Raw genomic sequence first — 56,020 nt, forward strand, 5'->3', positions numbered from 1 at the left:
GGGGCCCGCGCCCGCCCCCCCCCCCCCCCCCCCCCCCCCCCCCCCCCCCCCCCCCCCCCCCCACCCCCCCCCCCCCCCCCCCCCCGCCGCCCCCCCCGCCCCCCCCCCCCCCCCCCCCCCCCCCCCCCCCCCCCCCCCCCTCCGCCCGTGACCGCCGGGTTCGCGCGCGGGCGCCGGCTGCGGTCGACGCCCGCGCTGCGGCGGCTCACCGCCCAGACGCGGCTGGCCCCGGCCGACCTCGTGCTGCCGGTGTTCGTCAAGCAGGGCATCGACGAGCCGGTGCCGATCAGCTCGATGCCCGGGGTCGTCCAGCACACGACCGACTCGTTGCGGAAGGCCGCGCACGAGGCGGCCGAGGCCGGCATCGGCGGGCTGGTCCTCTTCGGCATCCCCGCCGAGAAGGACCCGGTCGGTTCGCAGGCCGACGCCGCCGACGGCATCGTCAACGTCGCCCTGCAGCAGCTGCGCGCCGACCTCGGCGACGAGCTGGTGCTCATGGCCGACCTGTGCCTGTGCGAGTATACCGACCACGGGCACTGCGGGCTGGTCACCCCGGCCGGCGTCGTCGACAACGACCCGACGCTGGACCGCTACGCCTCGGTCGCGATCGCCCAGGCCCAGGCCGGCGCCCACGTCATCGCCCCCAGCGGGATGATGGACGGCCAGGTCGCGGCGATCCGCCGCGCGCTGGACGGCGCCGCCTTCCAGGAGACGCCGATCCTGGCCTACGCCGCCAAGTACGCCTCCGGCTTCTACGGCCCGTTCCGGGAGGCGGCCGAGGGTGCGCCGCAGTTCGGCGACCGCTCGACCTACCAGATGGACCCGCCCAACGCCGACGAGGCGCTGCGCGAGGTGGCGCAGGACCTCGCCGAGGGCGCCGACGCGGTCATGGTCAAGCCGGCGCTGCCCTACCTGGACATCGTGGCCCGGGTCGCCGACGCCGTCGACGTCCCCGTCAGCGCCTACCAGGTCAGCGGCGAGTACGCGATGGTCGAGGCGGCCGCCGCGAACGGCTGGGTGGACCGGCAGCGCGCGGTCCTGGAGACGCTGACGGCCATCCGGCGGGCGGGCGCGGGCACCGTGCTCACCTACTGGGCGGTGGAGGCGGCGCGCTGGCTCCGGTGACGACGTACCGAGAGCCCGGGGGCTCCTGGCGGCCGTTCTGGCTGGTCGCCGGGGTCCTCGGGCTCGTCGTCGTCCTGACCGCCGTCCTGCCCGGCGCCGACCTGCCGCCGCTCGTGTGGATCCTGGCCGTGGTCACGGTCCTGGGCGTGGTGGCGGCCGGCGTCGTCTCCGCCCACCGCGCCTGGACCGTCCGGGTCGATGCCGCCGGCGACGACCCGGCGCTGTCGGTCGGTCCCGAGCGGGTGCCGCTCGGTGACGTCGACGCCGCGCACCTGCGCGCGGTCGGCGCCGGGACGGCGGGGGTGGACGCCGGCGCCCCGGTGCTCGGCGGCGGGTGGTCGCTGCCCCGCGGCCGCTCCGGGCTGCCGCTGCGGACGACGGACGGGCGCACCGTGCTGGTGCCCACCCGCGATCCGGCGGCCCTGTCGCGCGCCCTGCTCGCGGCCGTGTCGGACGTCCCCGGCGGCCCGTCGGGGAGGCAGGGGACACTGGGCTGGTGACCTCGCTGGACAGCCCCCCGTACGCCTACGAGGCCCCCGCGTCGGCCGACCTGTTCGGCCGCGCGCAGCGGGTCACCCCCGGCGGGGTGAACTCCCCGGTGCGCGCCTTCGGCGCGGTGGGCGGCACCCCCCGCTTCATGGCGCAGGGCCAGGGCGCCTACCTCACCGACGCCGACGGCCGCCGCTACGTCGACCTCGTCTCCTCCTGGGGGCCGCTGATCCTCGGCCACGCCCACCCGGCGGTCGTCGAGGCGGTCACCGCCGCCGCTCGCCGCGGCCTGACCTTCGGCGCCCCCACCGAGGGCGAGGTCGAGCTGGCGGAGGAGATCGTCCGGCGGATGCCCCCGGTGGAGCAGGTCCGGCTGGTCAACTCCGGCACCGAGGCGGTGCTCTCCGCGGTCCGGCTGGCCCGTGGCGTCACCGGCCGCCGGCTGGTCGTCAAGTTCGCCGGCTGCTACCACGGGCACGTCGACGCGCTGCTGGCCTCGGCCGGCTCGGGCGTGGCCACCCTCGGCCTGCCCGACACCCCCGGCGTCACCAGCGGCGCCGCCGCCGACACCGTCGTCCTGCCCTACAACGACGCGGCCGCGGTCGAGGCCGTCTTCGCCGAGCGGGGCAGCGAGATCGCCGCGGTCATCACCGAGGCCGCCGTCGGCAACATGGGCGTCGTCCCCCCGCTGGACGGCTTCAACCAGGCACTGCGCCGGATCACCGCCGCGCACGGTGCGCTGCTGATCGTCGACGAGGTCATGACGGGGTTCCGCGTCTCCCGCTCCGGCTGGTACGGCCTGGACCCCGTGGACGCCGACCTGATGACCTTCGGCAAGGTCATGGGCGGCGGGCTGCCGGCCGCGGCCTTCGGCGGCCGCGCCGACCTCATGCAGCACCTGGCCCCGGCCGGGCCGGTCTACCAGGCCGGCACGCTGTCGGGGAACCCGGTCGCGGTCGCCGCGGGCCTGACCACGCTGCGGCACTGCACCGCCGCGGTCTACGCGCGCTGCGACCAGGTGGCCGTCACGCTCCGGGGGGCGACCAGCGCCGCGCTGTTCGCCGCCGGCGTCCCGCACCGTGTCCAGCAGGCCGGCTCGATGTTCTCGGTGTTCTTCGTCCCCGACGAGCGCACCGTGCGCGACTACGACGACGCCCGCTCGCAGGACGCCGCCCGCTACACCGCCTTCTTCCACGCGATGCTGGCTCGCGGCGTCTACCTGCCGCCGTCGGCCTTCGAGTCGTGGTTCGTCAGCGCCGCGCTCGACGACGAGGCCGTCGAGCGGGTGCTCGACGCCCTCCCGGCGGCCGCCCGCGCCGCCGCGGCCGTCGACCCGTCGTCCGCCCCGCCGGCCGAGGAGCCGGCCGACGCCAGCACCGGGATGAGCACCTGATGGCCGAGACCACCGTCGTCCACCTGCTGCGCCACGGCGAGGTGTTCAACCCCGAGAAGGTGCTCTACGGCCGGCTGCCGGGCTACCGGCTGTCGGAGACCGGCGAGGCGATGGCGCTCGCCGCCGCGGAGTGGCTCGGCGGGAAGGGCCTCACCCACGTCGTCTCCAGCCCGCTCGAGCGCGCGCGGCAGACCGCCGCGCCGATCGCCGGCAAGCTGGACCTGCCCATCGAGGTCGACGACCGGCTCATCGAGGCCGGCAACGCCTTCGAGGGGCTGCGGGTCGGCGTGGGGGACGGCGCGCTGCGCTCGCCCCAGCACTGGTGGAAGCTGCGCAACCCGATGCGCCCCTCGTGGGGCGAGCCCTACGTCGAGATCGCCGCGCGGATGCTGGCCGCCGTCGAGGCCGCCCGGGACGCCGCCCGCGGCGCCGCGGCGGTCTGCGTCAGCCACCAGCTGCCGATCTGGACCCTGCGACTGCACCTCGAGGGACGCCGCTACGCCCACGACCCGCGCCGCCGGCAGTGCGGGCTGGCCAGCGTCACCTCGATCACCTACGACGGTGACCACGTCGTGGGCCTGTCCTACGCCGAGCCCGCGGGGTCCACGCCGCCGGACGCGGTGCCCGGGGCATGAGGCGGCGACTGGTCGGCGCGCTCGCGGGCGTGCTGCTCCTCGCGGGCTGCTCCACGGGGGCCAACGCGGTCGACGTCAACAACGGGGGCGAGTTCCGCTTCGTCGCGGGCACCCCGGCCGGCGAGGTCATCCCGCCCGACGAGCGCGCCGCGGCGCCGGAGTTCTCCGGCACCCTGCTCGACGGCGGGGAGTTCGACTCCGGCGAGCTCGACGGCGAGATCGCGGTGCTCAACTTCTGGGGTTCCTGGTGCGCGCCCTGCCGGGTGGAGTCGCCGGAGTTCCAGGAGGTCTACGCCGAGGTGCGGGACCGGGGCGTGCAGTTCCTCGGCGTCAACGTCAAGGACACCGACCAGCTGGCCCGCGCCTTCGAGGACAGCTTCGGCATCGAGTTCCCCTCGCTGCACGACCCGCGCGGCGAGGTGGCGCTGGCGTTCCGGGACTACCCGGCCAACGCGATCCCGTCCACCATCGTGCTCGACGCGCAGGGCCGGGTGGCCGCCGTCTACACCGGCGCGGTCGCCCAGGACGACCTGCGCGCGGTGCTGGACATGCTGCTGGCCGAGGAGGGCTGATGGGGGAGACCTTCAGCGGCCTGGTCACCGACGGCCCGCTGCTGGTGGCCGCCGCGGTCGCCGCGCTGGTCGGGCTCGTCAGCTTCGCCTCGCCGTGCGTCCTCCCGCTGGTGCCCGGCTACCTGTCCTACGTCACCGGGCTGGTCGGCTCCGGCGCCCGGACGGCGGCCCCGTCGATGGTCGCGGCCGGCGGCGCCGCGGCCACGGCGGTCCGCACCGACGAGCGCTCGCCCCGCGGGCGGATGGTGCTCGGCGCGGTCCTGTTCGTGCTCGGCTTCACCGCCGTCTTCGTCACCATCAGCACCGCCGTCGGCGGCCTCGGTCGGCTGCTGCTCCAGTACAACGACGAGATCACCCGCGTGCTCGGCGTCGTCACCGTCCTGGTCGGGCTGGGCTTCCTCGGCTGGCTGCCGCTGCTGCAGCGCACCAAGCGGGTGGCCTTCCGCCCGGCGACCGGGCTGGCCGGCGCGCCGCTGCTCGGCGTCGTCTTCGGGCTGGGCTGGACGCCGTGCCTGGGCCCGACGCTCGCCGCGGTGCAGAACCTCGCCTTCCAGCAGGCCACCGCCGGCCGCGGCGCGCTGCTCGGGCTGGCCTACTGCCTGGGCCTGGGCGTGCCGTTCGTGCTGGTCGCGCTCGGCGCCCGCTGGGCCATGGGCGCCACGTCGTTCCTGCGCCGGCACGCGCGGGCGGTCACCCGGTTCGGCGGCGCCGTCCTCGTGGTCGTCGGGCTGCTGCTGGTCACCGGCGCGTGGACCGAGATGATGCGCTGGCTGCAGGGCTGGCTGGCCGCGAACGGCCTCGCGGAGAGCGTCCTGTGACCGAGCTGGCGAGGTCGCCGATGGGCACGGCACCAGTGGGCGCGGCGGCGACGAGCGCCAGCGAGGAGCCGACGTGACCATCGCTGCCCCGCCGCGGCCCGCGCCCGCTCCGCCACCGCCGGCCCGTCCGTCGCTCGGTGCCCGCGCCCGGGGCCTGTGGCTGCGCTGGTGGCGCCGGCTGACCGCCATGCGGACGGCGATCATCCTGCTGTTCCTGCTGGCGCTGGCGGCGATCCCCGGGTCGCTGCTGCCGCAGCGCTCGTTGAACCAGAACGCCGTCCGGCAGTACTTCGCCGACCACCCGACGCTGGCGCCGGTGCTCGACCGGCTGTACGCCTTCGACGTCTTCAGCTCGCCGTGGTTCTCCGCGGTGTACCTGCTGCTGTTCGTCTCGCTCATCGGCTGCGTCGTCCCGCGGCTGGTCGAGCACGTGCGCGCGCTGCGCGCCGCACCGCCGCCGGCGCCGCGCCGGCTGCTGCGGCTGCCCGACTCCGCCGAGCTCGCCACCCCGCTGTCCGGCTCCGCCGCCCTCGACGTGGTCGAGGAGGAGCTGCGGGTGCGCCGCTTCCGCGTCGTCCGCCGCGAGACGGGTGCCGGCCCCGAACTCTCCGCCGAGAAGGGCTCCTGGAAGGAGACCGGCAACCTGCTGTTCCACCTGTCCCTGGTGGCGCTGCTGCTCGGGCTGGCCGGCGGCAGGCTCTGGGGCTACGAGGGCAGCATCCTGGTCACCGAGGGGCAGGGCTTCTGCAACTCGTTCCAGCAGTACGACACGTACCGTTCCGGTGCGCTGGTCGACGGCGCGGACCTCACCCCCCTCTGCGTCGACCTCGAGGACTTCCGCGCCGAGTACGAGGAGGACCTGACCGCGGCCTCCTTCACGGCCGACATCCGCTACGGCGGGCCGGGCGAGGAGGGCCGGCCGACGACGATCGGCGTCAACGACCCGCTCCGGGTCGACGGCGACCGGGTGTACGTCACCGGCCACGGCTACGCGCCCCGGTTCACCGTCACCCTCCCCGACGGGACGGCGTTCACCGACGTCTCGGCGCCGTTCCTGCCCTCGGACCAGGCGACCATGTCCAGTGAAGGGGCGCTCAAGCTGCCCGACCTCGGCGCCAGCGTGGAGGACCAGCTGGCCCTCGAGGGCTTCTTCGCACCGACCGGGCTGATGCAGGGCGGCGTCCTGACCTCGATCGACCCGCGGCCGCTCAACCCGCAGGTGGCGATCCTGGCCTACCAGGGCTACCTCGGCCTGGACTCGGGCCTGCCGCAGTCGGTCTACTCCCTCGACGCCAGCCAGATCGAGCGCGGTCGCCTCACCGAGGTGGGGCGGGCCAACCTGGCGGTCGGCGAGACGCTCACCCTCCCCGACGGGACGGCGATCACCTTCACCGGCGTCGACCAGTTCGCGGCGCTGCAGTTCTCGCACGACCCCGGGCAGGTGTGGGTGCTCGGCGCGTCCGTGGCCCTGCTCGCCGGCCTCCTCGCGCTGCTCCTGCTGCGTCGGGAGCGCTGCTTCGCCCGTGTCGGCCCGTCCCCCGACGGCGGCGGTACCGTGCTCTCGGTCGGTTCGCTGACGCGGGGCGGCGGCGACAGCGCCACGTCCTTCGCCGAGCTGACCGGGCGGCTGCGGGCCGCGCTCGACGAGCGGTCCCCGGCCCCCTCCGCCCCGCCGTCCGGCGGGGCCGCACCGGAACCGGAGGTCCCCCCGCGTGACCGTTGACCCGTCGCTGGCCGAGCTGTCGGACACGCTGTTCTCGATCGCCGTCGCGCTCTACTCGGTCGCCGTCGTGGCGTTCTCCGCGCAGCTCGCGTTCGGCAGGCGCCCGGCCCAGCAGCTGGTCCCGGCCGGCGGTGGCGGCGCCGCCGAGGCGCCTCCGGCGCCGGCGCGCACCCACCGGTGGGGGCTGGCGGGGCTCGCGTTCACCGTCCTCGGCGCGGTCGTGCACGCCGCCGTGCTGGTCACCCGCGGGATGGCGGCCGACCGGCTGCCGTGGGGCAACATGTACGAGTTCGCCACCGCGGTGGTGCTGGTGGGCGTGGTCGTCTACCTCGTGCTGGCCGTCCGCCTGCCCGTCCTCCGCGACATCGGCGCCTTCGTGCTCGCGCCGGTCGTGCTGGCCCTGGTCGCGACCGGCCTGTTCCTCTACACCGAGACCGGGCCGCTGGTCGCGGCGCTGCGCTCGAGCTGGCTGGCGGTGCACGTCTCCACGGCGATCCTCGGTTTCGGCATCTTCTTCGTCAGCGGCATCGCCAGCGTGCTCTACCTGCTGAAGCTGCGGTCCGACGCCCGCGGCGCCGAGGCCGAGGGCTCGTTCCTCTCCCGGCTGCCCGGCGCGGTCACGCTGGACCGGGTCGCCCACCGCACCGCGGTCTTCGGGTTCCCGATCTGGACCTTCGCCGTCATCGCCGGGGCCATCTGGGCGGAGAGCGCCTGGGGCCGGTACTGGGGCTGGGACCCCAAGGAGACCTGGGCCTTCATCGCCTGGGTGGTCTACGCCGGCTACCTGCACGCACGGACGACGGCTGGCTGGCGGGGGCGCCCGGCGGCGTGGGTCAACGTGGTCGGCCTGGCCGTCATGGTGTTCAACCTGCTCTACGTGAACATGGTGTCCACCGGCCTGCACAGCTACGGCGGGCTCGACTAGCGGACCGTCCCGCTCGTCCCACGAGGTGACACCGGTCCCCCCGCCGGGCGGCGTGTCGGTGACACGCCGGGTGGAGCCGTGCTTCCATGCCCCCATGTCGCGCCGGAGGGGAGCTCCCCGTGGGTAGGCACTCGGCTCTCGAGGGGTCCGCCGTGCACCCCGTCGTCGCCGCCGCGCTCGCGCAGCGTCCGGCGGACGCGCCCGCAGGCCGGCACGGCGACCTGCGCGCCGAGGGCACCGAGAGCGGCCTGGGCTGGCCGGGCGACCCGGCGACGCACGAGGGCCTGGGCTGGCCCGGCGGGATGACCGACGAGGTCCCGCAGGCCGCGCCGGCCGCCGACCCGCCGCAGCGGCGTCGCGGGTGGCGGCGCTTCTTCCGCGCCGCCTGACAGAGGACCCCGCCTCCGAGCCCTCCGCCGGCTCAGGGCACTCCAGGAGAGGGCAGGGGCCCCTGCGGAGGGGCCGCCCGACGCCCGAGGCGTACGGGGAGTCCGGTGTCGGCTATGCGGGGGAGCCGTCGTCGCGCCGGGTGCGACGCTCCAGCTCGCGCAGGAACTCCGGGTCGTCGTCCGGCGCCACCGGTCGGACGGCGCGCTGCGGCCGCGGCCGTCTCGGCGCACGGATCCCGCCGGGACCGCCCTTCTCCGCCGCCCGCAGGACCAGCACCACGACGGCGACCGCCACCACCAGCACCACCACGAAGGCCATCGCGGCCACCCCCTCGATCCAGCCCGAGTGTCCTCCACAGTACGTGCGCGGGCGATACTCGACCGCGCACACGGTGAGAGGAGTGCGCCATCGACGCCGTCGACCGGCAGCTGATCGACCTGCTGCGCGCCAACGGGCGGGCCAGCTACGCAGAACTGGCCCGGCGGGTCGGTCTCTCGTCCCCGGCGGTGCACGAGCGGGTCGGCAAGCTGGAGGCCGCCGGGGTCATCACCGGCTACCGGGCGGTCGTCGACCCGGCGGCGGTGGGGCTGGGCGTCACCGCGCTGGTGGGCGTCATCGAGAGCGACTCGGTCGACGAGACGGGCATCGAGGAGGCGCTGGCCGCGATGCCCGAGGTCGAGGACTGCTGGCGGGTCGCCGGCAGCGAGGCCTACGTGCTGAAGGTCCGCGTGACCGACATCCCGGCACTGGAGACCACCATCAGCGCGTTGAACCGGATCAGAGGCGTCGCCCGCACCCGGACGACGGTCGTGTTGAGCACCAAGTGGGAGGGCCGTCATGGCGGAGAGGGCTGAGCCGGCGGTGCCGGGCGCACCGACCGGGGGGCCGGCGGCGCCGCCGAGGATCGCGCCCTGGCTGGTCGTCTACACGGTGGGCCGGCTGGCCATCGCCGCCGCGCTGGTCCTGCTGCTGTGGTGGCTGGGCCTGGACTTCTGGTCCGGTGCGCTGTTCGGGCTGCTGCTGTCGATGCCCGTCTCCTACCTGCTGCTGCGCCCCTCGCGCGAGCGGCTCACCGAGGGCCTCGCGGCACGCAGCGTCGCCCGCCAGCAGGCCAAGGCCGCGCGGGAGGCCCGCCTCACCGGCGACGGCGCCTGACGTCCGACCGAGTGCCTTCCGCGCGCGAAAGGCACTCCGTCAGCCGCTGAGCGTGAGGCCCGCGCCGAGCAGGACGCCGGCCACCAGGGTGAGCAGCCCGGTGCCCTGCAGCGCGGCGATGAGCGCCGGCCCGCGCCCACCGGACAGCACGGTGCGCACCGGCGGCACGGCGAGCGGCACCGCCAGCAGCGCCAGCAGCGCCCACGGCCGGGCCACCCCGATGGCGACGACGACCGCGAACGCCACCGCCGGCAGCGCCGCGAACGCCACCCGGGTGCCGCGGTCACCGAGCAGCACCGCCAGCGTGCGCTTGCCGACGGCGGCGTCCCCGTCGATGTCACGCAGGTTGTTCACCACCAGCAGCGCCACCGACAGCAGGCCGATCGGCACCGAGGCGGCCACGGCCAGCCCGTCGACCGAGCCGGTCTGCACGAACGTCGTCCCCACGACGGCGACCAGGCCGAAGAAGACGAAGACGAACACCTCGCCCAGCGCGCGGTAGCCGTAGGGGAGCGGGCCGCCGGTGTAGGTCCAGGCCGCCGCGATGCAGGCGGCGCCGACGGCGACCAGCCACCAGCTCGACAGCGCCGCCAGCGCCAGCCCGGCGAGCGCGGCGACGGCGAAGGAGGCCAGCGCCGCGCCCAGCACCTGCCGCGGGCTCGCCGCGCCCGAGCCGACCAGCCGCATCGGCCCCACCCGGACCGCGTCGCTGCCGCGCACCCCGTCGGAGTAGTCGTTGGCGTAGTTGACCGCCACCTGCAGCGCGAGCGCGACGAGCAGGGCCAGCAGCGCGGTCAGCGGGCGGAACCCGCCGAGGGCCGCTGCGGCACCGGTACCCACCAGCACGGGGGCGAGGGCGGCGGGCAGCGTGCGCGGGCGGGCGCCGGCCAGCCACTGCGCGGGGGTGGCCACGGTCATGCCTCCAGGAGGGTCGCCGCCACGCCGCGGCGGTCGGGCTTGCCGGTGTGCAGGGTGGGGACGGCGGCGATGCGGTGCAGCTCCCGCGGCGCGGCGGGCCCGCCCAGCCGCTCGGTCACCCACGGGCGCAGCGCGGCGAGGTCGGGCTCCGCGCCGGGCGCCGGGACGACGGCGGCCACCACGCGCTGGCCCCACTCGCCGTCCGGCCGGCCGAAGACGACGGCGTCGGCGACGTCCGGGTGCTGCCGCAGCACGGCCTCCACGGCCTGCGGCGCGACGTTGACCCCGCCGGTGACGACGACGTCGTCCAGCCGGCCGTGCACGGTCAGCCGGCCCACCCCGTCGAGCGAGCCGGCGTCGCGGGTGCGGAACCAGCCGTCGGCGAAGGCCGCGGCGGTGCCCTCGGGGTCGAGCCGGTAGCCGAGTGCGAGCACCGGGCCGGCCAACTCGATCCCGTCGTGCACGCGCACGCGGACCCCGTCCAGCGGCTCGCCGTCGTAGACGCAGCCGCCGGCGGTCTCGGTCATCCCGTAGGTGGTCACGACGGCGACGCCCCGGGACCGGGCCCGGGCCAGCAGGCCCGGGTCCGTGGCCGCGCCGCCGACGAGCACCGCGTCCAACACGCGCAGCGCGGCGGGCTCGGCGTCGAGGTACCGGCGCAGCTGGGTGGGCACCAGGGCGGTGTAGCGCCGTCCGGGCGGCATGCGGGCGACGCCGGCGGCCAGCGGTTCACCCGGCGCCAGCACGGTCGGGTCGGTGCCGCCCAGGATCGAGCGGCAGAGCACCTGCAGGCCGGCGATGGCCGAGACCGGCAGCGCGAGCAGCCAGCCGCCGGGGCCGCCGAGCCGGCGCAGCGTGGCCTCGGCCGAGGCGCGCACCGCGGCCGCCGGCAGCAGCACGCCACGGCCGTCGCCGGTCGACCCGGAGGTGACGACGACGAGGTCCGCGCCGTCCTCCAGCGGCTCGTCGGCCCGCAGCACCGCCCGGGCGGCCGCGACGGCGATCGGTGGCCCGGCGGGCAGCACGGCGAGCGGCGCCGCGCCGTCCAGGGCGGCGCGCAACTGCGGCAGGAGCACGAGGGGGTCGGCCGGCGCGGGCACGGGGGTGAGGTGCCTGGGCACGAGGTCCGAGAGTAAGGACCCTCCTGCCCCCCTTGAAGGACCCCCTTGCCACCCGTCACTCGCAAGCTCGCGGCGGGCCCCTGCAAGGGGGCCGACAGGGCTCGTGGCGGGGCCCTGCAGGAGGGCCTGTCTACGCTTGCTGCCGTGTTCGACACCGACGGGGCGCGGGTCTGGTCGGTGCCGATGCGGACCCGCTTCCGCGGTATCGACGTCCGCGACGGCGTGCTGGTGCAGGGCCCGGCCGGCTGGGGGGAGTTCTCCCCGTTCTGGGACCACGACCTCCCGCACAGCCGCCGCTGGTGGGCCGCGGCGGTCGAGGCCGCCTGCGACGGCTGGCCGGCACCGGTGCGCGACAGCGTGCCGGTGAACGTGACCGTGCCTGCCGTCGACGCCGATCGGGCGCACGCGGTCGTGGCCGCCTCCGGCTGCCGGACGGCGAAGGTCAAGGTCGCCGAGCCCGGCCACACGCCCGCCGACGACCTCGCCCGCGTCGAGGCGGTGCGCGACGCCCTCGGCCCGGACGGCGCGATCCGGGTCGACGCGAACGCCGCCTGGGACGTCGACACCGCCGCCGCCCGGATCCGCGAGCTGGACCGGATGGGCCTGGAGTACGTCGAGCAGCCCTGCGCGTCGCTGGAGGAGCTGGCCGCGCTGCGCCGCCGCATCGACGTCCGGATCGCCGCGGACGAGGCCGTCCGGCGCGCGGCCGACCCGCTGCGGGTGGACCTGCGCGAGGCGGCCGACGTCGTCGTCCTCAAGGTGCAGCCGCTCGGCGGCGTGCGGGCGGCGCTGCGCGTGGCCGAGGCGCACGGCCTGCCGTGCGTGGTGTCGTCGGCCCTGGAGTCGTCGGTGGGCATCGCCGCAGGGGTGGCGCTGGCCGCCGCGCTGCCGGAGCTGCCCTTCGCCTGCGGGCTGGCCACCGTCGCCCTGCTCGGCGGCGACGTCACCAGCGACCCCCTCCTGCCGGTGGACGGCGCGCTGCCGGTGCGGGCCGTGACGCCCGACCGGCTGGCCGACGTCGCTGCCGGGCCAGAGGTCGAGGCGCGCTGGCGGGCCCGGCTCGACGCGGTGCTCGGGTGAACCCCTCCACCGCCCTCGCCCGGGTGCTCGTCGACGAGCTGGTGCGCGGCGGGGTCACCGACGCCGTCGTCGCGCCCGGGTCCCGCTCGGCGCCGGTCGCGCTGGCGCTGACCGACGCCGAGCGCGACGGCCGGCTGACCCTGCACGTGCGCATCGACGAGCGGACGGCGGCCTTCCTCGCCCTCGGCCTGGCCAGGGCGTCGGGGCGGCCGGTCCCGGTGCTCACCACCTCCGGGACGGCGACGGCGCACCTGCACGCCGCCGTGCTGGAGGCCGACGCCGCCGGGGTGCCGCTGCTGGCGCTGACCGCCGACCGGCCCCCGGAGCTGCGTGACACCGGCGCCAACCAGACCATCGCCCAGCCCGGGCTCTACGGCGGCGCGGTGCGGGCGGCGGTCGACGTCGGCGTGCCCGAGGCCGGCCGCGAAGAGGCGCAGAACCGGTACTGGCGGTCCCTGGTGGCCAAGGCGCTGCTCACCGCCCGCGGTGCGCTCTCCGGTGATCCCGGGCCCGTGCACCTCAACCTGCCGTTCCGCGAGCCGCTGCTGCCCGAGGACGCCGACGTGCGGACCGCCGGCCCGTGGTCCGGCCGGCCGGACGGCGCCCCGTGGACCGACGGCCCGGTCGCGGCTGTCAGGGGTCCTGCCGACGCCGGCCCGGCCCGCACGCTCGTCGTCGTCGGGGACGCCCCGCCCGCGCTGGGCCGGGCGGCCGCGGAGCTGGCCGCGGCGCAGGGCTGGCCGGTCGTCGCCGAGCCGTCGAGCGGTGCGTGGCAGAGGTCCGTGCGCGGCGGCGCGCTGCTGCTCGGGGTGCCCGGCTGGCTGGCCGCGCACCGGCCCGACCGGGTGCTGGTCGTGGGCCGGCCGACGCTGTCCCGGCCGGTGGCGGCGCTCCTGGCCGACCTCGCCGTCCGGGTGGAGACGGTGTCCGCCGCCCCGCGCTGGCCCGACGCCGGCCGCTCGACGACCTGGGTGGGCGGGCTGCCGACCCCGGGCACCCCCGCGGACCCGGCCTGGCGCGAGGCCTGGTGCGAGGCCGCGGACAAGGTGGGGACGGCGGTCGACGGCGTGCTCGACGCGCTCCCCACGTTGACCGCCGGGCTGCTCGCCCGCGACCTGGTGGCCTGCCTGCCCGACGGCGCGCTGCTGGTCCTCGGCTCGTCGACCCCCGTGCGCGACGTCGACCGGCTGGCCGTCCCGCGGGCGGGGCTCACCGTGCTGGCCAACCGCGGCGTCGCCGGCATCGACGGCACCGTCTCCACCGCCGTCGGGGCGGCCCTAGTCCACTCCCGTGGCGATCCCCGCGGAAATCGCCGGGGGTTCGCGCTGCTCGGCGACCTCACGTTCCTGCACGACCTCCAGGGGCTGCTGGTGGGGGAGGGGGAGCCGCGGCCGGACCTCACCCTCGTCGTCCCGGACAACGACGGCGGCGGCATCTTCGCCCAGCTCGAGCCCGGGCAATCCCGGTACGAGTCCGGCTACCGGCGGGTGTTCGGGACGCCGCACGGCCGCGACCTGGTCGCCGTGGCCGAGGCGCTGGGCTGGCCGGCCCAGCGGGTGTCGTCGCCGGCCGAGCTGCGGGACGCGGTGCACGCCGGTGGGCCGCGGGTGGTCGTCGTCGCCACCGACCAGCGCGCCGAGGCCGAGCTGGCCGTCCGCCTGCGGTCGGCCGCCACCGAGGCGCTGGGCGGAGCCTGAGGACGCCTCAGCGCGACGCCGCCCAGTACGCCAGGTGCGAGCGGTGCAGCCAGTCGTCGACCCACGCGGTGTCCGGCTCCGGCGGGACGGCCGGGCTCTCCCGCAGCGCGACCAGCCGCTGCTCGGCGTCCTCGACCGCGGCCAGCACCTCGGCCAGCGGCGCCTCGCCCCCCGCCGCACCGACCGCAGGTACGCGCGGTCCGGCTCGGGCACCGGCAGGGTGACCCGGCCGGTGGTGAGCAGCTCGACGCCCTGCACGCCCAGCCGCAGCGCGTGCATGGCGAACGTCGAGTCGTAGCCGTGCGCGGCGACCGGCTCCGGCCGGTGGGTGCGGGCGCCGCCTCGCCGGTCATCGCCGCCTTCTGCGTGCGCAGGTGGCCCAGGTAGCGAGCCGCGGCCCGGCGGGAGACGAAGGGGTGCGCGTTGGCGGTCAGCTCGGCGCCGACGTCGCGGTAGACGACCTCGCCGGGTAGCCGGGCGGCAGCGAGCGGTCGCCCGGCACGGGGTGCGGCGGGGTCCGGACGTCCATGCGCACATCGTGACCGACGGCGGGCCGTCGTCGCGCGCGACTTCCGGGGGTCAGCTCTCCAGCGCGGCCTGGACGGCGGCGAACTTCGCCTGGGTCTCGGCCAGCTCGGCGGCCGGGTCGGAGCCGGCGACGATGCCGCAGCCGGCGAACAGCCGCGCCGAGGCCGGGTCCCGGTCGGAGAGCTCGGCGCAGCGCAGGGCCAGGCCGAACTCGCCGTCCCCGCGGGCGTCCAGCCAGCCGACCGGGCCGGCGTAGCGGCCGCGGTCCATGCCCTCCAGCTCGCCGATCACCGCCGCGGCGGCGTCGGTGGGCGTGCCGCAGACGGCGGCGGTCGGGTGCACCGCGCCGACCAGCTCCAGCAGCCCGGCGGAACCCCGGGCCCCGCCGCGGCGCTGCGCACCCGTGACGTCGGTGGCCAGGTGCCGGACGTTGGCCAGCGTGAGCAGCTCCGGCTCCTCCGGCGCGGTGAGCGTCGAGCAGTACGGCTGCAGCGCGCGGACCAGCGAGTCGACGGCCAGGGCGTGCTCGGCACGGTCCTTGGCCGAGGCGAGCAGGCCCGCGGCCAGCCGCTGGTCGTCGGCACCCGCGCCGCGGGGGGCGGTCCCGGCCAGCACCCGCGAGGACAGCTGCCGGCCGGTGCGGCGCAGCAGCAGCTCCGGCGTCGCCCCGAGCAGGCCGTCGACGGCGAAGGTCCAGCAGTCGGGGAAGCGCGCGGCCAGCCGGGCCAGCAGGGCGCGGGCGTCCAGCGGCGCGTCGGCGGTGACCAGCAGGTCGCGGGCCAGCACCACCTTGGCGAGCTCGCCCGCGCCGATCCGCTCCACCGCCGTGGCCACCGTCGCGCACCACGACGCGGGGTCCAGCGCGCCGTCGGCGTAGCGGAGCCGCCCGAGCGGGGACGGCGCGGTCGCGGGGGCGGCGGCCAGCACGTCGGCGGGGTCGGCGTCCCCGGTGGTGGTCACCCAGGCCACGCCGTCCCGCCGGCCGACGACGACCTCGGGGACGACGAACACCGACGTCCCGGCGGCCGGGTCGAACGCGATGCTGGCGAACACGACCGGCCCGGAGCCGGGGACCTCCGCCCGGTCGTCGACGTCCAACCCGGCGCTGAGGGACTCCCACCACGCGGCCGCTTCGGCCAGGGCGCGCGGGCCGGTGACCTCCAGCCGGGCCGCCTCGCCCCAGCCGACGAGGCCCTCGCCCTGGCGCACCCAGGACAGCGCGCCGGCGGCCGGCAGCAGGTCGAGCAGGGCGGGCGACTCGAGCAGCGGGGTGGTGGTGACGGCAGGCGTGACCGCACCCGGGGTGGTCACTGCTGCCACGCTCACCTGCCCAGAGTAGGCAGCCCGGTAGCGTCGTCGTCGTGGGAGACCGGCGAGACAGCGCACACAGGTCCCCTTCCGGGGCCCGCCGCGAGCCTGCGAGCGGCGGGGAGAAGGGGGTCCTTCCCCTCCGGGCCGGTCTGGACAAGCGGCCGGCCGAGGTCGCGGCCATGTTCGACCGGGTCGCGCGGCGCTACGACGTCACCAACACGGTGCTCTCCGGCGGCCTGGACGCCTCCTGGCGGCGCGCCACCCGCGAGGCCCTCGGCGCCCGCCCGGGGCAGACGGTGCTCGACGTCGCCGCCGGGACGGCGGTGTCGACGGTGGAGCTGACCGGCGGCGGCGTGCGCGCCATCGCCTGCGACTTCTCCCAGGGGATGCTGCGCGCCGGCGCGGCCCGGCCGGTGCCCAAGGTGGCCGGCGACGCCATGGCGCTGCCGCTGGCCGACGAGAGCGTCGACGGCGTGGTCATCTCCTTCGGCCTGCGCAACGTCGCCGACCCGGACGCCGCGCTGCGCGAGTTCGCCCGGGTCACCCGCCCCGGCGGCACGCTGGTGGTCTGCGAGTTCTCCAGCCCCACCTGGGCGCCGTTCCGCACCGTCTACACCGAGTACCTGATGCGGGCCCTGCCACGGATCGCGACCGCGGTGAGCAGCAACCCCGAGGCCTACGTCTACCTGGCCGAGTCGATCCGGGCGTGGCCGGACCAGCCGACGCTGGCCGCGCGCGTCCAGGCGGCCGGCTGGGCCGACGTCGCGTGGCGCGACCTCACCGGCGGCATCGTGGCACTGCACCGCGGCCGCAAGCCGCTCGGTTGACGTCCTCCCGGGGGGTCCGCGCGACTCCGGTGCAGGTGGGACGCGGCGAGACACAAACGTGACGGAGCCGTTCTGGACGGCCACTTGTCACCGAGGTCACATCCCGGCCTAGAGTAGGGACCGGGCGACTTTGTGAAGCAATTCACAAGGCCGCCGGGGACGCGAACAGAGGGGGCCGAGGTGGACGACGGCGACCGGCGGGCCGACGTGCTCGTCGTCGGCGCCGGGCCGGCGGGCTCCTCCGCCGCGTGGCACCTGGCCCGTGCCGGCCTCGACGTCGCCGTCCTGGAGAAGGCCCGGCTGCCCCGCGAGAAGGTCTGCGGCGACGGGCTCACCCCGCGCGGCGTCAAGGCGCTCGACGACATGGGCGTCGACACCGCCGGCTGGGTCCGGCACAAGGGCCTCCGGGTCACCGGCGGCGGCCAGGTGGCCGAGGTCGACTGGCCGGTGCTGGACCGCTGGCCCTCGCACAGCCTGGTGCGCAACCGCCGCGACCTCGACGCCGGGCTGGCCGGCCACGCCGTCGCGGCCGGCGCCCGGCTGGTGCAGGAGGTCGCGGTCACCGGGCCGCTGCTCGACGACGCCGGCCGGGTCGCCGGGGTGCACACCGAGGAGGGCCCCGACCGGACGCCGGCCACCTGGCGCGCGCGGCTGGTCGTCTCCGCCGAGGGGCTGTCGGGGCGGCTGGCCAAGGCGCTGGGACTGCTGCGCCGGGAGGACCGGCCGCTCGGCGTCGCCGTCCGCCGGTACGTCTCCACCCCGCGCACGGACGACGACTACCTCGACGTCTCCTTCGACCTCTCCGCCGGCGGCCCGAGCGCGGACTCGATGCCCGGCTACGGCTGGGCGTTCGGCATGGGCGACGGCACCAGCAACGTCGGGTTCGGCCTGCTCGACCGCCGCCGCGGCACCGGCGCCGAGCCGCGGGCGGTGCTGCGCGGGTGGCTGGCCACCCTGCCGGAGCAGTGGGGGCTCGGCGAGGAGCACGCGGTCACCCCGCTGCGCGGCGCGGGCCTGCCGATGGCGCTGCACCGCGGGCCGGCCTACACCCGCGGGCTGCTCCTCGCCGGGGACGCCGCCGGCACGGTGAACCCGTTCAACGGCGAGGGCATCAGCTACGCGCTGGAGACCGGCCGGATGGCCGCCGAGGCCGCCGTCGAGGGCCTGGCCGCGCCCGAGGGCCTCGCCCGCGAGGCGGTCCTGCGGCGGTACCCGGCCCGGCTGCGCGCGGAGTACGGGCGCCACCACCGGCTCGGCATGGGCTTCCTCGCCCTGCTGGCCCGGCCGGACCTGGTCCGCTTCGCGACCGCGCACGGGCTGAAGCGGCCGGCGCTGGTGGCCCGGGCGCTGCGGCTGATGGGCAACCTCTCCGACGGGCGGGACGGCGACCGGTTCGACCGCGCCGTCGCCGTCCTCACCCGCCTGGCCCCGGCGGTCTGACGTGACCATCGACGGAGAGGGGTAGCCCCGGTGCTCTCGGTGTACGTGCCGATCGTCGGGCTGTTCGCGCTGGCGGCGGCGTTCGCGCTGTTCTCGGTGGCGGTCGCGCCGTTCGTCGGCCCCCGCCGCTACAACCGGGCCAAGCTCGCCGCCTACGAGTGCGGCATCGAGCCGGTGGACCAGCCGCTGACCGGCGGCCGGTTCCCGGTCAAGTACTACCTCACGGCGATGATCTTCATCGTCTTCGACATCGAGATCGTCTTCCTCTACCCGTGGGCCGTCGCCAACGACGCGCTCGGCGCCTTCGGGCTGGTCGAGATGGTCGTCTTCATCGGCACCGTGTTCATCGCCTACGTCTACGTGTGGCGGCGCGGCGGCCTGGACTGGGACTGAGGAACGGGCGATGGGACTCGAGGAGAAGCTGCCGAGCGGCGTCCTGCTGACCACGGTCGAGAAGGTGGTCAACTGGACCCGCAAGTCCTCGCTGTGGCCGGCCACCTTCGGGCTGGCCTGCTGCGCGATCGAGATGATGGCCACGGGGGCGGGCCGCTACGACCTGGCCCGCTTCGGCATGGAGGTCTTCCGGGCCTCGCCGCGCCAGGCCGACCTGATGATCGTCGCGGGGCGGGTCAGCCAGAAGATGGCGCCGGTCCTGCGGCAGATCTACGACCAGATGCCCGAACCGCGCTGGGTGCTCGCGATGGGCGTGTGCGCGAGCTCCGGCGGGATGTTCAACAACTACGCGATCGTGCAGGGCGTCGACCACGTCGTCCCGGTGGACATGTACCTGCCCGGTTGCCCGCCGCGGCCGGAGATGCTCACCGACGCGATCCTCAAGCTGCACCACAAGATCATGAACGAGCCGCTGGGGCCCAAGCGGGCCCGCGAGCTCGAGCAGGCGCGGGCCGAGGGCCGGGCGGTGGACCCGCTGATCGAGATGCCGTCGTCGGTGCGCGTCGACAAGGCGGCCCGGGAGGCCTACGAGCGGGCCGCGGCCGAGCGGCGCACCGGCCAGTTCGCCATCGAGCAGCGCGGCGGCAACGCCGTCCTGCTGCCCGCCCCCTACGTGCGGAGTGACCGGTGACCGGCCCGGGGGACCGCAGCGGCGAGGACGCCGGCCAGGGCGCGACCGCGCCCAGCGGCGGCTTCCGGAAGGGCGCGTTCGGGGTCAGCGGCAGCGGCGACACCTCCGGCTTCGGCGGGCTGGTCCGGGTCGAGCCCGGCGGCGCGGTCGCGCTGCACTCCACCGACCGGCCCTACGGCGGCTACTTCGACGAGGTCACCGACGCGCTGATCGACGCGGTCGGGCGGGCCACCTACGACGCCGCCGTGCAGCGGGTGCTGGTCGACCGCGGCGAGATCACCTACTTCGTCGCCCGCGAGCACCTGCTGACCCTGGTCCGGGCGCTGCGGGACGACGAGGCGCTGCGCTTCGAGCTGTGCAGCAGCGTCTCCGGCGTCGACTACCTGGACAGCGGCGGTCCCGCGGCCACCCCCGGCCGGCCGCGGCTGCACGTCGTCTACCACCTGACCTCGATGACCTACCGGCGCCGGATCCGGCTGGAGGTCGCGGTCACCGCCGAGGACCCGCACGTCCCCTCGGTCGTCCCCGTCTACCCGACGGCGGACTGGCACGAGCGCGAGACCTGGGACATGTTCGGCGTCGTCTTCGACGGCCACCCGGCGCTGACCCGGATCCTCATGCCCGACGACTGGGACGGCCACCCCCAGCGCAAGGACTACCCGCTCGGCGGCGTCCCGGTCGAGTACCACGACGCCACGATCCCGCCACCGGACACCCGGAGGGCCTACCGATGAGCACCACCTACAACCCGGCCGACCCGTACGCCGGCTCCCGGGAGACCACCGAGGGCCGCGTCTACACCGTCACCGGCGGCGACTGGGACCAGACGCTGGGCACCGAGGCGTACGGCGAAGAGCGGCTCGTCGTCAACATGGGCCCGCAGCACCCCTCGACGCACGGCGTGCTGCGACTGGTGCTCGACCTCGAGGGCGAGACGGTCACCAAGGCCCGCGTCGTGATCGGCTACCTGCACACCGGCATCGAGAAGAACACCGAGTACCGCAACTGGACGCAGGGCACGACCTTCGTGACGCGGATGGACTACCTGTCCCCGCTGTACAACGAGGCCGGCTACTGCCTGGCGGTCGAGAAGCTGCTCGGCGTCGAGGCGCCGCAGCGCGCGCAGACGATCCGCGTGCTCGTCATGGAGCTCAACCGGATCGCCTCGCACCTGGTCGCGCTGGCCACCTTCGGCATGGAGATGGGCGCGCTCACCGGGATGACCAACGGCTTCCGCGAGCGGGAGATGGTCCTCGACCTGCTCGAGGAGATCACCGGCCTGCGGATGAACCACGCCTACATCCGGCCCGGCGGCCTGGCGCAGGACCTGCCCCCGGGTGCCGTCGAGCACATCCGCGAGTTCCTCGAGGTCATGCCGGCGCGGGTGGCCGACTTCCACAAGCTGCTCACCGGCCAGCCGATCTGGCAGGCCCGGCTCAAGGACGCCGGCTACCTCGACGTCACCGGCTGCGTGGCGCTCGGCGTCACCGGGCCGATCCTGCGCGCGGCCGGCCTGCCGTGGGACCTGCGCAAGGTCGAGCCCTACCTGGGCTACGAGACCTACGACTTCGAGGTGCCGACCGCCGACACCTGCGACGCCTGGGGGCGCTACCTGGTCCGCATGGCGGAGATCAACGAGTCCCTGAAGCTCGTCGAGCAGGCGCTGGACCGGCTGGAGCCGGGCCCGGTCATGGTCGAGGACCGGAAGATCGCCTGGCCGGCGCAGCTGTCGCTCGGGCCCGACGGCATGGGCAACTCCCTGGAGCACGTCAAGCACATCATGGGCCAGTCGATGGAGGCCCTGATCCACCACTTCAAGCTGGTCACCGAGGGCTTCCGGGTCCCGGCCGGCCAGGTGTACGTGCCCGTCGAGTCCCCTCGCGGCGAGCTCGGCTACCACGTGGTCAGCGACGGCGGCACCCGACCGTGGCGCGTGCACGTGCGCGACCCCAGCTTCGTCAACCTGCAGGCGACCGCGGCGATGAGCGAGGGCGGCATGATCGCCGACGTCATCGCGGCGATCGCCTCGCTCGACCCGGTGATGGGCGGGTGCGATCGATGAGTGCGCTCCCGGGATCGGCCGAGGGCACCGCCGTCACCGGGCTGGACTCCAGCCCGGTGGAGCCGCCGGCCGCGGACCTGCCGCCGCTGACCGAGCAGACCCGGCTGGAGGCGCGCGAGATCATCGCCCGCTACCCCCAGCCGCGCTCGGCGCTGCTGCCGATGCTGCACCTGGTCCAGAGCTACCAGGGCTACGTCACCCCGCAGGGCGTCGCACTGTGCGCCGAGGAGCTGGGCCTGACCAAGGCCGAGGTGGGTGCGGTCGCGACCTTCTACACGATGTACAAGCGCCGTCCCACCGGCCGGCACCTGGTCAGCGTCTGCACCAACACCCTGTGCAGCGTCCTCGGCGGGCAGCGGATCTTCGACGCGCTCTCGGCCGACCTCGGCGTCCACCACGACGAGACCGCCGCCGACGGCTCGATCACCCTCGAGCACGCCGAGTGCCTGGCCGCCTGCGACTACGCGCCGGTGGTCACCGTCGACTACGAGTTCTACGACCAGCAGGACGTCGAGTCCGCCCGCGAGCTGGTCGCCGCCCTGCGCCGCGGGGAGAAGCCGCACCCCAGCCGCGGCGCCCCGCTGACGGACTTCCGCGGGGTCTCCCGCCAGCTGGCCGGCTTCGACCAGTACGGCAGCGAGGCCGCCCGCTCGGCCGCGGTCGACGCCGAGGGCGCGATCGGCCCGACGCTGGCCGGGCTACGGCTGGCCGCCGAGCGCGGCGAGTCCGCCCCGCCGATGCCCGGTCCCGGGCAGCCGCCGGACGACGCCGACGAGCCGGCCGAGACCGTGCAGCCCTCGGGCCGCACGGGCGAGACGCCGGAGGAGGAGGCCGCCGACGCCCGCGTGGCCGCGGCCGACACCCCCGCGGAGCGGGCCGGCGCCGCGCAGACCCACCCCGACAAGGGGGCCGAGTACGGGCAGCCGCGGGGCCGGCAGCGGGCCGGCACCGAGAACCCACCCGCCGCCGAGCCGGCGACCGGCACCAACCCGACGGACGGGAAGGCCTGACATGCCCCTCGCACCCGTGCTGACCTCCCGCTGGGCCGAGCCGCAGTCCTGGCGGCTGTCGACCTACGAGCGGCTCGACGGCTACGCCGGGCTGCGCACCGCGCTGTCCATGACCCCCGACGAGCTGGTCGGGCTGGTCAAGGACTCCGGGCTGCGCGGCCGCGGCGGCGCCGGCTTCCCGACCGGCATGAAGTGGAGCTTCATCCCGCAGCCCAAGCCGGGGGAGACGCCCACCGGGCCGGCCGCCATGCCCAAGTACCTCGTGGTCAACGCCGACGAGGGGGAGCCCGGCACCTGCAAGGACCTCCCGCTGATGATGGCCGACCCGCACTCGCTGGTGGAGGGCGTCGTCATCTCCGCCTACGCGATCCGCTCGCACCTGGCGGTCATCTACGTGCGCGGTGAGGCGGTGCACGCCCACCGCCGGCTGGTCACCGCCGTCCGCGAGGCCTACGAGGCCGGCTACCTCGGGACCGACATCCTGGGCTCCGGCTACGACCTCGAGCTGATCGTGCACGCCGGGGCCGGCGCCTACATCTGCGGCGAGGAGACCGCGCTGCTGGACTCGCTGGAGGGCTACCGGGGTCAGCCGCGCCTGAAGCCGCCGTTCCCGGCCGTCGCCGGCCTGTACGGCGCCCCGACGGTGATCAACAACGTCGAGACGCTGGCCAGCGTGCCGTTCGTCGTCCGCGGCGGATCGGACTGGTTCAAGGAGTTCGGCCCGGAGAAGTCCCCCGGCCCGAAGATCTACTCGCTGTCCGGCCGCGTCGTGCGGCCGGGCCAGTACGAGGCCCCCATGGGGACGACGATGCGCGAGCTGCTGGAGATGGCCGGCGGCGTGCGCCCCGGGCACGAGCTGAAGTTCTGGACTCCGGGCGGTTCCTCGACGCCGTACTTCACCCCGGAGCACCTCGACGTCCCGCTGGACTTCGACTCGGTGGCCGCCGCGGGCTCCATGCTCGGCACCACCGCACTCATGGTCTTCGACGAGACCGACTCGATCGTCGAGGCCACCCTGCGGTTCACCGAGTTCTACGCGCACGAGAGCTGCGGCAAGTGCACCCCGTGCCGCGAGGGGACCTACTGGCTGGTGCAGATCCTGCAGCGCCTGGTCGACGGCCGGGGGACGGCGGCCGACCTGGACCTGCTGACCGACACCTGCGACAACATCCTGGGCCGCTCGTTCTGCGCCCTCGGTGACGGCGCGACCAGCTGCATCGCCAGCTCGCTGAAGTACTTCCGTGACGACTACGTCGCGCTGCTGCCTCCCGAGGAGCAGGCCCGGCTGGGTCGTTCCCTCCGCCTCGAGCCCGTCGGAGTGGCCTCGTGACACTGACCAACCCGACCCCTGCGCCCGCGGTCCCGCCCGGCGCGCCGGGCCCGCACACGCCGCCGGACGCCGTCCACTGCACGATCGACGGCTTCGACGTCGCCGTGCCCAAGGGGACGCTCATCATCCGGGCCGCCGAGCTGATCGGCGTGCAGATCCCGCGGTTCTGCGACCACCCGCTGCTCGAGCCGGTCGGGGCCTGCCGCCAGTGCCTGGTCGAGGTGGAGGGCCAGCGCAAGCCGGTGGCCTCCTGCACCATGCCGGTCACCGAGGGGATGGCGGTGAAGACGCAGCTCACCAGCCCGGTCGCCGACAAGGCGCAGCAGGGCACGATGGAGCTGCTGCTCATCAACCACCCGCTGGACTGCCCGGTCTGCGACAAGGGCGGCGAGTGCCCGCTGCAGAACCAGGCGATGACCAACGGCCGCACCGAGAGCCGGTTCGTCGACGTCAAGCGCACCTACCCCAAACCGCTGCCGATCAGCAGCGAGGTGCTGCTCGACCGCGAGCGCTGCGTGCTCTGCGCCCGGTGCACCCGGTTCTCCCAGCAGGTGGCCGGCGACCCGTTCATCGAGCTGTTCGAGCGCGGCGCGCTGGAGCAGGTGGCCGTCTACGAGGACGAGCCGTTCGAGTCCTACTTCTCGGGCAACACCACGCAGATCTGCCCGGTCGGTGCGCTGACCAGCGCCCAGTACCGGTTCCGCGCCCGCCCGTTCGACCTGCGCAGCGAGGACAGCGTCTGCGAGCACTGCGCCTCCGGGTGCGCCCAGCGCACCGACTACCGGCGGGGCAAGGTCACGCGCCGGCTGGCCGGCGAGGACCCGGCGGTCAACGAGGAGTGGAACTGCGACAAGGGCCGCTGGGCCTTCCGCTACGCCACCGCCAACGACCGGCTCACCACCCCGATGGTGCGGCGGGGCGGCGTGCTGCAGCCCACGTCCTGGCCCGAGGCGTGGGCCGCGGCGGCCGAGGGGCTGCGCGCCGCGCGGGACGCCGGCGGGGTCGGGGTGCTCCCGGGCGGCCGGCTGACCGTCGAGGACGCCTACGCCTACGCCAAGTTCGCCCGGGTCGCGCTGGGCACCAACGACGTCGACGCGCGGGCCCGCGCCCACTCCGCCGAGGAGCTGGCGTTCCTCGCCGCACACGTCGCGGGCACCGGCCCGGCCAACGGCGCGGTCACCTACGACGACCTCTCCGCCGCCCCCGCGGTGCTGCTCGCCGGCCTGGAGCCGGAGGAGGAGTCGCCGATCCTGTTCCTGCGGCTGCGCCGGGCGGTCCGCAAGAACCGGCTGGCCGTCTTCGACCTCGCGCCGTTCGCCACCCGCGCCGCCGAGAAGCTGCAGGCCACGGTGCTCGCCACCCGCCCGGGCACGGAGGCCCGCTCGCTGGCCGCCCTGGCCGAGGGCCGCTGGGGCGGCCCCGCGGTCGAGGCGCTGCGGCAGCCCGGCGCGGTCCTGCTCGCCGGCGAGCGGCTGGCCGAGATGCCCGGCGCGTTCTCGGCGCTGGCCGCCCTGGCCCGGGCCACCGGCGCGCGGATCGCCTGGGTGCCGCGCCGGGCCGGGGAGCGCGGTGCCGTCGAGGCCGGCGCGCTGCCGGCCCTGCTGCCCGGTGGCCGCCCGGTCACCGATGCCGGTGCCCGCGCCCAGGTCGCGGCGGCCTGGGGCGTCGCGGAGCTGCCGGCCACGCCCGGTCGCGACCTCACCGGCATCCTCACCGCCGTCACCCACGGGCAGCTGAAGGGGCTGCTCGTCGGGGCCGTCGACCCGGCCGACCTGCCGGATCCGCGGCTGGCGGAGGCGGCGCTGGCCGACGCCGAGTTCGTGGTGAGCCTGGAGCTGCTGCCGAGCGCGGTCACCGAGCACGCCGACGTCGTCCTGCCGGTGGCCGCCGCCTCCGAGAAGGCCGGCGCGTACCTGGACTGGGAGGGCCGGCTGCGCCCGTTCGACACCACGCTGCACGGCACCGGCCAGCTGCCCGACGGCCGGGTGCTGCAGGGTCTGGCGGACGAGCTGGACGTCGACCTCCGGCTGCCCGCGCCCGAGACCGCCCGCGCCGAGCTCGCCGCGCTCGGGGTCGTGGCCGAGCGCCCGCTCGTCACCGGTCTGGACGTCGCCCCGCCGGACGACCCGGAGCTGGCCGAGGACGAGGCGGTGCTCGCCTCCTGGCGGCAGCTGCTCGACGTGGGGACGCTGCAGCGCGACGAGCCGGAGCTCGCCGGCACCGCCCGGCCGCCGGTCGCCCGCCTCGGCAAGGACGCCGCCCGCCGGCTGGGCCTGGCCGACGGCGACCGGGTCACCGTCTGCGGCGCGATGGGGGAGATCAGCCTGTCGGTGCTGGTCACCGAGATGCCCGACCAGGTGGTCTGGCTGCCGATGCGCTCACCGGGCAGCGAGCTGCACACCCGGCTGGGCACCCCGCCCGGCGGCGTGGTCCGCCTCATCGCCGGAGGTGCCGAGTGATGCCGCTGGCCGCGGCCGACCAGCCCACCCTCGAGGACTTCGGCACCGACGTCTGGTGGATCGTCCTCATCAAGGTCGTCGGCGTCTTCGCCGTCCTGGTGCTGCTGACGCTGTTCGCCATCGTCTTCGAGCGCAAGGTCGTCGCGCGGATGCAGCAGCGGATCGGCCCCAACCGGGTCGGCCCGCGCGGCTACCTGCAGAGCCTCGCCGACGGGTTGAAGCTGGCGTTCAAGGAAGACATCATGCCGGCGCTCGCGGACAAGCCGGTCTACTTCCTGGCCCCGGTCCTGGCCACCGTCCCGGCGTTCCTGGCCTTCTCGGTCATCCCGCTGGGCCCGGTGGTCAGCATCTTCGGGCAGCAGACCCCGCTGCAGCTCACCGATGCCCCCATCGGCGTCCTGGTCGTCCTGGCCTGCTCGGCGATGGGCATCTACGGCATCGTCCTGGCCGGCTGGGCGTCGGGCTCCACCTACCCGCTGCTGGGCGGGCTGCGCAGCGCGGCGCAGATGGTGAGCTACGAGATCGCGATGGGGCTGTCGATCGTCGCGGTGTTCCTCTACGCCGGCTCGATGTCGACCTCGGAGATCGTCGCGGCCCAGGCCGACGGCAACCCGGTCTCCTTCTTCGGCCTGACGTTCACCGGACCCGGCTGGTTCGCCGTCCTGCTGCCGGTCTCCTTCGTCGTCTACGTCATCGCCGTGGTCGGCGAGACCAACCGGGCGCCGTTCGACCTGCCCGAGGCCGAGAGCGAGCTGGTCGGTGGCTTCCACACGGAGTACTCGTCGCTGAAGTTCGCCCTGTTCTTCCTCGCCGAGTACATCAACATGGTCACCGTCTCCGCGCTGGCCGCGACGCTGTTCCTCGGCGGCTGGCGGGCGCCGTGGCCGATCTCGATCTGGGACGGCGCGAACTCCGGCTGGTGGCCGCTGCTGTGGTTCTTCCTCAAGGTCGTCGCCGCGCTGTTCGTCTTCATCTGGCTGCGCGGCACGCTGCCCCGGCTGCGCTACGACCAGTTCATGCGCTTCGGCTGGAAGGTGCTGGTGCCCACCGCGCTGGTCTGGATCCTCGCCGTCGCCACCATGCGCACCATCGCCCGCGAGGCCGAGCTCTCCACCGGCCGGGTGGCGCTGTTCGTGGGGGTCCCGATGGCGCTGCTGGTCATCGCCGTGCTGCTCGTGGCCAGCCGGGCCAGCAACCGGGCCACCCGGATCGCGGCGACCAAGGCCGCGGCCGGCTCCATCCACCCGACCGAGGCCGAGCCGGAGGTGCTGCCGCCGCCCGGACCGCGCCGCCGGCCCGGCGGCCCCAGCCGCGCCGAGGGCGGCTTCCCGATCCCGCCCATGGACCTCGCCGTCCCGCCGTCGCCGCGGCTGCGCCGCCGTGACGCGGTCGCGCCCGACGGCACCGTGGTGGGCACCGGACGGCGCAGCGGCGCCGGCACCCAGGAGGACGCCGATGTCTGAGCACCCCGACGTGGACCGGCGGTCGCCGGACCCCCACGACCCCGGCCACGACATGGTGGCGCAGACGAGACGCGAACTGGCCTCCCGCAGCCGGGACGCCGGACCGGTCAAGCGGGCCAGCTGGCTGCCCGGCCCAGGGCAGGGCTTCGGGGTCACCTTCGCGCAGATCTTCCGCAAGGTGACCACCGAGGAGTACCCCGAGGTCCCCAAGGTGACCAAGCCGCGCTACCACGGCCGGCACGTGCTCAACCGGCACCCCGACGGCCTGGAGAAGTGCGTCGGGTGCGAGCTGTGCGCCTGGGCCTGCCCGGCCGACGCCATCTACGTGGAGGGCGGGGACAACACCGAGGACGAGCGCTACTCGCCCGGTGAGCGGTACGGGCGCGTTTACCAGATCAACTACCTGCGCTGCATCTTCTGCGGCCTGTGCATCGAGGCCTGCCCGACCCGCTCGCTGACCATGAGCAACGACTTCGAGCTGGCCGACGACAACCGGGCCGACCTGATCTACACCAAGGAACAGCTCATGGCCCCGCTGCTGCCCGGCATGGAGGCCCCGCCGCACGCCATGCGGCTGGGGGACGACGAGAAGGACTACTACGTCAGGACGCCGGACCCCGCGTCGCCCGCCGAGCCCGTCGCGGTGGAGCTGCCGTGAACGACGTCGTCATCGGCACCGGTGAGGCCGTCGTCTTCTGGGTGCTCGGCCCGATCGCGCTGGCCGGCGCTCTCGGCATGGTGCTCTCGCGCAACGCCGTCCACTCGGCGCTGTGGCTGGTGAACACGATGCTGGCGCTGGGCGTCTTCTACGTCGTCCAGGAGGCGCCGTTCCTCGGCGCGGTGCAGATCATCGTCTACACCGGCGCGATCATGATCCTCTTCCTGTTCGTGCTGATGCTGGTCGGGCGCGACTCGTCGGACTCGGTGGTGGAGACGCTGCGCGGGCAGCGGGTGGCGGCGATCGTGCTCGGCCTCGGCTTCGCCGGGCTGGTCGGCGCCGGCGTCGCCCGGGCCACCCAGGACCTCCCGGTCACCGGCCTCGCGGCCGTGCAGGGCGGGGAGACCACCAACATCGAGGCGGTCGCCGAGGTGCTGTTCACCCGCTACCTGCTGGCCTTCGAGGTGACCAGCGCGCTGCTGATCACCGCAGCCGTCGGCGCGGTGGTGCTGGCCCACATCGAGCGCGACGCCGGCACCCGGCCCACCCAGAAGGAGCTGTCGCGCGCCCGGTTCCTCACCGACCGGCCGCAGACGCTGCCCGGGCCCGGTGTCTACGCGCGCGGCAACTCCGTCGCCGCGCCCGCGCTGCTGCCCGACGGCCTGCTGGCCGAGGACAGCTTCGCCACCGGGACCGAGCCCCAGGAGATCGAGCAGATGCCGCGTCCCACCGGCCGGGCCGAGCTGGGCAGTCCCGACGCCGCCCTGGGCACCCTCGACCCGGCGCCCATCGACACCCCGGGGGGACGGGACAGGTGAGGGAGCGTGCGACCGAACCCATGAGCGGAGCAGCCCGGCTCGCGACGACGACGAGCGCCGGCGAGGAGGGATCGTGAGCCTCACGCACTACCTGGTGCTCGCGGCGATCCTGTTCACCATCGGCGCGGTCGGCGTGCTCGTGCGGCGCAACGCGATCGTCGTCTTCATGTGCGTGGAGCTGATGCTCAACTCGGTGAACCTGACGCTGGTCACCTTCGCCCGCGCCAACGGCACCGTCGACGGCCAGGTCATGGCGTTCTTCGTCATGGTCGTCGCCGCCGCCGAGGTCGTCGTCGGCCTCGCGATCATCATGTCGATCTACCGGACCCGCCGGTCGGCGTCGGTCGACGACGCCAACCTGCTGAAGTACTGACGGGAGCCGGCAGATGGAGACCGTGCCCGCCGACGGGCTGATCGCCGCGTCCTGGCTGCTCATCGCGCTGCCGCTGGCCGGCGCCGCCGTCCTGCTGCTGGGCGGACGGCGTACCGACCGGTGGGGGCACCTGCTCGGCACCGGCACGGTCGTCGCGGCCTTCGTGCTCGGCCTGCTGTGCACGCTGCAGCTGGACGGCCGCCGGGTCGACGTCGACCTGTTCACCTTCGTCGCCACCGGGTCGCTGGACGTGCAGGCCGGCCTGCTGTTCGACCCGCTCGCGGCGGTCTTCGTGCTGCTGATCACCGGCGTGGGCGCGCTCATCCACGTCTACTCGATCGGCTACATGGCGCACGACCCGCGCCGCCGCCGGTTCTTCGCCTACCTGAACTTCTTCGTCGCGGCGATGCTGCTGCTGGTCCTCGGCGACAACTTCGTGGCCCTCTACGTCGGCTGGGAGGGTGTGGGCCTGGCGTCCTACCTGCTCATCGCCTTCTGGCACGACCGCCCGTCGGCGGCCACCGCCGCGAAGAAGGCGTTCATCATGAACCGGGTCGGCGACGTCGGGCTGGCGCTGGCGATCTTCCTGGTGTTCGCCCAGCTGGGCACGGTCTCCTACGACGGCGTCTTCGGCGCGGTCGGCACCCTGGCCGGTGGCACGGTCACCGCCATCGGCCTGCTGCTGCTGCTCGGCGCGTGCGGCAAGTCCGGCCAGTTCCCGCTGCAGGCGTGGCTGCCCGACGCCATGGAGGGCCCGACCCCGGTGTCGGCGCTCATCCACGCGGCCACCATGGTCACCGCCGGCGTCTACCTCATCGCCCGCTGCGCGCCGATCTACGACGAGACGCCGACCGCGCGGGCCGTCGTCCTCGCCGTCGGGGCGATCACGCTGGTGATCGGCGCGATCGCCGGGTGCGCCCAGGACGACATCAAGAAGGTGCTGGCCTACTCGACGGTCAGCCAGATCGGCTACATGTTCCTGGCCGTCGGGCTCGGCCCGGTCGGCTACGTCGCGGGCCTGGCGCACCTGCTCACCCACGGCTTCTTCAAGGCCGGGCTGTTCCTCGGCGCCGGCTCGGTCATGCACGCGATGGACGACGAGGTCGACATGCGCCGCTTCGGCGGCCTGGCCCCGCACATGAAGGTCACCTTCGTGACGTTCGGGCTGGGCTACCTGGCGTTGATCGGTTTCCCGTTCCTGTCCGGCTTCTACACCAAGGACGCGATCATCGAGGCCGCGTTCGACCGCGGCGACGGCTGGGGCTACCTGCTCGGTGGGGTCGCCATCCTGGCCGCCGGGCTCACCGCCTTCTACATGACCCGGCTGATGCTCATGACCTTCGCCGGCCGGCCCCGGTGGGAGCCGGGCGTGCACCCGCACGAGTCGCCGACGGTGATGACCGCGCCGATGGTGCTGCTCGCCGTCGGTTCGGTGCTGGCCGGCTTCCTGCTCGTGGTCGCCTTCCCGCTGCAGGAGTGGCTGACGCCGGTCTTCGGCGAGCCCGAGGAGGCCGAGCACGTGGTCGCGCCGCTGGTGGTCAGCGTCCTGGTCACCGCGGTGATGGTGCTCGGCGTGCTCACCGCCTGGCTGTTCGTCGGCCGCCGCGAGGTGCCGGTGACCGCGCCGGTCCGGGTCTCGCCGGTGACCCGCGCCGCCCGCCGCGCCCTCTACGCCGACGCGGTGAACGAGTCGCTGTTCATGCGGCCCGGCCAGTGGCTGACCCGCGCGCTGGTGTTCGTCGACAACCGCGGGGTGGACGGCGCGGTGAACGGCCTGGCCGCGACGCTGGGCGGCTCGTCGTCCCGGCTGGGCCGCACCCAGACCGGCTTCGTCCGCTCCTACGCGCTGTCCATGCTCGGCGGCGCGGTGGTCCTGGCCGGTGCGCTGCTGGCGGTGACGGCGGGATGAGCTCCAGCTCCACGGACCGAGAGGCGACGTCGTGAGTGACTTCCCGTTCCTGCTCGCGATGATCGCCGTCCCGGCGGTCGGTGCGGCCGTCGTCGCGGCACTCCCGCGCGGCCGCGAGGAGACCGCCAAGCAGGCCACCCTCGGGGTGAGCCTGCTCGTGCTGCTGCTCGCGGTGCTGGCGACCGTCGCCTTCGACGCCGGCGGCGAGCGGTTCCAGCTGACGACGTCGGTGGCCTGGATCCCCGACTTCGGCGTCGACTTCGCCCTCGGCGTCGACGGCATCGCGCTGGTGATGCTCCTGCTCATCGGCGTCCTGGTGCCGGTGGTGGTGCTGGCCTCCTGGCGCGACGAGCCGACCGGGCGCCGGTCGATGTCGACCTTCTTCGCCTGGCTGCTGCTGCTCGAGTCGCTGATGGTCGGCGTCTTCGCCGCGACCGACGTCTTCCTGTTCTACGTCTTCTTCGAGGCGATGCTCGTCCCGATGTACTTCCTGATCGGCAGCTTCGGCGGGCCGCGACGGCAGTACGCGGCGGTCAAGTTCTTCCTCTACAGCCTGGTCGGCGGCCTGGTGATGCTGGCCGCGGTCATCGGGCTGTACGTGGTGAGCGCCGGCGAGCTCGGCGAGGGGACGTTCGCCTTCGACGCGCTGCGGCAGATCGAGATCGACCCCGGCGTGCAGAAGCTGCTGTTCCTCGGCTTCTTCGTCGCGTTCGCGATCAAGGCCCCGCTGGTGCCCTTCCACACCTGGCTGCCCGACTCCGGCGCCGAGGCCCCCATCGGCGGGGCGGTGCTGCTGGTCGGCGTCCTGGACAAGGTGGGCACCTTCGGGTTCCTGCGCTACTGCCTGCCGCTGTTCCCCGACGCCTCCCGCGACCTCGCGCCCTACGTGCTCGTCCTCGCCGTCGCCGGCGTCCTCTACGCCGCGCTGCTGGCGATGGCGCAGAGCGACCTGAAGCGGCTGGTGTCCTACACCTCGATCGCGCACTTCGGCTTCATCGCGCTGGGCATCTTCGCCTTCACCACCGAGGCGGCCACCGGCGCGGTGCTCTACATGGTCAACCACGGCATCGCGACCGGGCTGCTGTTCCTCGTCGTCGGCATGCTCATCGCCCGCGGCGGCTCCCGGCAGATCGGCGACTACGGCGGGATCGCGAGCAAGGCGCCGCTGCTCGCCGGCGTCTTCCTCGTCGCGGGGCTCGCCTCGCTCGCGCTGCCCGGCACCAACAGCTTCGTCAGCGAGTTCCTGGTGCTGATCGGCTCGTTCCCGACCCGGCCGGTGTTCACCGTGCTGGCCACCGTCGGCATCGTGCTGGCCGCCCTCTACGTGCTGCTGGTCTACCAACGCACCATGCACGGCCCGCCGCGCGGCGTGCTGCTCGAGCCGGGGCCGGAGACCCCCGCGCCCGCCACCGGCGGTGGCGGGGCCACCGCGGCCACCGCCACGCTGGAGGCGCCGGCGGCCGCGCCGGGCGGGCTGCGGGTCCGCGACCTCTCCCGCCGCGAGCTGGCCGTCGCCGCGCCGATGGTGGCGCTCATCATCGCGCTCGGGGTCTACCCGCAGCCGCTCATCGACCTCGTCGAGCCGGCCGTCGCCGCCACGATGAGCGACGTCGGAGCCGACCCGGCCGGCGTCTCGCCCGAGGCTCCCGTCGGGGGGACGGACTGATGATCGAGGCCCCGACCCTCTCCCTGGCCGCGCTGGCGCCGCTGCTGTGCGTCTTCGGCGCCGCCTGCACCGGCGTCCTCGTCGAGGCGTTCGCCCCGCGGGAGACCCGCCACCCGGTGCAGGTCGCCGTCGCCCTCGCCGGCACCCTCGGCGGGCTGGTCACCAGCCTGCTGCTGGCGGGGGAGCGGCAGGTGACCGCCGGCGGCGCCCTCGCCGTCGACGGCCCCGCGGTGTTCCTGCAGGCCACCATCGCCGGCCTGGGTGCGCTGTCGCTGCTGCTGTTCGCCGAGCGCTCGCTGGACCCGGCCCGCTCGGCGTTCGTCGCCGCCGCGGCCGTGCCCGCGGGCAGCCCGCGCGACCGCGAGCTGGCCACCGCCCACCGCGTGCAGACCGAGGTCTACCCGCTGGCCACCTTCGCCATCGGCGGCATGATGCTGTTCGTCGCGGCCAACGACCTGCTGGTCATGTTCGTCGCGCTCGAGGTGCTCAGCCTGCCGCTGTACCTGATCAGCGGGATGGCCCGTCGCCGGCGGCTGCTGTCGCAGGAGGCGGCGGTCAAGTACTTCCTCCTGGGCGCGTTCGCCTCGGCCTTCTTCCTGTACGGCCTCGCCCTGGTCTACGGCGCGACCGGCAGCATCCGGCTCTCGGTCATCCGCGAGTCGGCCGCCGCGCAGACCGGGGGCGGCGTGCTGCTCGTGCTCGGCCTGGCGCTGCTCGTGGTCGGGCTGCTGTTCAAGGCCAGCGTCGCGCCCTTCCACGCCTGGACGCCGGACGTCTACCAGGGCGCCCCGACCCCGGTCACCGCCTTCATGGCCGCCTGCACCAAGGTGGCGGCCTTCGGGGCCATCCTGCGGCTGCTCTACGTCGCCTTCGGCACGAGCGAGTGGACCTGGCGGCCCCTGGTCTACGGCATCGCGATCGTCTCGATGGTCGTCGGCGCCGTCCTCGGGCTCACCCAGACCGACCTCAAGCGGATGCTGGCCTACTCCTCGATCGCGCACGCGGGCTTCCTGCTCACCGGCGTCCTCGGCTACGGCAGCGGCGCCGACGGCACCGGCTCGGGGCTCGGGGGCACGATGTTCTACCTGCTGGCCTACGGGCTCACGACGCTCGGCGCCTTCGCCGTCCTCACGCTGGTGCGCGACGGCGACGGCGAGGCCACCCACCTGTCCCAGTGGGCCGGGCTGGGCCGCCGCTCGCCGCTCACCGCGGCGGTGATGGCGCTGTTCCTGCTGGCGCTGGCCGGTATCCCGCTCACCAGCGGGTTCACCGGCAAGTTCGCCGTCTTCCGGGCCGCCATCGACGACGGCGCCTGGCCGCTGGTGGTCGTCGCCCTGCTGGCCAGCGCCGTGGCGGCGTTCTTCTACCTGCGGGTCATCGTGCTCATGTACTTCTCCGAGCCGGCCGCCGACGGTCCGACGATCGGTGTCCCGGGCCTGCCGACGACGCTCGTGCTCGCCGTGACCGTCACCGCGACGGTGGTCCTGGGCGTCGTCCCCGGGGCGGTGCTCGACCTCGCCGAGCAGGCGGCTAGATTCGTCGGTTGATGACCGGAGCCAGCGCCGCCGTCGGCGGGGAGACCTCGACCGACACCTGGCAGCGGATCTCGACCCCCGCCTCGACGATCGGCCCGTGGCTGCCCGAGGGCGACCTCGGCGTCCGCCTCGCGGAGGGCCTGGGGCGGGTCGAGGAGGCCCTGCTCGCCGCCGTCGGCAGCGAGCACCCGTTCGTGCGGGAGGCGGCCGGGCACCTGGTCGCCGCCGGTGGCAAGCGGTTCCGGCCGCTGCTGGCGCTGCTCGCCGCCGAACTCGGCGACCCGCGCGCCGACGGGGTCACCGAGGCCGCGGTCGTCTGCGAGCTCACCCACCTGGCCACGCTGTACCACGACGACGTCATGGACGAGGCCGCCGTGCGCCGCGGGGCGCCCAGCGCCAACAGCCGGTGGTCCAACAGCATCGCGATCCTCACCGGCGACTTCCTCTTCGCCCGCGCCTCGGACCTGCTGGCCGACCTCGGCCCCGAGGCGGTGCGCATCCAGGCGCGGACCTTCGAGCGGCTGGTCACCGGGCAGATCCGGGAGACCGTCGGCGCCCAGCCCGGGGACGACCCCGTCGCCCACTACCTCGACGTGCTGGCCGACAAGACCGGGTCCCTGGTGGCCACCTCGGCCCGCTTCGGCGCCTCCTTCGCCGGGGTGGACGGCGAGCTCGTCGCCGCGCTCACCGCCTTCGGCGAGGAGGTCGGGGTCGCCTTCCAGCTGTCCGACGACCTGCTCGACATCGTCAGCCAGGACGGCGCCTCCGGGAAGTCGCCGGGGACCGACCTGCGGGAGGGCATCGCCACGCTGCCCGCCCTCTTCGCGCTCGCCGGCGCGGACCCGGCCGAGCAGCGGCTGCGCGAGCTGGTCTCCGGGCCGATCACCGACGACGCCGAGCACGCCGAGGCCCTCGAGCTGCTGCGCTCGTCGGCCGGCCTGCAGCGGGCCACCGAGGTGCTCCGCGAGTACGCCGACCGGGCGCAGGAGCGGCTGGTCGGGGTCCCCGAGGGGCCGGTCCGCGAGGCGCTCTCGGCCCTGTGCGACTACGTCGTCACACGCACCAGCTGAGCGCCGGGGGCATGCTGGGCGGGTGCGCCGCCACCTGACCGGCCTGGTCACCGGGCTCCTGCTGCTGTCCGCGTGCTCCGCGACGGCGGGGGAGGACGCCGGGGCGGCACCGACCGGAGGGTCCGCACCCGCGGCGACGCCGTCCCGGACCCCGCCGCCGCCCGAGCCCGACCCGGCGTCCGAGCCGCGCCCGGCGCTGGACGTGGCCGTCCTCGCCGAGGGCCTGGACCACCCCTGGGACGTCGCCCGCGCTCCGGACGGCACCCTCCTGCTCGACGAGCGGGGCGGCGGGCTGACCGCCGTGCTGCCCGACGGGACGGTGCGGCCGCTGGACGCCGACTTCGGGGACCTGTTCGCCACCGGGGAGACCGGCCTGATGGGCCTGGTGCTCGACCCGGGGTTCGCGGGGGACCGCCGCTTCTACACCTGCCAGGGCGTCGAGGAGGACGGCGGCGCGGAGATCCAGGTGACCGCCTGGACCGTCGACCCGGGCTGGACGACGGCGACCCGCGTCGCCGACCCGCTGATCGACGACATCCCGGTCAACGAGCGCAGCGGCCGGCACGGCGGCTGCCGGCTGCGCTTCGACGACACCGGCGCGCTGCTCGTGGGAACCGGCGACAACGCCGTCGCCGACAACGCCCAGGACCTCGGCACGGTCGCCGGCAAGGTGCTGCGGGTCGACCCGACCACCGGCGAGGCGGCGGCCGGCAACCCCTTCCTGGGGCGGGCGGACGCCGACCCGCGGGTGTGGACCTACGGGCACCGCAACGTGCAGGGGCTGGCGGTGCGGCCCGGCTCGGGTCAGGTGTACGCCGCCGAGCACGGGCCCCGCCGGGACGACGAGGTGACCCTGCTGCGCCCCGGTGGCAACGGCGGCTTCGCGCCGCAGGGCCCGGGCTACGGCGAGTTCGTGCCGATGACCGACCTCTCGCTGCCCGACGCGATGCCGGCGACCTGGGCCTCGGGGGACCCCACCATCGCCTCGTCCGGGGCGACGTTCCTCGCGGGGGAGCAGTGGCAGGGGTACGAGGACCTGCTGCTGCTCGGCGTCCTCAAGGACCGCGGTGTCCTGGCGCTGCGGGTGGCCGACGACGGCACCCTGCTCGACCAGTTCCGGCTGCCCGAGCTGGAGGGCACGTACGGCCGCATCCGGACCGTGCAGCAGGGTGACGACGGCGCCCTCTACGTGACCACCGACAACGGCGACGGGGAGGACCGGCTGCTGCGGGTCACCCCGCGCTGAGCATCCCCACCCGATCGAGCACCCGGGCCGGGACGGGCGTGTCCGTCGGCAGCAGCGGGCAGGGCTCGGGCTCGCCTGCGACGGTGCGCAGCGGGAGGACGCCCGCCCACACCGGCGCGGACAGGTCCCGCTCGTCGTCCCCCGGCGGGCCGGTGCGGACCTTGACGCTGGCCTCGGTCAGGTCCAGGGCGAGCAGCGCGGTGGCGGCGAGCTCCTTGCGGTCGGGCCGTCGGGTGCCGGCCCAGGAACCCGGGGCCAGGTGCTCGGTGAGTGCCTCCAGGCCGAGCAGGTGCTCCTCCGGGTCGGTCACCGACCGGACGGCTCCGTGCACGACCGCGCACCGGTAGTTCAGGGAGTGGTGGAAGGCCGAACGGGCGTAGACGACGCCGTCCACGTGGGTGACCGTGAAGCAGACCGGCGCGCCCGCGGCCGCCGCCCGCAGGGACGCCGCGCCGGTGGAACCGTGCAGGTACAGGGTGTCGCCCCGCCGTCCGTAGCCGGTCGGCAGCACGACGGGCGCGCCGTCCAGCACGACGCCGAGGTGCCCCACCAGGCCGGCGTCCAGCACCGCGTACAGCTCCGTGCGGTCGGTCCGGGCCCGCTTCGCTCCTCGGCGGATCGTGCTGCGCGGTGTGGGGGAGAGCGGCGCTGCGGTGTCCATGGCCCCACCGTGCCCGCTCGCGTGGCCTCCTCCCAGGGCCAATACGCTCCCATTCCGGGAGGCCACTGCGACGGAGAGGGGGCGGCGTGGTCGACGTGCCGCCGGTGGTCCTCGACCGGGCGTCCGGGACGCCGCTGTCGGTCCAGCTGGCCGACGCACTGCGGACGGCGACGGTGGACGGCGCGCTCCGCCCCGGCGACCGGCTGCCCTCCACGCGCGAGCTCGCCGCCGCGCTCCGGGTCAGCCGCACCGTCACCGCCGCCGCCTACGACCAACTGCTGGCCGAGGGCTGGGCGGACGGACGCCGCGGCGTCGGCACCTTCGTCGTCGGCACGGCGACCGCGGCCCCGGCACGCTCCCCGACGCAACGGCTGGCTCCTCGGAGCACGCCGCCACCGATCGACCTGCGGGCCGGTGCGCCCTGCCTGGAGGTCCTGGACCGCGCCGCCTGGCGGCGTGCGTGGCGCGCGGCCGGGGACCCCGACCCCGACGCCGGCCCGGAGCCGGCCGCCGACCCGGGCTTCCAGCGGGCCGTCACCGAGCGCCTGCTCCGCCACCGCGGCCTCGCCGCTGCCCCCGGCGACGTGCTCGCCACGGCGGGGACCTCGGCCGCGGTCGCCGAGCTGGCCCGGCTGCTGCCTGCCGGCAGCCGGGTGGGCGTCGAGGACCCCGGCTACCAGCGCGTGGTCGCCGCGCTCCGGGACGCCGACGTGACGGTGGTGCCGCTCGCGGTGGACCGCGACGGCCTGGTGGTCGAGGCGGTGCCCCCCGGCCTCGCGGCGGTGTACTGCACGCCCGCGCACCAGTACCCGCTCGGGCGCCGGCTCTCCGCTGTCCGCAGGCTGGCCCTCGTCGCCCGTGCCCGCGCCGAGGGCTGGTGGGTCCTGGAGGACGACTACGACGGCGAGTTGCGCTACGACGTCGCGCCGCTGCCGCTGCTGGGCGCCCTGGGCCCGGACGTCACTGTGCACCTCGGCACGAGCAGCAAGATCGTCAGTCCGACGCTGGGGGTGGGCTGGCTGGTCGCCCCGCCGGAGCTGCGCGAGGCGCTGGTGGCGCGGCGGACGGCGACCGGCACCCGTCCCGCGCGGGCGGGGCAGCGGGTGTTCTCCGCCCTCGCCGCGAACGGGGACCTCGCTCGGCACCTGCGCCGGCTCCGGCGCGAGCTCGCGGCCCGGCGCGAGCAGGTGCTGGAGGCGGTGGCCGCCGGCGGGGTGCAGGCCGAGGGGGACCCGGCCGGCGCGCACGTGCTCGTGCCGCTGCCCGACCTGCGGGGCGAGGAGGCAGTCGTCGCTGCGGCCGCCGAGCGGGGCGTCGCAGTGGACGCACTCGGGCGCCAATGGACGAGGCCCGGTCCGCACCCGGCCGGACTCGTCGTCGGGTTCGCCGCACCGGCCCGCGCCGACCTGGCTCGCGCGCTGCCGGTGCTGACCCGGGCGCTCGGGGACGTGCTGGGCTGAGGCACTGAACACCAGAGGCCTGGAACCGGGCGGCGGGTCCTGGGCCCTCTGGCGTTCAGCCGCTGCCGCCCGGAGGGCGGCGATCCTCTCTCAGGCGCTGACGGTCCAGGTGTCGCCGCCGGCGAGCAGCGCGCCCAGGTCCGCCGGGGCGGCCGTGCGAGCCTCCTCGACCTGGTCGGCCATCATCCGGTCGTAGGTCGGCTTCTGCACCGACCGGAAGACGCCCATGGGGGTGTAGCGGAGGTCCTGGCTGGACAGCCGCGACAGGGCGAAGGCGTACGACGGGTCTTCGCGGGTGGCGTCGTGCACGACGATCTCGCTCGCGTCCACCTGGGCGGTCTCGGCGATCCGCAGGCCGCCGAACTCGTCGCGGACCACGCACGAGGCGCCGTCCTTGCCGAACACCAGGGGCTCGCCGTGGACCAGCGGGATCGACCACTGCACGCCGGTGGTCGGGTCCTTGAGCAGGTCGAACGCGCCGTCGTTGAAGATGTTGCAGTTCTGGTAGATCTCGACCAGCGCGGTGCCCTGGTGCTCGGCGGCCTGGCGCAGCACCTCGGTGAGGCCCTTGCGGTCGGAGTCCATCGCCCGGCCGACGAAGGTGGCGTCCGCGCCCAGCGCCAGCGACACCGGGTTGAACGGGTGGTCCAGCGAGCCCATCGGGGTGGACTTGGTGACCTTGCCGACCTCGCTGGTGGGCGAGTACTGGCCCTTGGTGAGCCCGTAGATCCGGTTGTTGAACAGCAGGATCTTCAGGTTCACGTTCCGGCGCAGCGTGTGGATCAGGTGGTTGCCGCCGATGGACAGCGCGTCGCCGTCCCCGGTGACGACCCACACCGACAGGTCGGGGCGGGACGCGGCCAGGCCGGTCGCGATCGCCGGCGCCCGGCCGTGGATCGAGTGCATCCCGTAGGTGTTCATGTAGTACGGGAAGCGCGAGGAGCAGCCGATGCCCGAGACGATGACCATGTCCTCGCGCGCGATGCCGAGGCTGGGCAGGAAGCTCTGGACCGCGTTGAGGATGACGTAGTCACCGCACCCGGGGCACCAGCGCACCTCCTGGTCGGTCTTGAGGTCCTTGGCCTTGAGCTGGGTCTGCTTCTCGCCCTGGGTCTCGAGGGACCGGGCGATGGCGTCGGCGATCGGACCCTCGGCCGGCATGCCGAGGTCGATGGTGGTCACTGGGTGCCTCCGGTGGAGTCGATGACGTCCTGCACGACCGCGGCGAGCTCGGCGGCCCGGAAGGGCAGCCCGCGCACCTGCGTGTGGCTCTCGACGTCGACGAGGTACTTGGCGCGCAGCAGCATCGACAGCTGCCCGAGGTTCATCTCCGGGCAGATGACCCGGTCGTAGCGGCGCAGCACCTCGCCGAGGTCGGCCGGGAACGGGTTGAGGTGGCGCAGGTGGATCTGCGCGACCGACCGCCCCGAGCGACGGATCCGCCGGCAGGCCGCGCCGATGGGCCCGTAGGTGGAGCCCCAGCCGATGACGGCGACGCGGGCGTCCCCGTCCGGGTCCTCGACGTCGGTGGGCGGGATGGTCGCCGCGATGCCGTCGACCTTGGCCTGCCGCAGCCGGGTCATCAGGTCGTGGTTGGCGGGGTCGTAGGAGATGTTGCCGGTCTTGTCGGCCTTCTCCAGCCCGCCGATGCGGTGCTGCATGCCCGAGGTGCCCGGGATGGCCCACGGGCGGGCAAGGGTCTCCGGGTCGCGCAGGTAGGGCAGGAACTCCGGCGTCCCGTCGGCGGTGGTGCCGTTGGGCTCGGTGGCGAACTCGACCGAGAGGTCCGGCAGCTCGTCGACGTCCGGGATCTGCCACGGCTCGGCGCCGTTGGCCAGGTAGCCGTCGGACAGCAGCATGACCGGGGTGCGGTAGGTCAGCGCGATCCGTGCGGCCTCGAGGGCGGCGTCGAAGCAGTCGGCGGGGGAGCGCGGCGCGACGACGGGCAGGGGGGCCTCGCCGTTGCGGCCGAACATCGCCTGCAGCAGGTCCGACTGCTCGGTCTTGGTCGGCAGCCCGGTCGAGGGGCCACCGCGCTGCACGTCGACGACGACCAGCGGCAGCTCGGTCATGATCGCCAGGCCCAGCGCCTCGGACTTCAGCGAGACACCCGGCCCGGACGTCGTCGTGACGCCGAGCGCCCCGCCGAAGGAGGCGCCGATCGCCGAGGCGATCCCGGCGATCTCGTCCTCGGCCTGGAAGGTGCGGACGCCGAAGGACTTGTGCCGCGACAGCTCGTGCAGGATGTCCGACGCCGGGGTGATCGGGTAGGCGCCGAGGAACACCGGCAGGCCCGACCGCTGCCCGGCGGCGACGATGCCCAGCGCCAGCGCCTGGTTGCCCGAGATGTTGCGGTACCGGCCCGGCGCCATCGGCGCGGGCTTGATCTCGTAGGAGACCGCGAAGGCCTCCGTCGTCTCGCCGTAGTTGTAGCCGGCGCGGAAGGCGGCGATGTTGGCCGCGGCGATCTCGGGCTTGCGCCGGAACTGCCGCTCGAGGAAGCGGATGGTGCCCTCGGTGGGCCGGTGGTACATCCAGCTCAGCAGGCCGAGGGTAAACATGTTCTTCGAGCGCTCGGCCTCCTTCTTGCCGAGGCCGGAGTCCGCGAGCGCGTCGAGGGTCATGCTCGTCAGTGGCACGCTGACCAGCTGCCACCCGTCGAGGGAGTGGTCCTCGAGCGGGTTGGTGGCGTAGCCGACCTTGGCCAGGTTGCGCGGGGTGAACTCGTCGGAGTCGACGATCAGCAGCCCGCCGCCGGGCAGGTCGGAGAGGTTGGCCTTGAGCGCGGCCGGGTTCATGGCGACCAGCACGTCCGGGGCGTCGCCCGGCGTCATGATGTCGTGGTCGGCGAAGTGCAGCTGGAAGGAGCTGACCCCCGGCAGGGTCCCCGTCGGCGCGCGGATCTCGGCGGGGAAGTTGGGCAGGGTCGACAGGTCGTTGCCGAAGGACGCCGTCTCGCTGGTGAAGCGGTTGCCGGTGAGCTGCATGCCGTCGCCGGAGTCACCGGCGAGCCGGATGACGACGCGGTCGAGCTCGACGACGCTCTTGACGAAGGGCGTCGAGCTCCCCGCCGTGCTGGCGACGACGGACGGGTCTGTCGTGGTCATCAGTGGTGCACCTCCACCGGCCGAGATTACGTGTCTGCCACATCGCGCGGACCTGTGACGCGGGCGACAGTCGGGACGGCCGGGGACCCCGGCACCTGCCAACGGCAACCCGCGCGGGTGCGGCCCCATTCCGTGACCGCGGTCGCACCCCGCCGGGGGAGGGGCCGGGGAACGGCCTCCCGGCGGACGGCGTTGTCGGGACGTGCAGCGCTGGAGCAACGGAGTGAAGACCGCGGTGCTCCTGGGCCTCATGGGCGCGCTCATCCTCGGCGCCGGTGCCCTCGTCGGCGGGCGGGGCGGGTTGCTCGTCGCCCTGGTCGTCGCCCTGGCGGTCAACGGCTACGCGTACTTCAACTCCGACAAGCTGGCCCTGCGCGCGATGCGGGCCTTCCCGGTGACCGAGACGCAGGCACCGCAGCTCTACGCGATGGTGCGGGACCTGGCCACCGAGGCCCGGCAGCCGATGCCCCGCCTCTACGTCAGCCCCACCGACCAGCCCAACGCCTTCGCGACCGGACGGAACCCGCGCAACGCCGCCGTCTGCGTCACCCAGGGCATCCTCGAGCTGCTCGACCGGCGGGAGCTGCGCGGCGTGCTGGCCCACGAGCTCTCGCACGTCTACAACCGCGACATCCTGATCAGCTCCGTCGCCGGCGCCATGGCCACGGTGATCACCTACCTGGCGCACATGGCGATGTTCGCGTCGCTGTTCGGGGGCCGGTCGGAGGACGACCGCGGCGGCGGCAACGCGCTCGGCAGCCTGCTGCTGGTGTTCCTCGGTCCGCTGGCCGCGGGCCTGGTGCAGATGGCGGTCAGCCGCAGCCGTGAGTACCAGGCCGACGCCTCCGGTGCGGTGCTGTCGCAGGACCCGCTGGCCCTGGCCTCCGCGCTGCGCAAGATCTCCGCCGGCGCGGCGGCCCGGCCGCTGCCCCAGGAGGACCGGCTGGTGACCCAGAGCCACCTGATGATCGCCAACCCGTTCCGCGGCCAGGGCCTGGCGTCGATGTTCGCCACGCACCCGCCGATGCCGGAGCGGATCGCGCGGCTCGAGCAGATGGCCCGGGAGCCCGGCCAGTAGCAGGACCCCCTCGCCCCCACCCCTCGTTCCCCGGGGCGGGGCCCGGTGGGCCGTTCCCTCACCGCACCTGTGGTCGTCGAACTGAACCGCCGCCCGTCGACCCGCGCCGTGGAGCCGGCGGGATCGCCGCCTGCTCTTCCCCTTGTCTCCACCCGCGCGGAGGTGTCCGGCCGTGAACGACGATGACGCCCCGACCGCAGCGGCTGCGCTGCCGACACGGCTTCCGACTCGACCGTCGCGTCGTCCACCGGCGCCGAGACGTGGACCGCCGGGTGGCCGACCGGCGGCGGGCCCAGCCGCCCCGCAGGCAGGTCGATCCCTGGTGCGGGCCTCCAGCGGCGAAGCGGCGTCCTGACGGCTGCCCGGTCCCGGGCCCAGGTAGCCGCCTGTCAGTCCGGCGCGGCGGTCAGCATCCGCAGTCGCAGGTCTCGTCGCAGCAGTCGGAACCGCAGTCGCACGTCAGCTCGAGCATGGGGAGTCACCTCCCTCCGCGGGCGGGCACCACGTGCCGGGGCTCGGTGGGGGGCAGGAGGCGGTGGGCAGGGCGTCGGCCATGGCCGCCATCTCGGCGCGCAGCGCCGTCAGTCGCGCGATCTCGGCATCGATCTCGGCAAGGCGCCTGCGGAGCAGGTCCTCGGCGGGCTCACAGGGGCAGGTGCCGGTGTCGCGGACGGTCAGCAGCGTGCGGATGTCGGCCAGTCGCAGGCCGAGGCGCTGTGCCCCCTGGATGAACCTCAGTCGGTCGAGCGCGCCGGCGTCGTAGCTGCGGTAGCCCGCGGCGGTGCGCTCGGGCGCCGGCAGCAACCCGGCCCGCTCGTAGTACCGGATGGTGTCCGGCCGCACTCCCACGGCCGTCGCCAGCTCCGCGACCCGCAGTCCCCGTGCCGCCGTGGTGGTCATGCGGCGGACGCTAGACCTTGGACCGTGGTCCAAGGTCAACCCGCGGGTCGGCTACGCCGAGCAGCAGGCGTCGGCGCCCTCGGGGGTGAGGGTGGCGAGGGTGGCCAGCAGCTCGACGGGCCCGGCAAGGGCCTCGCAGCACATGGAGTTGACGTTGCTGCGTGCCTCGGGGTGACGGTGACCAGGCGCTGCTCGCGCAACGGAGCGAGATGGTGGCTGGCGAGGGTCTGGCTCATGCCGCTGAGCTCGGTGAGCTCGCGGACCGAGCGGGAGCCTTCGGCGAGGAGCAGCAACAGGTGCAACCGGCGCCTCGGTCCGCTCGCCGCCCGAGTCCTCCCCGTGTACGGGGGCGGGACCTCCACCGGCGCGGTGACCGTCAACCGCCCGCGGCAGTCACCGGTCACCGGTCGCCCCCGCCGCCGGGTCTTCACGCTCATGGACGCGCTGTGGCAGGCCGGGCGGCTGGTCGCCTCCGCGTCGGCGGTCTGCTGGCCGCCACCGCCGGCGTCCGAGCCGTCTTCCGCGTCGGCGGGGTCCTCGTGCTGCTGGCCGCCGTCGCCGGGTTCACCGCCGGACGTACGACAGCGACCTCAGGGCTGAGGCCGACGCGGCCCCGTGGTGACCGGCGGAGCCGCGTCGTCGGCCGACCAGCAGCTCAGCGATCGGGTGTCGCGGGCATCTGCAGTTCGGTGAGCAGACCGCGGATGCGGGACTCGATCTCGTCGCGGATCGGCCGGACCGACTCCACGCCCTTGCCGGCGGGGTCCTCGAGCGCCCAGTCCAGGTAGCGCTTGCCGGGGAAGACCGGGCACACATCGCCGCAGCCCATGGTGATGACGACGTCGGAGGCCTCGACGGCCTCGGTGGTGAGCACCTTGGGGCGCTGGTCGGTGATGTCGATGCCGACCTCGGCCATGGCCTCGACGGCGGCGGGGTTGATCTGGTCTGCGGGCAGAGACCCGGCGGAGCGCACCTCGACGGAGTCGCCGGCGAGGTGGCGCAGCCAGCCGGCGGCCATCTGGGAGCGGCCGGCGTTGTGCACGCAGACGAAGAGGACGCTGGGCGCGTCGGACACGGTGAGCCTCTCGGGGGGAGTCGGACGGGGGACCGGGGTCACGCGGACACCCACGGTGTCGCTCATGCGCCCGCACCGACCAGGGTTGGCGAGGAGAACAGGTTGGCCACGGCCGAGAGCGCCTCGGGGCGCACGGCGTAGTAGACCCACACACCGCGCTTCTCGCGGTCCAGGACCCCGGCGGAGTGCAGGACCTTCAGGTGGTGGCTGATGGTGGCCTGGGTCAGGTCGAAGGCCTCGTTGAGGTCACACACGCAGGCCTCGCCGGCCTCGGCTGAGGCGATCAGGCCGACCAGGCGCAGCCGCACGGGGTCGGCCAGGGCCTTCAGCAGGGGAGCGACCTGCTCGGCCTGCTCGGCGCTCATCGCGGTGCCGGTCAACGGGGTGCAGCAGGCAAAGCCGGATCCGCACATCGTCTCTCTTCCCAGCGATCCTTCGACGGCGATGGTAGCGATGGTCGTCTATGTGATCCCTGTCTATGGGTGAACTGCAGCTGAACGACGAGGACGGTCCGGGCCCTCGCTCCTGGCGTCGCGGGAAGGGGCCCGAACGGCGCCTCGAGCGCTCCCGTGAGCTCGCGGGCGCGGGCGCTGGGTGCGGCTGCGCCCAGGACGCGTTCGGCGGATCGCCCGACCGATCGGTGATGCTGCTGCGATCGCGGACGGGGGACACCTGGCCGCTGCGGTGTGGGTGCGGGTCGTAGGGCCGCCCCGGCCCGGGTCCGGCCGTTCGTCGCCGTGTGCGCTGTCGCCGCCCTGCGGCTGGGTGAGGCGGCCGGGCCGCGCTCGGAGGACGTCGACGTCCTGCGCCGGACCCTCTGCGTCCGCCGTCTGCTGCAGGGAGAGAGCGGCGCGACGACCCAGTCGGTCGCACCCACCTGCGGGTGCGAGCGCGTGGTCCACGCCCCGCCGAGCTGAAGGCGCTCCTGGCGGAGCGCGGACGGCGGGCAGGCCTCCGGCGGGGCGACTGGCTGTTCACCACCGCTGGACTCGACTCCCACGGAACCGGAACCCCGCGGGGCACGAGTGGCGGCAGATCCGCAGGTCGCCCGGACTCGGCGGGCACACGCTGCACGACCCGAGGCACTCCTACGCCAGCGGGCTCATCACGTCCGGCTGTGACGTGGGAACCGTGCAACGGGCCCTCGGGCACCCGTCGGCGACGAACACGCTCGGCGTCTGCTCGGACCTGTGGCCCACGGCCGAGGGCCGCACGTGCGCTGCAGCCTGCGACCCGATGGCCGCCGCGCTGGGCGCACGTGCGGACTCGCCGCGGACCGAGACGTCGTGACGACGCGCTGAGCTGCCCAGATGCTGCAGATCAGCGATAGTTGTCGAACTGCAGGGCGACGTCGAGGTCCTTGCTCTTCAGCAGCTGCTGAACCGCCTGCAGGTCGTCGCGCTTCTTGCCGCTCACCCGCAGCTGGTCGCCCTGGATCTGCGCCTGGACACCCTTGGGGCCCTCGTCGCGGATGATCTTCGCGATCTTCTTGGCCGTGTCGGACTCGATGCCCTGCTTGATGCGGGCGCCGATCTTGTACGACTTCCCGGAGGACTGCGGCTCACCGGCGTCGAGCGACTTCAGCGAGATGTTCCGCTTGACCAGCTTCTCCTTGAACACCTCGAGCGCGGCCGAGACCCGCTCCTCGGTGTCGGCCTGCAGACTGACGCCCTCCTCGCCGGCCCAGGCGATGGTGGCGTTGGTGCCGCGGAAGTCGAACCGCTGCGAGAGCTCCTTGGCGGCCTGGTTGAGGGCGTTGTCGACCTCCTGGCGGTCGACCTTGCTCACCACGTCGAACGACGAGTCGGCCATGTGTCGGTTGCTCCTTCCGTCTGTCGTCCACCCGCCACGGCATGCCCGGGGGCACCGCCGGAGCCGGTCTCCGGTGTCTTGTACGATCTCTCGGTACCACCACGGCGGGTTGCCCGAGTGGCCAATGGGAGCGGACTGTAAATCCGTCGGCTTAGCCTACGAAGGTTCGAATCCTTCACCCGCCACACCCGGTACGCGCGGCCCCCGACCTCAGCCGAGGTCGGGGGCCGCTGCTCGTGCGGGGACGGTGCGCCTCGGTCTCAGGGGGTGGTCGGAGCGCGGGCGCCGGCGACGGCGGTGCGCTCCAGCGGCTGCCCGCCGAGGAAGAGCCAGCCGAACGCGATCTCGACGTGCCGGGTGCACCGCACCGTGACCTCGACGCCATCGGTCTCCGCGGACCAGGAGGACAACGCCGTCCCGCCGTCGGCCAGCTGGTCGGCCACGGCCGCCTGCGTGCTCGCCCGGGTCAGCGGCAGCGCCGTCCCGACGCCGGTCGCGTAGAGGGCAGCCTCGTCGGTGGCGTTGGCGGCGGCGAGGGCGGCTCCGTCGCAGACCGACTGCACCTGCTGCTGCTCGAGGAACGCGTCGGACGCCGCGATCGCCCCGAAGGCCATGAGGGCGGCCACCAGCCAGCAGACCAGGACCAGCGGCAGCGTCGAGCCGCGCTCCGCGGTCTCCCCGTCCCGTCGCACGCGGCGGAGCGTAGGGGCCGGCCGCCCTCGTACGACCCGCTGCGGGCGAACTGTGGATCGATCGGGCGACCCGGCTCGGGAGGTGTTCGGGTCGGACCCAGTGGATGTCCCCCCTGACGGGCCGTCGGAGGGAGAGACACTCGGCTCGCTCCAGCATCTCGTGTCACGCCATAGGGTGACCATATGCCTACGGAAGGTCACATCATGTGACGGCGCGTCGACCGGTGACCCGGTTCCTGTGGTTCGTGCGAGTGGCGCGCTTGCCCTGATCGGGTGACGGGCAGCAATGTCTCAGGCGCGGTCCGTACCCAAACGCCCTGCCCCGCGCCTGGACGACTGCCATGTCCTGCAGTCCTTCACGCCTGAGGAGGCGTCATGAGTGGTGTCGAGTCTTCCGTTCAGTCCCGTGGCAGCCGCTGGAACCGTGGCAGCCGCTGGAACCGGGGTAGCCGTTGGAACCGGGGCAGCCGCTGGAACTGAGCTGCCGTCCCGAAGTGGTGGCGGGTCGATGACGCCCGCTACCCCTTTCGGGTGTCAGGGACCGGTCGCGCAGGCCGGGGGAGAGGTCGTCGGCTGTTAGCCTCTCGCCGCACGTCTCCTCCCCCAATCCCCGAGGACCGGGTGACCGTGGCCGAACTCGATCCGAGCGCGCCCGCGCGGTGGTCGGCGTTCCGCCAGCCGTCCGTCGTGGCCGCCGGCGTCATGACGATGGCGCTGCCCTTCGTCGCATACCTGCTGAGCCAAGCGGTCAGCTCCGTCCAGCCGTGGGTCGTGGTGGCGTTCTTCGTCGCGTTCGTCCTGGCCGAGTCCCTCACGCTCGCCGTCGAGATCCGCTCGCACACCATCTCCTGCTCCGTCGGTGAGGTGGTGCTCGTCGTCTCGCTCGTGGAGATGGGCGGCGCATGGACCGCGCTGGCCTACGCAGGGGCCCTCTGGTTGATCAGCATCCGCGACCACATCCCGGTCGCGAAGACCCTCGCCAACGTCGCGATGTACGTCATCCAGGTAGGCGTCGCCGTCGTCCTGCTGGACGGTCTGCCCGTCGGTCCGCTCGACGACCCGGTGACGTGGCTCTGCTACCTCGTTGCGGTCGTCGCCGCCACCGCGGTGGGCACGGTCATCGTGATAGCGGCGATCGCCATCACCCAGGGCGACCCCGGCCGGGCGATGCTCACCCGGCTCTTCGTCCCCGTACTCGTCGTCTACCCGCTGTCGACGGTCATCGGACTCGCCGCCTCGCTGATGGTCGACCAGACCGCGTGGGCCTGGCTCCTCCTGCTCCCCGTTCTCCTCGCGCTGGCTCTGCTCTACCGGCGTTTCGCCCGGGTGACCCGCGAGAGCGAGCGCCTGGAGAGGGTCTACGAGTTCGCCCGCCGTGTGGAGCAGGTCGGTGCGGACGAGGACGGGACGAGGCGGATCGTCGAGGCGGTCAAGGAGTTGCTGAACGCCGAACGGGTGGCGCTCTGGCTGCCGCCCTACCTCGACGAGGAGCCACGCCTGGTCGTCGCCGCGGACAACGGCCGCGGCTGGTACGACGGCCCCAGCGACCCCGACGACCTCTTCCGGCGCCGGGCCACCGACGGCGCGCACGACGGTCCGCTGCTGGTCTCCCTCGCCCGAGCGACCGAGGCCGAGGTCGCGGCTCTCGCGCGCCGCGGTGCCCACGACCTGCTCGCCGCGCCCGTGACCACCGCCGCGGGAGAGCCCGGCTACCTGGAGGTCTGCGACCGCCGCAGTGACGTCGTCTGGTTCTCCGACGGCGACCGGGCGGCGTTGGACTCCATGCTCACGCACGTCAACGCGGCCATCCGGCAGCAGCAGTTGCTGACCCAGATCCGCTACGACGCCGACCACGACAGGCTGACCGGGCTGCCCAACCGGCAGCGTCTCGCGGCAGAGATCGACCAGCTGCTCGCCGCCGACCCGGTCGCCGGGCGGGCCGGGCTCATCCTCGCCTCGCTGGACAACTACACCGAGGTCACCGACACGCTGGGGCACGCGGCCAGCGACGAGCTCCTGCTGGTGACCGCGGGTCTCCTGCGCGAGCACGCGCCACCGCAGGCCCTCGTGGCGCGCATGGAGGGCGAGCAGTTCGCCGTCCTGCTGCCCGGGCTCTCGCTGCCCGCGACCGAGCGGGCCGCCCGCCGGCTGCGCGAGGCCACCTCCACCCGTGCCCGGGTCGCCGGCCTGGACCTGGAGGTCACGCTGACCATCGGGGTCGCGGCCGCCCCGGCGCACGGCGCCGACTCCGGCACCCTCATGCAGCGGGCCGACGTCGCCCTGCTGGCCGGCGCCGGCAAGAGCGGCGTGGCCAGCTACCACCCGGTGCTCGACCAGCAGAGCCTGCGCCGCCTGCAGCTGGGCACCGAGCTGGAGCAGGCGATGGCCGACGGCGACATCAGCGTCGTCTTCCAGCCGATCATCGACGCCCGGACCTCCGACATCGTCTCGGTCGAGACCCTCGTCCGGTGGGCGCACCCGCGCTACGGGTCGATCGCCCCGGACGAGTTCATCCACCTGGCCGAGCAGATCGGCCGGATCGGCCCGCTGACCGACCACGTGCTCGACCTGGCGCTGGCGCGCTGCCGCCGCTGGCTGGACCGGGACATCGCGCTGTCGGTGGCGGTGAACCTCTCCGCCCGCTGCCTGACCGAGCCGGACCTGGTGGACCGGGTGCGGCGGGCGCTGCGGCGGCACGGCGTCCCCGGCGAGCTGCTGACCCTGGAGCTCACCGAGGGCAGCGTCGTCGACGACTCGGTGCGCAGCAGCACCGTCCTGGCCGACCTGCACGCCCTGGGCCTGCGGCTGTCGATGGACGACTTCGGCACCGGCTACTCCTCGCTGTCCCAGCTGCGCCAGCTGCCCATCGACGAGGTGAAGATCGACAAGTCCTTCGTGCTGGGGATGGCGACCAGCCAGGGCGAGTCGTTCATCGCCCGCTCGATCATCGAGCTGGCGCACAACCTGGGCCTGCGGGTGGTCGCCGAGGGCGTCGAGGACGAGCTGACGCGGAACCTGCTCGCCGAGATGGGCTGCGACAAGCTGCAGGGCTTCCTGGTCAGCCGGCCGCTGCCCGACGAGCGCCTGGAGAGCTGGATCCTGGCCCGCACCGGTGTCCGCTCCGCGGTCCCGGGCACGCCGCACCGGCGCCTGTTCGTGCGGTCCTGAGCGCGCCGGGGACCCCCTGCGACAGACCCCCGTAGGCGTCAGGTAGAGTTCCTGACGGCTCGAAGCCCGCCCCTTTAGCTCAGTCGGCAGAGCGTCTCCATGGTAAGGAGAAGGTCTACGGTTCGATTCCGTAAAGGGGCTCTGGAACAACACAGTGGCCGCTCGGCCCGGTCGCCGAGACCGGTCGCCCGGCCACGTCCGGCGGTGTAGCTCAGCCAGGCAGAGCAAGCGGCTCATAATCGCTGTGTCACCGGTTCAAATCCGGTCACCGCTACTCCCGACGGACCCCACGTGTGGGGTCCGTCGCCGTGTCCGGCGTCCGCCGGTCGCGGACCGACAAGGCTAGGAGCGCCCCGTGGCAGCCACCGACATCCGTCCGAAGATCACCCTGGCCTGCCAGGAGTGCAAGAGCCGGAACTACATCACCCGCAAGAACCGGCGCAACGACCCCGACCGGCTCGAGCTGAAGAAGTTCTGCCCCAAGGACCGGAAGCACACGGTCCACCGCGAGACCCGCTGACCCAGCGGCTCGGCGAGAGGGAGGGCGGGAGCATGGCGCTCGATCCGGCACTGGTCGGGCGCAGCTACCCGCCCTCTGCCGTCTACGAGGTCGGCCGGCAGAAGATCGCGGAGTTCGCCGACGCCATCGGTGCGGCGGACCCGGTGCACCGGGACGCCGACGCCGCCCGGGCGGCCGGACACCCGGACGTCATCGCCCCACCGACCTTCGCCATCGCCCTGACGCTGTCCGCAGCCGGCGTCGTCGTCGAGGACCCCGACGTCGCCCTGGACTACAGCCGCGTCGTCCACGGCGAGCAGCGCTTCACCCACCACCGGCCCATCCGCGCCGGAGACCGGCTCGTCGCCACGCCCACCATCGAGGCGGTGCGCAGCGTCGGCGGCAACGACCTGCTCACCACCCGGGTGGACGTCGCCACCGAGGACGGCGAACCGGTCTGCTCGGCCACCTCGATGCTCGTCGCCCGGGGGACCGCGTGACCGAGCTCGCGAGCTCACGCATCGGCAGGGCACCGTCGGGCACGTGGACGACGAGCGCCAGCGAGGAGGTCACGTGACCGCCACCGTGCGGGCCGCCGACGTCGCCGTCGGGACCGAGCTGCCCGAGCGGACCTACCCGGTCACCCGTGCCGACCTGGTCCGCTACGCCGGCGCCTCCGGGGACTTCAACCCCATCCACTGGAACGACCGGGTGGCCACCGAGGTCGGCCTGCCCGGGGTGATCGCGCACGGGATGCTCACCATGGCCCTGGCCGCGCGCGCCGTGACCGCCTGGGCCGGGGATCCCGGCGCACTCGTGGAGTACCACGTCCGCTTCGGTCGGCCGGTCGTCGTCCCCGACGACGACGCCGGTGCCCAGGTGACCGTCCGCGGGAAGATCGGCGCCCTGGGCGACGACGGCCGGGCCCGGGTGGACCTGACCGTCACCAGCGGCGGCGAGAAGGTGCTCTCGCTGGCCCGCGCCACCGTCCAGCTGGCGTGACGTCGGGGCGAGCCGGCGTCGCGCTCGGTGCCGCCCTGCCGCTCCTGCCCGGCTGCGGCACCTCCTTCCTCGACACCCTGGCCGCCGAGCGGTCGGCGCCGCCGACCCCGACCGGCCGGTCGTCGAGCTCCACCTCCGCCTGGACGACGAGCGATGCACGGTCCGCGGCACCGACGTCCTCACCGAGGCGGGCGCCCTCGACGCGGAGGACCTGCCGGAGTAGCTCCGGCCGGGGCGGGGCCGGCTTCAGCCGGCGGTGCCGAGCAGCCGCTGCATCCGGGTCACGCCCTCGACCAGGTCGTCGTCGCCCAGGGCGTAGGACATCCGCAGGTAGCCCGGCGTGCCGAAGGCCTCACCGGGGACGACGGCGACCTCCGCCTCCTCGAGGATGATCTCGGCCAGCTGCACGCTGTCCTCCGCCGTCCGCCCGCCGATCGGCCGTCCCAGCAACGCCTTCACCGACGGGTAGACGTAGAAGGCGCCCTGCGGCTCGGGGCAGGCCACCCCGGGGATCTCGCGCAGCATCGACACGATCGTGCGCCGTCGGCGGTCGAAGGCCTCCCGCATCGCGGCCGCGGCGGACAGGTCGCCGGTCAGCGCGGCGACCGCGGCCGCCTGCGACACGTTGGCCACGTTCGAGGTGGCGTGCGACTGCAGGTTGGTCGCGGCCTTGACGACATCCGCGGGCCCGACGACCCAACCCACCCGCCAGCCGGTCATCGCGTAGGTCTTGGCGACCCCGTTGACGACCACGCAGCGGTCGGCCAGCTCCGGGACGACGACCGGCATCGACGGCGCGGTCGCCCCGTCGTAGGTCAGGTGCTCGTAGATCTCGTCGGTGAGCACCCAGAGGCCGTTCGCGTGCGCCCAGCGGCCGATCTCCTCCACCAGCTCCGGCGGGTACACCGCGCCGGTCGGGTTGGACGGCGAGCAGAACAGCAGCACCTTGGTGCGCGGCGTCCGGGCGGCCTCGAGCTGGGCAACCGACACCAGGTAGCCGCTCTCCTCGTCGGCCACGACCGGCACCGGCACGCCGCCCGCGAGCGCGATCGCCTCGGGGTAGGTGGTCCAGTACGGCGCGGGCAGCAGCACTTCGTCGCCGGGGTCGAGCATCGTGGCGAAGACCTCGTACACGGCCTGCTTGCCGCCGTTGGTGACCAGCACGTTGGCCGGGGTGATCTGCAGCCCCGAGTCGCGCGCGGTCTTGGCGACGATCGCGTCCTTGAGCGCCGGCAGCCCGCCCGCGGGGGTGTAGCGGTGCATCGCCGGCTGGCGGCAGGCGGCAACGGCGGCCTCGACGATGTAGTCCGGCGTCGGGAAGTCAGGCTCGCCGGCGCCGAAGCCGATCACCGGCTTGCCCGCGGCCTTGAGCGCCTTGGCCTTGGCGTCGACCGCCAGCGTGGCCGACTCGGCGATGGCGGCGATGCGGCGGGAGATGCGCCGGTCGGCGGGCGAGTGCCCGGAGGGCGGGGCAGCGGACTCCGAGGGGGAGACGGCGGTCATGGCCCCATCGTGTCAAAGCCCGAGCTGCGCGGTCGCCTCCGTTCCCGGTCCCGTCGCACCGGCGTCCCGCCGCAGGCGCACGTGCGCCACGGACGGGGAGGCGACGAACTCCACGCAGCCCCAGCCGTCGAGGACGCTGCCGAGATCACCGAACAGCCGCTCCCCGGATCCCAGCAGCACCGGTACGACGGCGAGGTGCACCTCGTCGAGGAGCCCGGCGCGGAGGTACTCCCGGACCGTGGCGACACCGCCGCCGAGGCGCACGTGGCGGTCGCCGGCAGCGGCCCGGGCGCGGTCGAGGGCCGCCTCGACGCCGTCGGTCACGAAGTGGAAGACCGTCCCACCGGCCATCTCCAGCGAGGGCCGGTCGTGGTGGGTGAGCACGAAGACGTCGTGGTGGAACGGTGGTTCCTCACCCCACCACCCGGTCCACTGCTCGTCCCCCCACGGGCCGCGGACGGGACCGAACATGTTGCGGCCCATGATCGTGGCACCGATCCCGGCCGCGCCTGCGACGACGAACCGCTCGTCGACGGGATGCCGGCCACCGGGCGGGAACATCCACTCGTGCAGGCGTTCGCCGCCGATCCCCAGCGGCGCGTCGGGCCCCTGCTCCGGCCCGGCCCCGTAGCCGTCCAGCGAGACCGCGAAGTCGTGCACCCGCAGTTCGCTCACCGTCGTTCTCCTTCACTCCAGGCGGGTCGTGTCGGAAGGGGGACGGCACGAGCGGGCCGGACTCATCGGCGCGGGCCCCACGCCGTCCTCACCGGCACGTTGCCGGGTGTCCTGCGCGGTCCCGTACACTGGCTGTCCTGGGGCCACTGACCCCGCCACCGGCGTGCCCCGGAACCCTCGCGGGAGATGGTGCCGACCGGGGCGGGCCACGCGGTCCCGGGCGGCCCGGTCCCGGGCCCCGCCCCGAGCGTGCGACGGGTGGGGAGGACGGGGTCCTCCAAGGGGTGTAGCTCAATTGGCAGAGCAGCGGTCTCCAAAACCGCAGGCTGCAGGTTCAAGTCCTGTCACCCCTGCCCGTGCCGCCGGCTCCCCGCCGGCGACGTGCACGACCCGTACGACAGCACGACCACCGACCGTCGGCCCGAGGACAGCGGCCACCACCAGCGAGGCGAGCGAGGCGTAGTGAGCGACGAGAAGCCGGCACGCGAGGGCGACCCCCGCGCCGCCTCCGACGCCGAGCCGACCGACGAACAGCTCGACCGCGAGGCGCCGGGCGTGGCCGACGCCGCCGAGCTGGAGGCCGCCGAGGCCGAGATCGCCGCCGAGGCCGAGGCCGACGAGGACAAGGTCGTGACCGCGCGTCCCGCCCGTCGCGGCGGACGGATCACCGCCGGCGACGACGAGGACGACGACGAGTCCGACTCCCGCAGCCGCCGTGCCGCCCGTGAGCGCACGTCCTCCCGGCCCGAGGGCGGTGCCACCCGGTCGCGGGCCGCCGCCCAGCGCGACCGCGCCGCCGCCGCCGAGGCCCGGCAGCGGCGCAGCCTCCGGCGTTTCCTGCGCGAGGTCGTCGCCGAGCTGCGCAAGGTCATCTGGCCGGGACGCCGCGAGCTCATCACCTACACGACCGTCGTCATCATCTTCGTGGCCTTCATCGTCGCCCTGGTGGCCGGTCTGGACCTCCTCTTCGCCCAGGGCGTGCTCGCCGTCTTCGGCTGAGCCCGTCCGCGCCTGCACCACCGACAAGGAAGAGACACCGTGACCGACCCCCGCGAGCCCTTCGACACCGACAGCGCCGTCGAGGAGATCGACCTCGACGACGCACGCTTCGACGTGCGCGGCACCGCGGACGTCGAGACCGGCGCCGGCGAGGCCGGTGCCGCCGAGGGCTCCGTCGACACCGCCGACCAGGACGCCCTCACCGGCGTGGCCGACGTGGCGCCCGACGTGGAGAGCGGCGACCCCGACAGCCTGGCGACCGACCCGCTGGCCGCGCCGGCGCCGTCCTCCGACCTCGGTGACCAGACCGAGGACGACGAGCAGGCCGACCCGGCCGAGGCGATGCGCAAGGTGCTGCGCAGCCAGTTCGGCGACTGGTACGTCATCCACTCGTACGCCGGCTACGAGAACAAGGTGAAGACCAACCTGGAGTCGCGCATCCAGTCGCTGGACATGGAGGACTACATCTTCCAGATCGAGGTGCCCACCGAGGAGGTCACCGAGATCAAGAACGGCAAGCGCACCCAGGTCAACCGGAAGAAGCTGCCCGGCTACCTGC

General features: G+C 74.5%; 55 protein-coding genes, 4 tRNA genes and 2 pseudogenes (1 of these 61 cut by a window edge). 45 read left to right on the plus strand and 16 right to left on the minus strand.

What is annotated here, in order from left to right:
* The first annotated feature begins 147 nt into the window (after window positions 1–147).
* From hemB to ACI78Z_RS13740, 9 genes are all read left to right on the plus strand, one after another.
* Window positions 148–1,125 (plus strand): porphobilinogen synthase, encoded by a 978-nt coding sequence (hemB, locus tag ACI78Z_RS13700; RefSeq protein ID WP_457037092.1) that lies wholly within the window; start codon window positions 148–150, stop codon window positions 1,123–1,125.
* Entirely contained in the window at window positions 1,122–1,625 is a 504-nt protein-coding gene (locus ACI78Z_RS13705) for a hypothetical protein (RefSeq protein WP_457037093.1), read from the plus strand. Before hemB ends, ACI78Z_RS13705 begins: the two co-directional genes overlap by 4 nt.
* Window positions 1,622–3,007, plus strand: coding sequence for a glutamate-1-semialdehyde 2,1-aminomutase (gene hemL / locus ACI78Z_RS13710; protein ID WP_457037094.1), 1,386 nt, complete (start codon window positions 1,622–1,624; stop codon window positions 3,005–3,007). The genes ACI78Z_RS13705 and hemL overlap by 4 nt, the downstream gene beginning before the upstream one ends.
* Complete coding sequence (locus ACI78Z_RS13715; protein WP_457037095.1) at window positions 3,007–3,642, plus strand: histidine phosphatase family protein; 636 nt, start codon at window positions 3,007–3,009, stop codon at window positions 3,640–3,642. The genes hemL and ACI78Z_RS13715 overlap by 1 nt, the downstream gene beginning before the upstream one ends.
* Window positions 3,639–4,214, plus strand: coding sequence for a redoxin domain-containing protein (locus ACI78Z_RS13720; RefSeq protein ID WP_457037096.1), 576 nt, complete (start codon window positions 3,639–3,641; stop codon window positions 4,212–4,214). The genes ACI78Z_RS13715 and ACI78Z_RS13720 overlap by 4 nt, the downstream gene beginning before the upstream one ends.
* Window positions 4,214–5,032, plus strand: coding sequence for a cytochrome c biogenesis CcdA family protein (locus tag ACI78Z_RS13725; protein ID WP_457037097.1), 819 nt, complete (start codon window positions 4,214–4,216; stop codon window positions 5,030–5,032). Before ACI78Z_RS13720 ends, ACI78Z_RS13725 begins: the two co-directional genes overlap by 1 nt.
* Before the next feature lie 73 nt (window positions 5,033–5,105).
* On the plus strand, window positions 5,106–6,755 hold the full coding sequence (gene resB, locus ACI78Z_RS13730) for a cytochrome c biogenesis protein ResB (protein WP_457037098.1): 1,650 nt from the start codon (window positions 5,106–5,108) through the stop codon (window positions 6,753–6,755).
* On the plus strand, window positions 6,745–7,680 hold the full coding sequence (ccsB, locus tag ACI78Z_RS13735; protein ID WP_457037099.1) for a c-type cytochrome biogenesis protein CcsB: 936 nt from the start codon (window positions 6,745–6,747) through the stop codon (window positions 7,678–7,680). The genes resB and ccsB overlap by 11 nt, the downstream gene beginning before the upstream one ends.
* A gap of 152 nt (window positions 7,681–7,832) precedes the next feature.
* Entirely contained in the window at window positions 7,833–8,069 is a 237-nt protein-coding gene (locus ACI78Z_RS13740; RefSeq protein ID WP_457037100.1) for a hypothetical protein, read from the plus strand.
* A gap of 112 nt (window positions 8,070–8,181) precedes the next feature.
* Here the strand turns inward: ACI78Z_RS13740 and ACI78Z_RS13745 are convergent, their stop codons facing one another.
* Window positions 8,182–8,388: a hypothetical protein gene (locus ACI78Z_RS13745; protein ID WP_457037101.1), complete on the minus strand. Its 207-nt coding sequence runs from the start codon at window positions 8,386–8,388 to the stop codon at window positions 8,182–8,184.
* Between the two features lie 122 nt (window positions 8,389–8,510).
* Between ACI78Z_RS13745 and ACI78Z_RS13750 the strand changes: the two are divergent.
* The 3 genes and pseudogenes from ACI78Z_RS13750 to ACI78Z_RS13760 all read left to right on the plus strand — a co-directional run.
* Window positions 8,511–8,561 (plus strand): annotated as a pseudogene (locus ACI78Z_RS13750) (AsnC family transcriptional regulator); the annotation flags it as partial.
* A gap of 15 nt (window positions 8,562–8,576) precedes the next feature.
* On the plus strand, window positions 8,577–8,924 hold the full coding sequence (locus ACI78Z_RS13755; protein WP_457037102.1) for an Lrp/AsnC family transcriptional regulator: 348 nt from the start codon (window positions 8,577–8,579) through the stop codon (window positions 8,922–8,924).
* Window positions 8,908–9,225, plus strand: a complete 318-nt coding sequence (locus ACI78Z_RS13760; protein ID WP_457037103.1) for a DUF4229 domain-containing protein — start codon at window positions 8,908–8,910, stop codon at window positions 9,223–9,225. Before ACI78Z_RS13755 ends, ACI78Z_RS13760 begins: the two co-directional genes overlap by 17 nt.
* A 39-nt stretch (window positions 9,226–9,264) precedes the next feature.
* On the opposite strand, the gene ACI78Z_RS13765 is transcribed toward ACI78Z_RS13760, so the two are convergent.
* The gene (locus ACI78Z_RS13765) at window positions 9,265–10,143 is read right to left on the minus strand and encodes a 1,4-dihydroxy-2-naphthoate polyprenyltransferase (RefSeq protein WP_457037104.1); all 879 of its coding nucleotides are present in this window, start codon (window positions 10,141–10,143) and stop codon (window positions 9,265–9,267) included.
* Window positions 10,140–11,264 carry an o-succinylbenzoate--CoA ligase gene (gene menE / locus ACI78Z_RS13770; protein ID WP_457037105.1) on the minus strand — a complete coding sequence of 375 codons (1,125 nt, stop codon included), beginning with the start codon at window positions 11,262–11,264 and terminating at the stop codon, window positions 10,140–10,142. Before menE ends, ACI78Z_RS13765 begins: the two co-directional genes overlap by 4 nt.
* Window positions 11,265–11,408: 144 nt before the next feature.
* On the opposite strand from menE, the gene ACI78Z_RS13775 reads away from it, so the two are divergent.
* A complete protein-coding gene (locus ACI78Z_RS13775) occupies window positions 11,409–12,344 on the plus strand; it encodes an o-succinylbenzoate synthase (RefSeq protein ID WP_457037106.1) in 936 nt (311 codons plus the stop codon).
* The gene (menD, locus tag ACI78Z_RS13780) at window positions 12,341–14,041 is read left to right on the plus strand and encodes a 2-succinyl-5-enolpyruvyl-6-hydroxy-3-cyclohexene-1-carboxylic-acid synthase (RefSeq protein WP_457037107.1); all 1,701 of its coding nucleotides are present in this window, start codon (window positions 12,341–12,343) and stop codon (window positions 14,039–14,041) included. Before ACI78Z_RS13775 ends, menD begins: the two co-directional genes overlap by 4 nt.
* 7 nt (window positions 14,042–14,048) lie before the next feature.
* On the opposite strand, the gene ACI78Z_RS13785 is transcribed toward menD, so the two are convergent.
* Window positions 14,049–14,189 carry a hypothetical protein gene (locus ACI78Z_RS13785; protein WP_457037108.1) on the minus strand — a complete coding sequence of 47 codons (141 nt, stop codon included), beginning with the start codon at window positions 14,187–14,189 and terminating at the stop codon, window positions 14,049–14,051.
* A 431-nt stretch (window positions 14,190–14,620) separates the two neighbouring features.
* Window positions 14,621–15,895 (minus strand): isochorismate synthase, encoded by a 1,275-nt coding sequence (locus ACI78Z_RS13790; protein WP_457037109.1) that lies wholly within the window; start codon window positions 15,893–15,895, stop codon window positions 14,621–14,623.
* A 35-nt stretch (window positions 15,896–15,930) separates the two neighbouring features.
* Between ACI78Z_RS13790 and ACI78Z_RS13795 the strand changes: the two genes are divergently transcribed.
* The 18 genes from ACI78Z_RS13795 (at window position 15,931) to ACI78Z_RS13880 (ending at window position 36,830) form a co-directional block, all read left to right on the plus strand.
* Window positions 15,931–16,707, plus strand: a complete 777-nt coding sequence (locus ACI78Z_RS13795; RefSeq protein ID WP_457037110.1) for a demethylmenaquinone methyltransferase — start codon at window positions 15,931–15,933, stop codon at window positions 16,705–16,707.
* A 180-nt stretch (window positions 16,708–16,887) separates the two neighbouring features.
* A complete protein-coding gene (locus ACI78Z_RS13800; RefSeq protein ID WP_457037111.1) occupies window positions 16,888–18,147 on the plus strand; it encodes a geranylgeranyl reductase family protein in 1,260 nt (419 codons plus the stop codon).
* Between the two features lie 30 nt (window positions 18,148–18,177).
* Window positions 18,178–18,540: an NADH-quinone oxidoreductase subunit A gene (locus tag ACI78Z_RS13805; protein WP_457037112.1), complete on the plus strand. Its 363-nt coding sequence runs from the start codon at window positions 18,178–18,180 to the stop codon at window positions 18,538–18,540.
* Between the two features lie 10 nt (window positions 18,541–18,550).
* A complete protein-coding gene (locus ACI78Z_RS13810; RefSeq protein WP_457037113.1) occupies window positions 18,551–19,231 on the plus strand; it encodes a NuoB/complex I 20 kDa subunit family protein in 681 nt (226 codons plus the stop codon).
* Window positions 19,228–19,965 carry an NADH-quinone oxidoreductase subunit C gene (locus tag ACI78Z_RS13815; RefSeq protein WP_457037114.1) on the plus strand — a complete coding sequence of 246 codons (738 nt, stop codon included), beginning with the start codon at window positions 19,228–19,230 and terminating at the stop codon, window positions 19,963–19,965. Before ACI78Z_RS13810 ends, ACI78Z_RS13815 begins: the two co-directional genes overlap by 4 nt.
* Complete coding sequence (locus ACI78Z_RS13820; RefSeq protein WP_457037115.1) at window positions 19,962–21,293, plus strand: NADH-quinone oxidoreductase subunit D; 1,332 nt, start codon at window positions 19,962–19,964, stop codon at window positions 21,291–21,293. Before ACI78Z_RS13815 ends, ACI78Z_RS13820 begins: the two co-directional genes overlap by 4 nt.
* Entirely contained in the window at window positions 21,290–22,303 is a 1,014-nt protein-coding gene (gene nuoE, locus ACI78Z_RS13825) for an NADH-quinone oxidoreductase subunit NuoE (RefSeq protein WP_457037116.1), read from the plus strand. Before ACI78Z_RS13820 ends, nuoE begins: the two co-directional genes overlap by 4 nt.
* A 1-nt stretch (window position 22,304) precedes the next feature.
* Window positions 22,305–23,633: an NADH-quinone oxidoreductase subunit NuoF gene (nuoF, locus tag ACI78Z_RS13830; RefSeq protein ID WP_457037117.1), complete on the plus strand. Its 1,329-nt coding sequence runs from the start codon at window positions 22,305–22,307 to the stop codon at window positions 23,631–23,633.
* Complete coding sequence (locus ACI78Z_RS13835) at window positions 23,630–26,092, plus strand: NADH-quinone oxidoreductase subunit G (protein ID WP_457037118.1); 2,463 nt, start codon at window positions 23,630–23,632, stop codon at window positions 26,090–26,092. Before nuoF ends, ACI78Z_RS13835 begins: the two co-directional genes overlap by 4 nt.
* The gene (nuoH, locus tag ACI78Z_RS13840; protein ID WP_457037119.1) at window positions 26,092–27,555 is read left to right on the plus strand and encodes an NADH-quinone oxidoreductase subunit NuoH; all 1,464 of its coding nucleotides are present in this window, start codon (window positions 26,092–26,094) and stop codon (window positions 27,553–27,555) included. Before ACI78Z_RS13835 ends, nuoH begins: the two co-directional genes overlap by 1 nt.
* Entirely contained in the window at window positions 27,548–28,213 is a 666-nt protein-coding gene (gene nuoI / locus ACI78Z_RS13845; RefSeq protein ID WP_457037120.1) for an NADH-quinone oxidoreductase subunit NuoI, read from the plus strand. Before nuoH ends, nuoI begins: the two co-directional genes overlap by 8 nt.
* Complete coding sequence (locus ACI78Z_RS13850) at window positions 28,210–29,031, plus strand: NADH-quinone oxidoreductase subunit J (protein ID WP_457037121.1); 822 nt, start codon at window positions 28,210–28,212, stop codon at window positions 29,029–29,031. The genes nuoI and ACI78Z_RS13850 overlap by 4 nt, the downstream gene beginning before the upstream one ends.
* Before the next feature lie 73 nt (window positions 29,032–29,104).
* Complete coding sequence (nuoK, locus tag ACI78Z_RS13855) at window positions 29,105–29,404, plus strand: NADH-quinone oxidoreductase subunit NuoK (protein WP_100500616.1); 300 nt, start codon at window positions 29,105–29,107, stop codon at window positions 29,402–29,404.
* A gap of 13 nt (window positions 29,405–29,417) precedes the next feature.
* Window positions 29,418–31,313, plus strand: coding sequence for an NADH-quinone oxidoreductase subunit L (gene nuoL, locus ACI78Z_RS13860; protein ID WP_457037122.1), 1,896 nt, complete (start codon window positions 29,418–29,420; stop codon window positions 31,311–31,313).
* 31 nt (window positions 31,314–31,344) lie between these two features.
* Window positions 31,345–32,979 (plus strand): NADH-quinone oxidoreductase subunit M, encoded by a 1,635-nt coding sequence (locus tag ACI78Z_RS13865; RefSeq protein ID WP_457037123.1) that lies wholly within the window; start codon window positions 31,345–31,347, stop codon window positions 32,977–32,979.
* Window positions 32,979–34,526 carry an NADH-quinone oxidoreductase subunit NuoN gene (gene nuoN, locus ACI78Z_RS13870; RefSeq protein WP_457037124.1) on the plus strand — a complete coding sequence of 516 codons (1,548 nt, stop codon included), beginning with the start codon at window positions 32,979–32,981 and terminating at the stop codon, window positions 34,524–34,526. The genes ACI78Z_RS13865 and nuoN overlap by 1 nt, the downstream gene beginning before the upstream one ends.
* The gene (locus ACI78Z_RS13875; protein ID WP_457037125.1) at window positions 34,526–35,584 is read left to right on the plus strand and encodes a polyprenyl synthetase family protein; all 1,059 of its coding nucleotides are present in this window, start codon (window positions 34,526–34,528) and stop codon (window positions 35,582–35,584) included. The genes nuoN and ACI78Z_RS13875 overlap by 1 nt, the downstream gene beginning before the upstream one ends.
* Window positions 35,585–35,606: 22 nt before the next feature.
* Window positions 35,607–36,830 carry a PQQ-dependent sugar dehydrogenase gene (locus tag ACI78Z_RS13880; RefSeq protein ID WP_457037126.1) on the plus strand — a complete coding sequence of 408 codons (1,224 nt, stop codon included), beginning with the start codon at window positions 35,607–35,609 and terminating at the stop codon, window positions 36,828–36,830.
* Here ACI78Z_RS13880 and ACI78Z_RS13885 read toward each other — a convergent pair.
* Entirely contained in the window at window positions 36,817–37,491 is a 675-nt protein-coding gene (locus ACI78Z_RS13885; RefSeq protein WP_457037127.1) for a pyridoxamine 5'-phosphate oxidase family protein, read from the minus strand. The genes ACI78Z_RS13880 and ACI78Z_RS13885 overlap by 14 nt on opposite strands.
* An 86-nt stretch (window positions 37,492–37,577) precedes the next feature.
* Between ACI78Z_RS13885 and ACI78Z_RS13890 the strand changes: the two genes are divergently transcribed.
* On the plus strand, window positions 37,578–38,951 hold the full coding sequence (locus ACI78Z_RS13890) for an aminotransferase-like domain-containing protein (protein WP_457037128.1): 1,374 nt from the start codon (window positions 37,578–37,580) through the stop codon (window positions 38,949–38,951).
* 90 nt (window positions 38,952–39,041) lie between these two features.
* Here the strand turns inward: ACI78Z_RS13890 and ACI78Z_RS13895 are convergent, their stop codons facing one another.
* Complete coding sequence (locus ACI78Z_RS13895; protein ID WP_457037129.1) at window positions 39,042–40,133, minus strand: 2-oxoacid:ferredoxin oxidoreductase subunit beta; 1,092 nt, start codon at window positions 40,131–40,133, stop codon at window positions 39,042–39,044.
* The gene (locus ACI78Z_RS13900) at window positions 40,130–42,058 is read right to left on the minus strand and encodes a 2-oxoacid:acceptor oxidoreductase subunit alpha (protein ID WP_457037130.1); all 1,929 of its coding nucleotides are present in this window, start codon (window positions 42,056–42,058) and stop codon (window positions 40,130–40,132) included. The genes ACI78Z_RS13895 and ACI78Z_RS13900 overlap by 4 nt, the downstream gene beginning before the upstream one ends.
* Before the next feature lie 202 nt (window positions 42,059–42,260).
* Here ACI78Z_RS13900 and htpX point away from each other — a divergent pair, with 202 nt between their 5' ends.
* Entirely contained in the window at window positions 42,261–43,136 is an 876-nt protein-coding gene (gene htpX / locus ACI78Z_RS13905) for a zinc metalloprotease HtpX (RefSeq protein ID WP_457037131.1), read from the plus strand.
* Window positions 43,137–43,595: 459 nt separating this feature from the next.
* Here the strand turns inward: htpX and ACI78Z_RS13910 are convergent, their stop codons facing one another.
* The 4 genes and pseudogenes from ACI78Z_RS13910 to ACI78Z_RS13925 form a co-directional block, all read right to left on the minus strand.
* Window positions 43,596–44,036, minus strand: coding sequence for a heavy metal-responsive transcriptional regulator (locus ACI78Z_RS13910; protein ID WP_457037132.1), 441 nt, complete (start codon window positions 44,034–44,036; stop codon window positions 43,596–43,598).
* 236 nt (window positions 44,037–44,272) lie between these two features.
* Window positions 44,273–44,473: pseudogene (locus ACI78Z_RS13915) on the minus strand (hypothetical protein); the annotation flags it as partial.
* A 218-nt stretch (window positions 44,474–44,691) separates the two neighbouring features.
* Complete coding sequence (locus ACI78Z_RS13920; protein ID WP_457037133.1) at window positions 44,692–45,177, minus strand: arsenate reductase ArsC; 486 nt, start codon at window positions 45,175–45,177, stop codon at window positions 44,692–44,694.
* The gene (locus tag ACI78Z_RS13925; RefSeq protein WP_457037134.1) at window positions 45,174–45,476 is read right to left on the minus strand and encodes an ArsR/SmtB family transcription factor; all 303 of its coding nucleotides are present in this window, start codon (window positions 45,474–45,476) and stop codon (window positions 45,174–45,176) included. Before ACI78Z_RS13925 ends, ACI78Z_RS13920 begins: the two co-directional genes overlap by 4 nt.
* A 372-nt stretch (window positions 45,477–45,848) precedes the next feature.
* On the opposite strand from ACI78Z_RS13925, the gene ACI78Z_RS13930 reads away from it, so the two are divergent.
* Window positions 45,849–46,028: a hypothetical protein gene (locus tag ACI78Z_RS13930; RefSeq protein ID WP_457037135.1), complete on the plus strand. Its 180-nt coding sequence runs from the start codon at window positions 45,849–45,851 to the stop codon at window positions 46,026–46,028.
* A 403-nt stretch (window positions 46,029–46,431) separates the two neighbouring features.
* On the opposite strand, the gene ACI78Z_RS13935 is transcribed toward ACI78Z_RS13930, so the two are convergent.
* Window positions 46,432–46,923, minus strand: coding sequence for a YajQ family cyclic di-GMP-binding protein (locus ACI78Z_RS13935; RefSeq protein WP_457037136.1), 492 nt, complete (start codon window positions 46,921–46,923; stop codon window positions 46,432–46,434).
* Window positions 46,924–47,026: 103 nt separating this feature from the next.
* Between ACI78Z_RS13935 and ACI78Z_RS13940 the strand changes: the two genes are divergently transcribed.
* A tRNA-Tyr gene (locus ACI78Z_RS13940) sits at window positions 47,027–47,108 on the plus strand.
* A gap of 75 nt (window positions 47,109–47,183) precedes the next feature.
* On the opposite strand, the gene ACI78Z_RS13945 is transcribed toward ACI78Z_RS13940, so the two are convergent.
* Window positions 47,184–47,615: a pilus assembly protein TadG-related protein gene (locus ACI78Z_RS13945; RefSeq protein ID WP_457037137.1), complete on the minus strand. Its 432-nt coding sequence runs from the start codon at window positions 47,613–47,615 to the stop codon at window positions 47,184–47,186.
* A gap of 627 nt (window positions 47,616–48,242) precedes the next feature.
* On the opposite strand from ACI78Z_RS13945, the gene ACI78Z_RS13950 reads away from it, so the two are divergent.
* From ACI78Z_RS13950 to ACI78Z_RS13975, 6 genes are all read left to right on the plus strand, one after another.
* Window positions 48,243–50,783: a putative bifunctional diguanylate cyclase/phosphodiesterase gene (locus tag ACI78Z_RS13950; protein ID WP_457037138.1), complete on the plus strand. Its 2,541-nt coding sequence runs from the start codon at window positions 48,243–48,245 to the stop codon at window positions 50,781–50,783.
* A gap of 68 nt (window positions 50,784–50,851) precedes the next feature.
* Window positions 50,852–50,924, plus strand: a tRNA-Thr gene (locus tag ACI78Z_RS13955).
* 59 nt (window positions 50,925–50,983) lie between these two features.
* Window positions 50,984–51,057: transfer RNA gene (locus ACI78Z_RS13960), tRNA-Met, on the plus strand.
* Between the two features lie 81 nt (window positions 51,058–51,138).
* Window positions 51,139–51,303: a 50S ribosomal protein L33 gene (rpmG, locus tag ACI78Z_RS13965; RefSeq protein WP_091156778.1), complete on the plus strand. Its 165-nt coding sequence runs from the start codon at window positions 51,139–51,141 to the stop codon at window positions 51,301–51,303.
* Window positions 51,304–51,335: 32 nt separating this feature from the next.
* Window positions 51,336–51,782, plus strand: coding sequence for an FAS1-like dehydratase domain-containing protein (locus tag ACI78Z_RS13970; RefSeq protein ID WP_457037139.1), 447 nt, complete (start codon window positions 51,336–51,338; stop codon window positions 51,780–51,782).
* Between the two features lie 73 nt (window positions 51,783–51,855).
* The gene (locus ACI78Z_RS13975) at window positions 51,856–52,284 is read left to right on the plus strand and encodes a MaoC/PaaZ C-terminal domain-containing protein (protein WP_457037140.1); all 429 of its coding nucleotides are present in this window, start codon (window positions 51,856–51,858) and stop codon (window positions 52,282–52,284) included.
* A gap of 246 nt (window positions 52,285–52,530) precedes the next feature.
* On the opposite strand, the gene ACI78Z_RS13980 is transcribed toward ACI78Z_RS13975, so the two are convergent.
* Both ACI78Z_RS13980 and ACI78Z_RS13985 read right to left on the minus strand, forming a co-directional pair.
* Complete coding sequence (locus ACI78Z_RS13980; RefSeq protein WP_457037141.1) at window positions 52,531–53,787, minus strand: pyridoxal phosphate-dependent aminotransferase; 1,257 nt, start codon at window positions 53,785–53,787, stop codon at window positions 52,531–52,533.
* 12 nt (window positions 53,788–53,799) lie between these two features.
* Window positions 53,800–54,462, minus strand: a complete 663-nt coding sequence (locus ACI78Z_RS13985; RefSeq protein WP_457037142.1) for a dihydrofolate reductase family protein — start codon at window positions 54,460–54,462, stop codon at window positions 53,800–53,802.
* 280 nt (window positions 54,463–54,742) lie between these two features.
* Here ACI78Z_RS13985 and ACI78Z_RS13990 point away from each other — a divergent pair.
* The 3 genes from ACI78Z_RS13990 to nusG all read left to right on the plus strand — a co-directional run.
* Window positions 54,743–54,815 (plus strand) — tRNA-Trp (locus ACI78Z_RS13990).
* A gap of 109 nt (window positions 54,816–54,924) precedes the next feature.
* Entirely contained in the window at window positions 54,925–55,461 is a 537-nt protein-coding gene (gene secE / locus ACI78Z_RS13995; protein ID WP_457037143.1) for a preprotein translocase subunit SecE, read from the plus strand.
* Between the two features lie 39 nt (window positions 55,462–55,500).
* On the plus strand, window positions 55,501–56,020 hold the 5' portion of the coding sequence (gene nusG, locus ACI78Z_RS14000) for a transcription termination/antitermination protein NusG (RefSeq protein WP_457037144.1). The gene runs 374 nt beyond the window's last position; only the first 520 of its 894 coding nucleotides appear in the window; it begins with the start codon at window positions 55,501–55,503; its stop codon lies off the right edge, out of view.

The organism is Geodermatophilus sp. SYSU D01176, from assembly GCF_054050015.1.

Bases quoted from the DNA above. Each gene is read 5' to 3' on its own strand.
- nuoN (WP_457037124.1), top strand. From the start codon at position 32,979: ATGATCGAGGCCCCGACCCTCTCCCTGGCCGCGCTGGCGCCGCTGCTG.
- ACI78Z_RS13820 (WP_457037115.1), top strand. From the start codon at position 19,962: ATGAGCACCACCTACAACCCGGCCGACCCGTACGCCGGCTCCCGGGAG.
- ACI78Z_RS13875 (WP_457037125.1), top strand. From the start codon at position 34,526: ATGACCGGAGCCAGCGCCGCCGTCGGCGGGGAGACCTCGACCGACACC.
- ACI78Z_RS13935 (WP_457037136.1), bottom strand. From the start codon at position 46,923: ATGGCCGACTCGTCGTTCGACGTGGTGAGCAAGGTCGACCGCCAGGAG.
- ACI78Z_RS13765 (WP_457037104.1), bottom strand. From the start codon at position 10,143: ATGACCGTGGCCACCCCCGCGCAGTGGCTGGCCGGCGCCCGCCCGCGC.
- ACI78Z_RS13760 (WP_457037103.1), top strand. From the start codon at position 8,908: ATGGCGGAGAGGGCTGAGCCGGCGGTGCCGGGCGCACCGACCGGGGGG.
- ACI78Z_RS13745 (WP_457037101.1), bottom strand. From the start codon at position 8,388: ATGGCCTTCGTGGTGGTGCTGGTGGTGGCGGTCGCCGTCGTGGTGCTG.
- ACI78Z_RS13970 (WP_457037139.1), top strand. From the start codon at position 51,336: ATGGCGCTCGATCCGGCACTGGTCGGGCGCAGCTACCCGCCCTCTGCC.
- nuoL (WP_457037122.1), top strand. From the start codon at position 29,418: ATGGAGACCGTGCCCGCCGACGGGCTGATCGCCGCGTCCTGGCTGCTC.
- ACI78Z_RS13920 (WP_457037133.1), bottom strand. From the start codon at position 45,177: ATGAGCGACACCGTGGGTGTCCGCGTGACCCCGGTCCCCCGTCCGACT.
- ACI78Z_RS13725 (WP_457037097.1), top strand. From the start codon at position 4,214: ATGGGGGAGACCTTCAGCGGCCTGGTCACCGACGGCCCGCTGCTGGTG.
- ACI78Z_RS13885 (WP_457037127.1), bottom strand. From the start codon at position 37,491: ATGGACACCGCAGCGCCGCTCTCCCCCACACCGCGCAGCACGATCCGC.
- ACI78Z_RS13715 (WP_457037095.1), top strand. From the start codon at position 3,007: ATGGCCGAGACCACCGTCGTCCACCTGCTGCGCCACGGCGAGGTGTTC.
- nuoE (WP_457037116.1), top strand. From the start codon at position 21,290: ATGAGTGCGCTCCCGGGATCGGCCGAGGGCACCGCCGTCACCGGGCTG.
- nuoI (WP_457037120.1), top strand. From the start codon at position 27,548: ATGTCTGAGCACCCCGACGTGGACCGGCGGTCGCCGGACCCCCACGAC.
- ACI78Z_RS13720 (WP_457037096.1), top strand. From the start codon at position 3,639: ATGAGGCGGCGACTGGTCGGCGCGCTCGCGGGCGTGCTGCTCCTCGCG.
- ACI78Z_RS13980 (WP_457037141.1), bottom strand. From the start codon at position 53,787: ATGACCGCCGTCTCCCCCTCGGAGTCCGCTGCCCCGCCCTCCGGGCAC.
- ACI78Z_RS13910 (WP_457037132.1), bottom strand. From the start codon at position 44,036: ATGACCACCACGGCGGCACGGGGACTGCGGGTCGCGGAGCTGGCGACG.
- ACI78Z_RS13925 (WP_457037134.1), bottom strand. From the start codon at position 45,476: ATGAGCGCCGAGCAGGCCGAGCAGGTCGCTCCCCTGCTGAAGGCCCTG.
- nuoF (WP_457037117.1), top strand. From the start codon at position 22,305: ATGCCCCTCGCACCCGTGCTGACCTCCCGCTGGGCCGAGCCGCAGTCC.
- ACI78Z_RS13810 (WP_457037113.1), top strand. From the start codon at position 18,551: ATGGGACTCGAGGAGAAGCTGCCGAGCGGCGTCCTGCTGACCACGGTC.
- ACI78Z_RS13900 (WP_457037130.1), bottom strand. From the start codon at position 42,058: ATGACCACGACAGACCCGTCCGTCGTCGCCAGCACGGCGGGGAGCTCG.
- nuoH (WP_457037119.1), top strand. From the start codon at position 26,092: ATGCCGCTGGCCGCGGCCGACCAGCCCACCCTCGAGGACTTCGGCACC.